The following is a 56345-nucleotide window of genomic DNA, read 5'->3' on the forward strand; positions in this document are numbered from 1 at the left end:
CCGCCTGGCCGACGCGATCGAGGAGCGGTTCGAGGACCTGGTGGCGGCGGAGATCGCCGACACCGGGAAGTCGGTCACCCAGACCCGCACCCTGGCCATCCGCACCCGACCACGGCTCTGAACGGCGGCTCTGAGCGGCGGTGCGCCGGAGGGTGCCCGTTCGTGGCGAAGTGCCCGATCAAGCGGGAAGCCGGGCTTTTGTGTGTCGTAGTGCACGCTCGGCGCTATGTGTGCGTTTGTACGCAGAACAGGACTTTCCTTCTGCCTAATGTCAGTGCTGTCCGGAGCGCGGCACCGAAAAGGCGCACCGGGCGCAGGTCACACGGGTTGTTCCCGAACACCCTCGATCAAAGGAAATCCCTCATGCGTAAGCTTCGCAGCATCCTTGCCGGCACGGCCCTGGCCGGCGCCCTGGCGGCCGGTATCGTCGCCGCCCCCGCCCAGGCCGCCACCGCGAACACGGCGGGTGCGGCGGGTGCGGCCTCGGTCGCCCAGGCGCAGTACACCAAGCACTGGTTCTCCGGCTACTCCGGCTTCGGCCGCGGTGAGTCGCGCGGCGAGCGCTCCTACTACAAGGGCTACTGGTACTACTCCAACGGCCGCTATCACTTCGACATCAAGACCTGGGACCGCGACCGCGACCGGGAGAACACCTTCATCGACTTCTACCACCACGACGACCGTGGCTGGCACAACCGCCGCTTCAACACCGGCGGCCACCACGAGTGGAAGTTCAGCTACAGCGCCAAGGGCGGTTTCGACGGCTTCCGCGTCCGCGTCGGCGAAGGCCGCTCCGGCGACTTCGACTGGGGCAACTACCACCGCGACTCCTTCTGAACCACCCGCTGACGTCGTGACGCGCACCGCGGCCGGCAGGTGAATCCGCGAAGGCGCCGGCGATCCCGCCGGCGCCTTCGCCGCGTTTCACCCGGAGTCCGGGCGGCGGTCGTTCCCGCCGGACGCCGGCTGTGCCACCGGACGATCCCGGACCCTGTCAACTCACCTCCTTGCGGATCACGCGCACCACGCCGGCCGCCATCGGGACGACGATCCAGAGGAGTACGGACACGGCCAGCCGGGCGGCGTCGCCGCCGGTCATGTCACCGGCGGACAGAGGGACGACGGTGTTGTTCAGGTTGAGCCAGTCGGCCAGGGCGCGGCCCGTGGTGCCGAGCCCGCCGACGGCGCTCCACAGGATCGGGGCCAACAGGTAGATCACGATCGCGGCCGGCGCGTTCAGCAGCAGCATGCTCAGGGCGAGCGCCGCCGCGACCACGAGGACGTTCGTCACGGTCCAGCCCAGCAGCGCGAGGGGCGCGATCTCCCAGGTGGCCGGGGTGTCCTGGACGCCGGCGAGGACGGCCGTCACCGGCACCGCGACCAGCAGCGCGAGCAGGGGGGCGGCCAGGGCCATGACCAACGGCGGCAGGCACTTGGCCGCCAGAACCCGTCCGCGCCGGGGTTCGAGCGCGAACGTGGTCAGGGCGGTGCGATGGCTCCATTCCCCGGTCACCGTGAGGATGGCGAGGATCGGGAGCAGGGTCCCGATCCCGATGCCGGCCGCGCCGATCAGTTCCTGCAGCCGCGGGCCGGAGGCGACGCCGCGGCCGATGACGGCCGCGAGCACCAGGATGACCAGGCACACGGTCAGGATCTTGCCGCTGCGGGTGTCGAAGAGCTTGCGGGCCTCGACCGACAGCAGCCGGCGGAAGGGGATCGGTGTCCGGGGCCGGTGGACGTCCGTGTTCTCCGGGCCGGTGGCCGTGACGGTGCCCGCCGCCGCGGCGTTCGTGCCGTTCCCGGTCTCGGGGGTGCCGGTCATGCCGCGCTCCTGTCGGTGGCGGCGGTCAGGTCGAGGAAGGTCTGTTCGAGGCCCCGTCCCCGGTCGAGCTCCTCGACGGTGCCCTGGATCAGGACGCGGCCGTGGCCGATCATCACGATGTGGTCGGCGACCCGTTCCACCTCGTGCAGCAGGTGCGAGCTGAGCAGCACCGCGCACCCCGAGTCGGCGAGGTCGCGGAGCAGTTCGCGCATCCACCGGATGCCCTGGGGGTCCAGGCCGTTGGCGGGCTCGTCCAGGACGAGCACCCTGGGCCGGCCGAGGAGCGCGTGACCGATGCCGAGACGCTGTCTCATCCCGAGCGAGTAACCGCGCACGGTCCGCCCGCTCTCGCGGCCGGTCAGCCCGACCATGTCGAGGACCTCGCCGACCCGCGACCTCGGCAGGCCGAGCGTCATCGCGCCCAGGGTCAGGATCTCCCGTCCGGTACGGCCGGGATGCTGGGCGCCGGCGTCGAGAAGCGTGCCGACCTGGGAACCCGGGCAGTCCAGCTCGGCGTACGGCCGGCCCAGCACGGTGGCCGAGCCCGAGGTGGCGCGCGAGAGCCCGACCAGGACGCGCATGGCCGTCGACTTCCCCGCGCCGTTGGGCCCGAGGAACCCGGTGACGCTTCCCTCCCGGACGGTGAAGGACACGTCGTCGAGGGCCCTCACCCTTTTGTAGGACTTGCTGACGTGACTGAATTCGATCATTTGCCCAGTTCACCGGATACGGGCCCGCCGGGCATCGGCCCCGGGTCGAGAGCCGCCGGTCGCCGGTGCACGCCCGTCACCGGGTTCGTACGACCTTCGGCCACCCGGATGTCGACCGAGGTCGCTAAGGCGTCGTCCCTGCGCTCTTTAGGCTGGGACCGTGGACGACCGTACGGAGAACCAGCCACCCCTCACCCGGTCCGGCATCGCGCTGCGCTACGCGCTCGCCGTGCTGCCGATGCTGTTCTACGGCGTCATAATGGCCGTGCTCCTCTCCCGGGAGCCCGACCGGCTCGTGCGGACACTGGTCGACGTGGGGCTCGGTCTCACCGCGCTGGTCCTGATGCGCTGGCGGCGCCGGCTGCCGTGGCAGATCGCGCTGGCAACCACCCTGATGACTCTCTTCTCCGTCACGGCGGGGGGTCCCGCCCAGGTCGTGTACGTGTCGCTGGTGACGCGCCGCCGGTGGCGCGAGATCGTCCCGATCGGGATCCTGTCCCTGCTGCGCATGGTGGCGGTCGCCGTCTGGGACGGCATCCACTCGTCGAGCTACATCTCCTTGGCGACCGGAGCCGTCTTTCTCGGCGGGCTGACCGTCTTCGGTCTCTATTTGCGCGGGCGCCGTGACCTGGCCGCCTCGCAGCGGGAGGCGGCGCTGGCCGCGGAACGCGAGCAGCTGCAGCGGATCGAGCGGGCCAAGCTGGCGGAGCGGGCCAAGATCGCCCATGAGATGCACGACGTCCTGGCGCACCGGATCTCCCTGCTGTCGATGCTCGCCGGGGGGTTGGCGTACCGCACCGACCTCACCGCCGAGGAGGTTCGCGGGGTCGCGACGGCGATCCAGGAGAACGCGCACCAGTCGCTGAACGAGCTGCGCACCGTGCTCGGCACGCTCCGGTCCGAGGGCGCGCCGGGAACCCCGGAGGTCGCGGAGGCCCCGCAACCGACCCTGGAGCACGTGGGCGCCCTGTTCGACGAGGTACGCGCCGCCGGACAGCGGGTCGAGGTGGACGACACCGTCGACGACCGGGAGCTGCTGCCCGCGCAGACCGGCCGGCACGCCTACCGGATCGTGCAGGAGGCCCTGACCAACGCGCGCAAGCACGCGCCGGGGAGCCGGGTGACGGCCGAGCTCGGCGGCAGGCCGGGCGACGGCCTGCGGATCCGGGTGAGCAACCCGGCGCCGCCGGGCGCGATCGCCGGTCCCGGCGGGAAGCTGGGACTGGTCGGCCTGGCCGAACGGACCCGGATGGCCGGTGGCACCATCAGCCATGCCGTCCGTGACGGACGGTTCGTTCTCGACGCCCGGTTGCCGTGGGAGGCCTGACAGCATGATCCGACTGGTGATCGTGGACGACGACGCGATGGTGCGGACCGGCTTGCGCCTCATCCTCGGCGGCGAGCCCGACCTGGACCTCGTCGGCGAGGCCGGGGACGGCAGGCAGGCCATGGGCGTGATCGGCGACCTCAGGCCCGATGTCGTGCTGATGGACATCCGGATGCCCGGTCAGGACGGCCTGACCACCACCGAACTGCTGCTGGCCCGGCCGGACCCGCCCCGGATCCTCGTGCTCACCACCTTCGACGCCGACGACCTGGTGCTCCGGGCCCTGCGGCTCGGCGCCGGCGGTTTCCTGCTGAAGGACACGCCGCCACCGAAGATGATCGAGGCGATCCGCGCTGTCGCGAGGGGTGAGCCGGTGCTGTCGCCGAGCGTCACCAACCAGGTGATCGCCGCGGCCACCGGCGGGTACGAACCGCGAAGCCCGCAGGCGCGGCGGGAGCTGGACAGGCTCACCGAACGCGAGCGCGAGGTCGCGATCGAGGTGGCGAGGGGCAGCTCGAACGCCGAGATCGCCGCGCGTCTCCACATGAGCGTCGCGACCGTGAAGGCGAACGTCACCCGGATCTTCGCCAAGCTGGGGACCGACAACCGTGTCCACGTCGCCATGAGGGTTCGCGACGCCGGCCTTCTCTGACCCTCTCCGACCTTCTATGGCCTTCTCTGAGCACGCGCCCTCTGACCGCGTGTCCTTTGAGTACGTGTCCTTTGACCGCTTGTCCTCTGAACGTGAACGCGCCGAGCCCGCCGGGCGGCCGTCGTCCGGCGCGGTCCTCCGCGCCGGACGCGGCCGGAGTCCCCGATCACCAGGAGGCGTGCCGTCCTGGCGGTGGCATCGAGGACTCCGGCCGCGTCACCTGTCCAGGGTCAGGAGTGGGCGCTCAGGCACTTCTTGAGCGTGTTCCTGGAGTTCTGCCGCTGCGGTGCGATCTTCAGGAGAGCCGCGTCGCGCACCTGCACGTACTTGGCTCCGGCGGCGTTGTAGGCCTCCACCATCTTCTTCGCGGCGGGGTCCAGCCCCGGTGCCTTGACACCGAGCTGCTGCAGAGCCGCCTTCTGGGAGAGCTGGTCGACGTTGGCGGCGGCGCCGGCCTTCATCAGGGCCGCGTGGGCGGCCTTGACCTCGGGGAGGGCTTCGACGTTGGTGAGGGCGTCCTCGGCGTTCATCAGCGCGAGATATTCCCGCGCGCAGGGGGCCGGGGCGGAGGTGGAGGCGGAGGCGGTGCTCGCGCCGACGGTGGTGAGGGCGGCGAGAAGGCCGAGGGCGGCCAGCGCCGTTGCGGTGGTGCGGGTGTGCATGGGGTGCTCCCGTTGGTGCTGAGGGTTGATTGGCATGTGACCTCATGCACCGTAATCACTGTGGGTAATCACCGCGATGCTTAAAGTTGGCGTCAAGGGTCGTGGGCCGTCGGCGGAGGCCGAGGGGGCGGCGTCGGCGGACCGCGGCGAGAACGCCGCGACCGGGGGCGTCCGGAGCTCGCAGGCCCCCGGAAGGCCACGGGCGCGAACCCCCGCCCGGAGGTTTCGCGCCCGCGTTCCGCTCAGGTCAGGACATCGTCCACTTCTGGTTCGCGCCACCGGTGCATTCCCACAGCTGGAGGCGGGTGCCGTCGGCGCTGGTGTTACCCGTGACGTCCACGCACTTGTTCGCGGCGGGGTTCACCAGGTCCCTGGTGGTGGGGTTGTAGGTCCACTGCTGGTTGGGGCCGCCGAAGCACGACCACAGCTGGAGCCGGCTGCCGTTCGCCGTGCCGTTGTCGGCGACGTCCAGGCACTTGCCGAGCACGCGGAGCGTGCCGTCGCCGGGGCGGGTCCACTGCTGGGCGGCGGTGCCGTTGCAGGAGTAGAGCTGGACGGCGGTGCCGTCGGCGCTGCTCGCGCCCGCGACGTCCATGCACTTGCCGGCCAGGCCGGTGATGGCGCCGCCACCGGGGTTGCCGGGGTTGCCGCTCGGCGTGCCGGACCAGGTGAAGGTGGCGGTGGTGCGGGCCGGAAGCGAGTAGACGAACGACTGGCCGCCCCAGTTGACCCGGACGGACTGGGCCGAGGTGCCGCGGTTGTGCGCGATCAGGGCCTTGGAACCGTCGGAGTTGCGCCAGGCGACGTTCTGGATCGTGGCGTTGGCGGTGGAGTCGATCCGGAACGCCCCGGGCCTGACGAACTTCGTGAGGTGGCCGGTCGTGTAGTACTCGATGGTGTTGTCGACCTGTCCGGCGCGGGGGCCGCCCTCCTGGACGGTGACCAGGCCGGTGCAGACGTCGCAGCCGCCGTTGTGCGGGCCCATGTTCTGGTTGAGGGCGAGGCTCCACTTGACGAGGCTGCCGCTCCAGTTGCGGGCGTAGTTGACGATGTCGGCGAGGTCCTCGTTGTGCTGGTTGCCGATCCAGGTGCCGCCCGAGTGCTCGGTGCTGAACTGGCGTACGGCCGGATACTGGTTGTGCACCTGGGTGCCGACCGCGGGGTCGCCGAAGTAGCCGTGCCAGGCGATGCCGCCGAACAGGGGGTCGTTGCGCACGGCCGCGTCGTTCAGCACGCCGGCGCCCATGGTGGCGTAGTCGCCGTAGTTCCAGTCGTGGACGAGGACCTTGGTCGTGATGCCGGCGGCGCGGAAGGCCGGGTAGACGTGGTTCTTGGTGAACTCGGCCAGTCCGGAGGAGTTCCAGCTCATGCCGGGATAGTTCATCGCGGTCGGGTTGCCCGCCTGGCAGCAGTTGGGCTCGTTCTGCACCGAGATGTAGTCGACCGGGACGCCGGCGTTCTGGTAGCTCTGGACGTACTTCACCAGGTACTGGGCGTACGTGGGGTAGTGCTCGAACTTGAGCCAGCCCATCTGGTCCATCCGGCCGTTGTCCTTCATCCAGCCGGGGGCGCTCCACGGCACGCCCTTGACGCGCAGGGCCGGGTTGAGCGACTTGGCCTGCTGGGTGAGCAGGCGCACGTTGGTGTCGTACCCTCCTGCGCCGAAGTCGTTGAGGTCGCAGCAGGTGTCGTCGAGCGAGACGTTGCCGGGCCGCGAGAGGTCGGAGGCGCCGATCGGGTTGCGTACGAACGACAGGCCGATGCCGTCGGTGGGATGGAAGAGCCTGCGCATCACGGCGTCGCGGGTGGCCGCGCTGATCGGGCCGCCGCGCAGCAGGTAGGCGGTGGTGTCGGTGATCGAGGCTCCGCCGCCCTCGAACTGCTGGTAGGTGGTGCCCTCGTTCACGGTGATGGTGTGGCCGGCGCTGCCCCCGGCGGGGCCGAAGGCGATGGGGGACTGCTGCTGAAGACCCCGCGTGACGGTCCGGCCGCCCGCGTCGGACGTGGTGGTGAGCCAGATGTTCACGGGCTCGTTGGCGGCCAGGGCGGGCGTGGCGGCGACAGGTCCCGTCGCCCACAGGGCGGCGGCGCAGGCCAGGGCGAGGGCGAGGGCCCGGCGAGGTGGTCGGAACACGGCAGGGGTCCTTTCGGGGGGTGCGATTGGGCCCGCGACGCACCGGGACGTTCACATCGGAGCACACGCGTCGCCCCGGGAACCGTCGCTGTAACGGATGTAACAGATAAGAAACTTTTCTGTTGCAGGACAGGACAACACACGTGGAAATCGGTTGTCAAGGTCTGTAAATACCGGGATTGGCGTGACGTCCAGGTGGCTCACCGTTTATGAAACAAATGAAACAAATGCCCTCAGCGGGAGACGGGACCGGTGGAGCCGCGGACGACCACATCGGTCCCCAGGGAGACGTGCAGGGCCTCCAGCGTGTGCCGGCTGAGCAGCCGCATCAGCAGCGTGACCGCCATCCGGCCCATCTCCTGCAGGGGCTGGCGCACCGTGGTCAGCGTCGGCAGGGTCGCCCGGCCGAGGTCGAGGTCGTCGAACCCCGCGACCGACAGGTCGCCGGGGACGTTCAGGCCGCGCTCGGCCGCCGCCCACAGCGCGCCGACCGCCATCTTGTCGTTGAACGCGACCAGCGCCGTCGGCCGCTCGGGCAGGTCCAGCAGCTCGCAGGCCGCGCGGTAGCCGTTCTCCGCGTTGGGCTCCCGCACGCTGCGCAGCAGCTCGGCCGACGGCAGGACGCCGACGTCGGCCAGCGACGCGGTGTATCCGGCCAGCCTGGCCTCGCTGGGCAGCCACTTCACCGGGCCGCCGACGATGCCGACCCGGCGGTGACCGAGCTCGACCACGTGCGCCATCAGCTTGCGCGCGCCCGCGAAGTGCGCGGCCGACACCGCCACGATGTCCTTGGGAGGCGGCGTCCTGGGGTCGATCACCACGAAGGGGAACCGCCGGTCTCGAAGCCGTACGAGCTCCTCGCCCGGCTCCGGGGGAAGGATCAGGATCGCGCCCGCGATGCCGGGGCGGCCGGGCAGGCCGGAAAGCGCCGGGACGTGCTGGGCGGACTCCCCGGTGCTCAGGATCATCTGGCCGCCGTGCAGCTCGATGGTCTCGCCGACCGAGGAGACGATGAGCCCGAAGTAGTCGGTCAGCAGGTAGGGGCAGCGCACGTAGATCGTGGCGCCGGCCGTCGCCTCCTGCCCGGCGCGCGGCCGGGGCGCCTGGTCCCCGAGGCGGCCGATGGCCCGCAACACCAGCTCCCGGGTGCGCGGGGCGACATTGGCCTGCCCGTTCAGGACCCGCGAGACGGTGGCGATGGACAGGCCCGTCTCCGCCGCGACGTCGCGCACGGTCGCGCGCGTCCCGGGCCGAGCCATGTGTGCCCCCTGGTAGCCGTGTCCCTGCCGTCAGCATAACCAGCGCCGACAGGGGGCGGCGGCGAGGAGTCTTCCCCGGATCGGCGGCCGCAAAAAGGGGCGAAAACTGTCGATTCCATCGATGCGGCAGCGTCGCACCCCGACTCTCGACAAGCCATCCGACTTGCTGGGATCCAGTTTGCCGTTAGCAGGTAAGGCCGGTGCAAGCATCGTCGAAGAGTCAGAACCGATCATGACATCTGGGGGAAAAATGCTTCGAAAACTGGCCCTGGTCCTGGCCGCGGTCGTGGTGGCGGGATCGCCTGCCATCGCGAACACGGCCTGGGCGGACAGGGCGCCGGCCGCTCCGGCGGCCCAGCCGGCCACCGCCGCGCAGGCGGCCGGTACGTGCAGTCCGGGATCGCCGTGCGCGGCGGTCAACTGCGGTCCGGGCCGCATCTGCGTCCCCTCGCCCAAGCAGTGCTTCACCACGCCGTGCCCGCAGTACGACTGCGTGCCCGCGTCGGGTTACCCGGGCGGCTATCCCGGTGGCTACCCGGGCGGTTACCCGGGCACGTACCCTCCGTACCCGGGCTGGCAGCCTCCGTACCCGGGCTGGCGGCCCCCGTATCCGGGCTGGCGTCCTCCGTACCCGGGCTGGCGTCCTCCGTACCCGGGCGGCTACCCGGGTGGTTACCCGGGCTGGCGTCCTCCCTATCCGGGCTGGCGGCCCCCGTATCCGGGTGTGCGTCCTCCGTACCCGGGCGTGCGTCCTCCGTACCCGGGTCCGCGGCCTCCCGGCCCGGGACCCAGGCCGCCCTGGCGGCCGGCGGGCCAGATGGGGAGTATCTCGGCCGGCGGGGTCTGAGCCTCGACGGCGGCAGGCACCTCGGGCCGGGCGCGTAGCGGCCCGGCCGTCACCTCAGGCGGCGGTTCGCCCGCGCCGCCGACCGCACGTCACATCCATCGACCCCGGTGTGCCCGCGCCGCCCATCGCCCCTCGGGACGCCACGACGGCGGCCCGGGGGCGAGCCGCGACGGCTTGTGGGGACACCGGGTGAGCTGGTCTGATGTGCGAAGGATGAGGTGAGGCCAGTACGGAGGGGTTGCTTTCTGCCGTGGAGGCATCTGTCGAGCAGCTGGTGTACGTCCGCGAGGACGAGTACACGATCGCGCGGATGAGCGCCGAGGGCATGCCCGGCTTCGTCGCCTCCGGCCGGGCCCTGGGCGGGGTCCAGCCGGGGGAGACGCTCAGGCTCGTCGGCGAGTGGGGCGAGCACCCGCGTCACGGCAGGCGCTTCGAGGTCGTCGCGTGCGAGCGGCTGGTACCGGCCACGGTCCGGGCCATCCGCATCTATCTGGGCTCCGGCCTGATCCGCGGCATCGGGCCGAGGCTCGCCCACGCCATCGTGAGCCACTTCGGCGAGGCGACGCTGACGGTCATCGACACCGAGCCCGGACGGCTCACCGAGGTCGTCAACATCGGCCCCGCGCGGCAGGCCCAGATCGCCGACGCGTGGGAGGAGCAGAAGGCGATCGCCGAGCTCATGGTGGTCCTGCAGGGCTTCGGGATCAGCCCGCTGCTCGCGGCGAAGATCTACCAGGTCTTCGGGGCCGACTCGGGAGAGGTGCTCACCTCCGACCCGTACCGGCTCATCGGCAAGGTCAGGGGCATCGCGTTCGCCACGGCCGACAGGATCGCCCTGCGGTCGGGGGTCTCCGAGGACAGCCCGCAGCGGGTCAAGGCGGCGATCCTGGACAGGCTGGAGACGGCGGCGAGCCGCGACGGGCACTGCTACGTGCGGCTGGTCGCGCTGATCGCCCAGTCCGCGGAACTCGTCGAGCAGGACCACGAACTCGTCGGTCAGATGGTCGACGCGCTCGTCGCCGACCGCCGCGTGGTCGTCGAGGCGTCGCCGGACGGCCGGGGAACGGCGGTGGTCTATCTCAAGGAGACACACAGCCGGGAAGTCACGCTGACCGCCCAGCTGACCAGGCTCTGGGAGGCCGCCTCGACGCTGCCCATGCGCCCGTTCCAGGAGGATCCCGGGCTGGACGAGGACCAGCGGGCGGCGGTGAACATGGCGCTGACCAGCACCGTGTCCATCCTCACCGGCGGTCCCGGCTGCGGGAAGAGCCACACCGTCAAGACCGTCGCGGCGACGGTGCGGGCGATGGGCGGCACGGTGACCCTCACGGCGCCGACGGGCAAGGCGGCCAAGCGCCTGTCGGAGCTCACCGGCCTGCCCGCGATGACCGTGCACCGGATGCTGGCCCACCGGCCCGACCCCGAGAGCGGCACGCTGTTCGAGCAGACGCCCGCGCAGGCCGACCTGATCGTGGTCGACGAGGCGTCCATGCTGGACCTGAGCCTGGCCACCCGGCTCACCGCGGCCGTCCCGCCCGGCAGCCACCTGCTGATCGTGGGCGACAGCGACCAGCTTCCCAGCATCGCCCCCGGCAGCGTGCTGGCCGACCTGCTGCGCGTCGAGGCGATCGCGCGGATGCGCCTGACCAAGGTCTTCCGCCAGGCGGAGGGCAGCGGCATCATCCAGGCCGCCCGCCGGGTCAGGGCGGGCGAGGTGCCCGCGATCCCCGGCGGGGGAGGGTTCTGGTTCGAGGAGGTCGACGATCCCGAGCGGGTCGCCGAGCGGGTGATGCACCTGGCGACGGTGGCGATCCCGCGCAAGCAGGGGGTGAGCCCGGACCAGGTCCAGGTCCTGTGCCCGATGCGCAGGGGCCTGACGGGGACCGCCGAACTCGGCCGCATGATCCAGGAGCGGCTCAACCCGGCGCGCGAGGGAGTCGCCGAGCACTGGTCGGGGGCCTCCGCGTTCCGGGTCGGCGACCGTGTCATGCCGATCCGCAACAACTACGACAAGGGCGTCTTCAACGGCGACACCGGTACGGTCACCGCCATCACCCCGGAGGAGCGGCTCGTCGAGATCCGCACCGACGACGGGCAGACCGTGAAGTACGGCTTCGGCGAGCTCGACGAGCTGACCCACACGTACGCCATCAGCGTCCACCGCTCGCAGGGCAGCGAGTATCCCTTCGTGGTCGCGCCGCTCGTCACCGAGTCCGGGGGCGTCATGTTGCGCCGCAAGCTGCTCTACACCCTGCTCACCCGGGCCCGGTCGTGGGTGGTCGTCGTCGGCGAGCGCAAGGCGCTGGAGATGGCCGTCAGCAGGCTGGACCACCGCCGCAACACCGGGCTCGCCCGCAGGCTCGCGCTGAGCCTCGGCGCGGACCTCCACTACGAGGCCGCCCCCGCCGCCGACTGAACACCGGCCGATCGAACACCGATGGTGAGCGCCGGTCGATCGGACACCGGCGAGACGCGTCTGACATCGGCTGACGCGGACGCCGCCCGTACGGGGCGTTCCCGACTCCGCGATCTTCTTGACATTTTTTCTTCACATAACTTGAATTAAGTCAGACAAGAACCGTCCTCGGCTTGCCGAAGTTGTTGGTAACGCCGGTCTCCGTTATGCCCGTGGGCGGGGCGGGCTTCGCCTTTGTCGTTCGTCGCGAGACAGAGGAAACACACATGACCAGGGAAAGCATGGTCAACTCGACGCGGACGTGGGTGCGGTTACTCGCCGTGCTCGCTCTCGCGCTCGGCCTCACCACCCTTCCGGCCGGCGGAAGCGCGGGGGCTTCGGCCGCCCCGAGCTTCAAAGTGATCGCCTTCTACAACGGGGCGTACGACGCGGCCCACGTCAACTTCGTGCAGGAGGCCAACCGCTGGTTCCCGCAACTGGCCGCGCAGCACAACTTCTCCTACACGGCGACCAACAACTGGAGCCAGCTGAACGCGAGCAACCTCCAGCAGTATCAGGTGGTGCTCTTCCTGGACGACCTGCCGCAGAACGCCGCCCAGCGCTCGGCGTTCGAGCAGTACATGCGTAACGGCGGGGCGTGGATGGGCTTTCACGTGAGCGCGTTCAACACCAACGCCCAGAGCTGGTCGTGGTACCACAACGAGCTCCTCGGCACCGGCGCGTTCAGGTCCAACACCTGGGGCCCCACCTCAGTGACCATACGCACGGAGGGCGGGGCGCACCCCTCCACGGCGCGGCTGCCCGCCACCTTCACCTCGTCGGTCAGCGAGTGGTACAGCTGGACCAGCGACCTGAGGAACAACCCGAACATCAGGATCCTCGGGTCCATCGACCAGTCGAGCTTCCCGGTCGGCACGGACCCCAACCAGACCTGGTACAGCGGGTACTACCCGCTCATGTGGACCAACAAGAACTACAAGATGCTGTACGCGAACTTCGGCCACAACGCGATGAACTACAGCAACAACACCCCGCTGTCGTCCACGTTCGCCAGCGAGGTGCAGAACCGGTTCGTCATCGACGGCCTGCTGTGGCTGGGCGGCGGGAGCACCCCGCCCCCGACGGACACCATCTCGCCGACCGCGTGGTACAGCCTCGCCAACCGCGCCAACGGCAAGTGCGTGGACGCGCGCGCGGCCGCCTCGGCGAACGGCACCGTGATCCAGCAGTACACCTGCAACGGGACCCTCGCCCAGCAGTTCCAGGTCCAGCCGACCAGCGGCGGCTTCGCGCGGCTCAACAACCGCCTCAACAGCGCCCAGGTCGTCGACGTGACCGACGTCTCCACGGCCGACGGCGCCCCGCTCCAGCTGTGGACGTACTCCGGAGGCAACAACCAGCAGTGGCAGGCGGTGTCCGAGGGCGACGGCCACTACCGCTTCGTCAGCCGCCTCAGCGCCAAGTGCCTGAGCGTGCCGGGCTCCTCGACGGCCGACAGCGTCCAGCTGGTGCAGAGCACCTGCAACGGCGGTGCCGCCCAGTCGTTCCGGATCTCCCAGCAGCCGTAGCCGCCACGAGGTTCCGTACGCCCGCCCTTCCCGCCGGTCGGGAAGGGCGGGCGTACGGGGTGCGGGCTCGGTGTCAGTCGTCGATCGCCTGGTAGAGCGTGGTCCAGAAGTCGTGGATGAGCCGCGCCGGATCCGGGACCGACATCCCGACCTGGGCGAGCAGGATTCCGGTGAGCCGGTTGTGCGGGTCGGCGTAGGTCGAGGTGCCGCTTCCGCCGTCCCAGCCGAACTGGCCGACGGGCGCGTAGTCGCCGCGGTAGGTGCGCACCGCCATCCCCATGCCCCAGCCGCCGTGCTGCCCCTGGCCGAACGACACGTGGACGTTGTCGACGGCCATGGCGTGCCGGGCGGCCTGCTGCTCGGGTGTGAGGCGGTTGGTGGTCATCAGCTCGACGGCGGACCGGGACAGGATCCGTTCGCCTTCGTGCGTCCCGCCGTTCAGCAGCATCCGGAAGTAGGCGTGGTAGTCGTCGGCGGTGGAGACCAGCCCGCCGCCGCCGCCCTGGAACGCCGGAGGCCGGCTCCACCGTCCGCCCGCGGCCTCGTCCCACACGACGAACTCTCCGGTCCGAGGGTCGGGGGCGTAGAGGTCCGGCAGCCGGTCGATCTTGTGGGCGGGCACGTGGAAACCGGTGTCCTTCATCCCCAGCGGATCGAAGACGCGCTCACGCAGGAACGTCTCGAACGACTGGCCCGTGACCCTGGCGACGAGCACGGCGAGCACGTCGTGGCTGATCTGGTACTGCCAGCGCTCTCCAGGCTGGTGCATCAGCGGGAGCGTGCCGAGGCGACGCATCCACTCGTCCGGCTCGGGCATCGGCTCGGGCAGATCGGGCGTGAGCCCCTGCTCGAAGATCGCGCCCATGATCGGGGTGCCCAGCGCCGTCATGTCCATGCCGAGCCCGAACGTGGAGGTCAGCAGGTCCCGTACGGTGATCGGCCGCCGCGCCGGCACGGTGTCGTCCAACGGGCCGTCGATCCGCTTCAGCACCTGACGGCCGGCGAGTTCCGGCAGCCACGGCTCCACCAGGTCGTCCAGCCGCAACCTGCACTCGTCGAGCAGGACCATCGCCGCCGCCATCGCCACCGGCTTTGACGTGGAGGCCATCCGGAAGATCGTGTCCCGGCGCATCGGCGCGCCACCGTCGTGGCGCATCGTCCCCATCGCCTCGACGTGGGTCTCGCCGCCCCTGCCGACCAGGGCGACGAGCCCGGGAATCCTCCCGGACTCGACATGCCGCGCCAGCACGTCACGCAGCCTGCGCAGCCCCGTTTCCGAGAAGCCGCCATTGCCTTTTTCCATCATGAATCTCCTCGCGCACAGTGTTCGATCCGCGAGACCCGTCCCGGCATGACGCCCGTGGCCTCGGCGAGCCGGAGCTCGGTCACGGGACTTCCTCCGCGGCGCCACCGGCACCCGCAAACGTTCGGAAATCCCTGAACGTCTGCGACACTACATTGCGTTCATAAATTCTGCAACATTAAAAAGGATGCGTATGCCCTGTAAACACTGGCATGTTGAGTCGATATTGCAATGAATATGGCACTGAACGCAATGGGTTGCCAGCACGGGCGTTGCAATGGACTGGGTGTGAATGCATACTGTGCAGCGGAGCGTGCCGGGGCGTCGCGTTCCGCGCGTGTCGACAGGTCGACGGATGGGAGACGAGCACCGATGCCCGGAGGCAGACTTACCGGCCAGGATCGGCAGCACATCGCCGCGGGGCTGGCCGAGGGACTCGGATACACGGAGATCGGCAAGCGCCTGGGGCGGCCCGCCTCGACCATCATGCGGGAGGTCACCCGCAACGGCGGACCCGACGGCTACGGGGCGGACCGGGCGCACGAGGCCACGCGGCATCGTGCGCGCCGGCACAGGCAGGCTCGGCCTGCCGCGCCGCCGGTCCCCGACAGCGGCCACGGGCGTGATCCGCAGGCGGTGCAGGACTTCACGGAGTCCTTCACCGCTCTCCTCGTCCAGCAGGGCCTGCCCCGGATGGAGGCCAGGGTGCTGGCCTGCCTGTACATCACCGACTCCGGCGATCTCACCGCCGCCGACCTGGTGAAGCGGCTTCGCGTCAGCCCGGCGTCGATCTCGCACGCCGTCGCCTTCCTCGAACGGCAGGGAATGCTCAAGCGGGAACGGGTTCCCGGCGCGCGGCGTGAACGCTATGTCATCGACGACGGGATCTGGCTCCCGTCCCTCCTCGCGGCTCTGCAGATGAACGAGGCCCTGGCCGCCGCGTCGCAGCGCGGAGCCGAGATTCTCGGGGCCACGACCCCGGCGGGTGCCCGCTTCGAGTCCTCCGCCGAACTCCTTCTCCTCGTGAGCAAGGCCTTCCGGCAGGTCATGGAGCAGTGGCAGCAGAGCCTGGCCGCCCGGAACGCCGGGCGATAGCGGGACGTCGCCGGAGAATCCCGCGATCTGGGACACTGTGGGTTTCATGCGATCCCAAGAACGTGTGAGACCCGGGAACGGCGGCCGTCCGGCCGCGCCCGCCCACCCCACCGGCCCCGGGACACCGGACGTCACGCGGCGGACGCCCGTCCGGCATCCCGCCGGAGGCCTGACCGTCGTGCGGGAGACCGTCGTACGGAATGCCGTCGTGCGGGAGACCGTCGTACGGAATGCCGTCGTGCGGGAGACCGTCGTGCGGAATGCCGTCGTGCGGAGGGCGGTCGTTCGGAAGACGGCCGGAGGCGCGTCGTGAGGCGGGAGGTCCGGCGCTTCGAGGCGCGGGTCGCGAGCGCGGACTCCTACCTGCTGGGCGAGGGGCCCGTGTGGGACGCCGAGAGAGAACGCCTCCTGTGGGTGGACATCAACGCCGGTCACGTCTTCGAGGGACGGCTCGCCGGTGACTCCGTTCACGTGGACCGCAGGCACGAGTTCGGCGAGACCGTCGGTGCCGTCGTGTGCGACCGGGACGGCAGGCTGCTCGTCGCCGGGCGGAAGGGACTGCTCACCGTGGCGGGCGGGGACGAGCCGGGACGGCCGTCCGGCGCGGGGGACGGGGGGCCGTCCGCCTCAGGGGGCGAGCGGGACGAACGGGGCGAGCGCGCGTACCTCGTCGACCTGATTCCCGAGGGGAAGGACAGCCGCCTCAACGACGGGGCGTGCGATCCCGGGGGACGCTTTCTCGTGGGGAGCCTCGCCCTCGACGACCGGCACGGCCAGGAGTTCCTGTACCGGTACGAGACGGACGGAACCGTCACGACCCTCGACACCGACCTCGCGCTCTCCAACGGTCTCGCCTGGTCTCCGGACCTGTCGACGATGTACAGCGTCGACAGCGTCCCGAGAACGATCTGGACGAGGGCCTACGACGCCGTCACCGGCGCGTACGGTGAGCGCCGCGTGCTGCTGGAGGTCTCCGACGGTACGCCGGACGGGCTGTGCGTCGACGTCGACGGCAACCTGTGGCTCGCGCTCTGGGGTGCCGGCCAGGTGCGCGGCTACTCGCCCCGGGGCGAGCATCTCGCGACCGTGGAGGTCGCGGCACCCAACGTGACGAGCGTCGCCTTCGTGGGCCCGCGGCTCGACACGCTGCTCATCACGTCGGCCCGCGTGGGGATGACGCCGGCGGACGCCGCGCGCCATCCGGACGCCGGTCGCGTCTTCCTCGCGGACGTCGGCACGCGGGGGCTCGCCACCCCCTACTGGTCCGGTCCCGCCGCCCGCCGGATTCCGGAATAGGACGTCCCCGCCCCGGGGCGTTCCCCGGTGGGAAGCGGGCCCGGGGCGCTCGACGGCGGGAAGCGGGTCACGCCGGAGCGAGCCGGTTTCGCCGCGACGGCGCTCCTCGCCCCGGCGCGCCCGTGCGCCGGTGTTCCTGCGCGCCGGTGAGCCCGTGCGCCGGTGTTCCTGCGCGCCGGTGTGAGCGGGTCCCCGGCGCGGGGAAAAGGTCCTCCAGGCCGTCCGAGCTCGCAGGAGCGGCGACGGAGTGGCCGATCACGGCGCGGCTGCCATGGGGGAGGGGCATATGGGTGTGAATACGCGAAGGTATGGTGATTGTTCGTGACGACGTTTCGGATCAGCGAGGCCGCCGCGCTGCTCGGGGTGAGCTCCGACACGGTCCGCCGGTGGGTGGACGCCGGGCGGCTCGCGGCCCGGCGGGACGAGCACGGCCACCGGATGGTGGAGGGTACCGACCTGGCGGCGTTCGCGCGTGCCCAGATCGAGTCCGAGAACGGTACGGGGCACTCGTCGGCCCGCAATCGCCTTCGCGGGATCGTGACCGAAGTGATCAGGGACGCGGTGATGGCCCAGGTGGAGATCGCCGCGGGACCGTACCGGGTGGTGTCGCTGATGAGCCGTCAGGCCGCCGACGAGCTGGGCCTGGAGGTGGGAGTGAGGGCGGTCGCCGTGATCAAGTCCACCAACGTGGTCGTGGAGATCGCCGACCACGCCCGTACGACGGGTTGACGGCGTCGTGAGCGGTCCGTCCGGTGGCATTACGGGTCCGTCCGGTGGCGTGCCGGGTGGTTCGTCCGGTGGCGTGCCGCGCGAGGCGGCGGGCGGTCCGTCAGGTGGTTCCTCCGGTGGCCCGTCCGGCGGGGTGGCGGGCCGCCTGCCCTGGGTGCTGGTGCTGCCCGCCGTGGCGGGCATGGTCTTCCTGACGCTGCCGCTGGCCGGCCTGCTGGTACGCGCACCCTGGTCCACCCTGGCCGAAAGACTCGGCGAGCCGCAGGTCCTGGAGGCGCTGCGCCTGTCGCTGGTGACCGCGACCGTGGCCACGCTGGTGTGCCTGCTGCTCGGCGTACCGCTGGCGTGGTTGCTGGCCCGTGTCGCCTTTCCCGGCCGCCGCCTGGTGCGGGCGCTGGTCACCGTCCCCCTCGTGCTGCCCCCGGTGGTCGGCGGGGTCGCCCTGCTGCTCGTCCTGGGGCGGCGCGGCCTGGTCGGCCAGTGGCTCGACACCACCTTCGGCGTCACCCTGCCGTTCACCACGGCCGGGGTCGTCGTCGCCGAGACGTTCGTCGCCATGCCGTTCCTGGTCATCAGCGTCGAGGGCGCGCTGCGCGCCGCCGACCTGCGCTTCGAGGAGGCCGCCGCGACGCTGGGCGCCTCTCGCTGGACCATCTTCCGCCGCGTCACCCTGCCGCTGATCGCCCCCGGCGTCGTCGCGGGCGCCGTGCTGTGCTGGGCCCGCGCGCTGGGCGAGTTCGGGGCCACCATCACCTTCGCCGGCAACTTCCCCGGCCGGACCCAGACGATGCCGCTGGCCGTGTACCTCGCCCTGGAGACCAAACCCGAGGCCGCGATCGTGCTCAGCCTCGTCCTGCTCGCCGTCTCGGTGATCATCCTGGCCAGCCTGCGCGACCGGTGGGTGAGCGGCCCGTGACCCTGAACGCCCACCTTGTCGTCACCCGGCCCCGCTTCCACCTGGACATCGAGCTGGAGGTCGCCGCCGGCCAGGTCGTCGCCCTTCTCGGCCCCAACGGCGCGGGCAAGACCACCGCGCTGCGCGCGCTGGCCGGGCTCACCGCCCTGTCCGGCGGGGAGATCGTCCTGGACGGGGAGGCGCTGCACACCCTGGCGCCCGAACGTCGCCCGATCGGCATGGTCTTCCAGGACTACCTGCTCTTCCCGCACCTGTCGGCTCTGGACAACGTCGCCTTCGGGCCCCGCTGCCGAGGCGCCTCCAGAGCGGAGGCGCGGCGCGCCGCCGCCGCCTGGCTGGAGCGCGTCGGCCTGGCCGGGCACGTCGCGGCGAAACCCCGGCAGCTGTCGGGCGGCCAGGCCCAGCGCGTCGCCCTGGCCCGCGCCCTCGCCGTGGGACCCCGCCTGCTGCTGCTGGACGAGCCGCTGGCCGCCCTCGACGCCCACACCCGCCTGGAGATCCGCTCCGGGCTCCGCCGCCACCTGGCCGACTTCGGCGGCGCGACCGTCCTGGTCACCCACGATCCGCTGGACGCCATGGTGCTCGCCGACCAGCTGGTCGTCATCGAGAACGGCGCCGTCGTGCAGCGCGGCACCCCCGCCGAGGTCGCCCGGCGCCCGCGCACCGACTACGTCGCCCGCCTGGTCGGCCTCAACCTCTACCGGGGGCTCGCCTCGGGACGACAGGTCACCGTCGGCGAGGTGAGCTTCAGCGTCGCCGAGCATCTGGACGGTCCCGCTTTCGTCGCCTTCGGACCCGGGGCGGTCGCGCTCTACCGGACCCGCCCGGACGGCACCCCGCGCAATCTCTGGGAGGCCACGATCGAGGGCATCGAGCGGCACGGCGACAACGTCCGCATCCATCTGGAGGGGCCGATCACCGCCTCGGCCGACGTCACCCCCGCCGCCGTCGCGGACCTCGACCTGACCTCGGGGCAGCGGATCTGGGCGTCCGTCAAGGCCACCGAGACCCACGCCTACCCGGCCTGAGCTCCCGTGACCTTCGTGCTCACCCGGCCTGAGCTCCCGTGACCCACTCCCGCCCCGCCTGAACCCCTGCGGCATCGCCCGCCCGTACGGCCCCGCGATGTTCCCGCCCGTACGACCGCCGAGATGCCGCAGGTCACCCGCGTGGCGGCCCAGGTCGCCCGGACCCCCGGGGGCACAATGGCGTGAGGGGGGATGATCTATGCGCGTCGCTGTACTCGGGATGGGCATGATGGGGCAGGCACTGGCCCGGCGGCTGCTGGTGCGCGGTTTCCCGGTCACGGTGTGGAACCGCACGCCGGGACGGGCGGAGGAGGTGGTCGGCCTCGGTGCCGTCGAGGCGGCCTCGCCCGCCGAGGCCGTGCGTGAGGCGGAAGCGGTGCTGATGTCGCTCGCCGACGACCAGGCGGTTCGCGATGTGATGTCCCAGCTGACCGGAATCGGTTCCGACGGGCCCGTCGTGGCCGACATGAGCACCGTCGCTCCGGACACGGCCCGCGCGCTGCGGGACATGGCGCCCGGGGGCCGGTTCGTGGCCGCGCCCGTCATCGGCGGGCCGCAGGCCGTCGCCGAGGGACAGGCTTCGGTCCTGATGGGTGGCGAGCGTGACGTCGCCGACGTGCTGAAGCCGGTGTGGTCGGAGGTGTTCGCCTCCTACTCCTACTGCGGCCGGGATCCCGGCGCGGCGCTCGCCTTCAAGCTGCTGAACAACTACCTGCTGATGACCGGGATCGCCGCGCTCTCCGAGGCGGCCGCCACGGGGCTGGCGGCGGATCTCGACGAGACGCTGCTGCACGACTTCCTCCTCACCTGGCCCACTGTCGCGCCCGCCCTGCACAACCGCGTCGACGACGTCCTGAGCGGTGACCACCGGGGGTGGTTCACGACCAGGCTCGCCGCCAAGGACGTGCGGCTCGCCATCGACATGGCGGAGTCGGGCGGTCTCGACCTGCCGATCGCCCGTCTGGTCGAGCGGCGCTACGAGGAGGCGGCCGGGCGCGGCTGGGGCGACGCGGACATCGGCGCCGTCGTCGAGCTGCTGCGCGGGAAACCGCGCTAGCGCCGCCCGTCGCCCGTCAGCGCGCCCGCCACGTCGCCCGTCGCCGCGCCCGTCAGCGGGTTCTCGCCACCTCGGCGGCTACGGCGCGGAACGCGGTCAGCGCCTCGCGCTGGTCGTTGGCCGAGGTGGAGACGGTCGACTTGACGACGACCACCCCGTGCCTGGGAGAGACGTAGATGTACTGCCCGCCGAACCCGGCGGCCATGAAGTCGCCCTGGTCGCCGTCGCCGAGCCACCAGTGCAGCCCGTAGCCGGTGTTGAAGGAGGCGGAGGGCGTGGTCGACTTCTTGACCCAGGAACGCGGCACGACCTGGCGTCCCGCGGCCTTCCCGTCACGGAGGTAGAGCAGGCCGAACCGGGCGAAGTCGCGGTCGGTGGCGTGGTAGCAGCAGTAGCCGAGGCTGTCGCCGGCGGAGTCCTTGTCGATGCGCGCCGTGGACTCCATGCCGGCCGGCTGCCAGATCTTCTTCTCCACGTACTTGTGGTACGGCGTGCCCGTGGCGCGGCTGACGATCTCGGCGAGCACGAAGGAGTTCATGCTGGTGTACTCGAACCTGCTGCCGGGCTCCCAGCCGCGCACCTGCCGCGCCGCCATCTTCCCGACCTGATGGCCCCGGTTCGCGGCCGTCTGCACCTTCGGTATGTCGGAGCGCTCGTCCCAGGCGATTCCCGATGACATGCGCAACAGGTTCCGGATGGACACCCCGTCGTAGCCAGAGCCGCGCAGTTCGGGCAGGTAGCGGGTCACCGGGTCGTCGATCGAGCGGATGCGGCCCTCGTGCAGGGCTATGCCGATCGCGGTCGACGTGAAGGACTTCGCCATCGACCAGGACTGGAACCGGGTGTTGCGGTTGGCTTCGACGTAGCGCTCGTCCACGATCTTCTGGCCGTCCAGGACGACGAAGCCGTTGGTCTTCGTGCGCGTGAGGAAGTCCTCGAGGGTGCGCTCGTTCCCCTCGTAGGTGTAGGTCACCGAGAGCTTTCTGGGGTCGCTCCGTAGTTTGACCGGACTCTTCGACGGCCGTACGAGGTCGAAGGCGCCCGCCTCGGCGACGTCCGGTGCGGCCTGAGCGAGGGGGATCGGCGCCGCCCGGGGCAGGGCGTGGGCCGGGACCGTCCAGCCGGCCAGCGTGAGCGCGGCGATCGTCGCGACGACGGGTCCTCGCAGGCGATGGGTGATGTCGATCGTTCTCATGTTCTCCCCGTGGGTTCGGCGGCGGGTGGGCCGCTCGCGTACGGCAGGGAGCATGGCGCACTTTCCTGGCAGATCTCTGGCAGATCCACGACGAGGACCGGGGCCCGGCGGGTGCCCGCTACCGGCGAGGCCCGGCCAGCCAGGACCGGACTCCGGAGGGACGCTCGCCGGGCCGCCCCGGGGAGCGGGCGGGTAAAGGAGGGGACGTGGGCAGCCGCACCTCGACGCGCGTCCCACGGACCTGCCCCGCGTCGGCCACCGCGACCGTGCCGCCGTGCAGCACCGTCTGCTGGCGGATGAGGGTGAGACCGAGGCCGGAGCCGGGGCTGCCGGCCCGGCGGTGGAACCTGGTGAAGACGGAGTCGCGTTCGGCGGGCGGTATCCCCGCTCCCGCGTCCTGGACGGCGAGCACGGCGACCTCACCGTCGACGGACAGCGTCACCGTGATCGTGGCACGCCCCCCGTCGTCCGCGTCGTCCGCGCCGTGGATCGCGGCGTTGTCGAGAAGGTTGTCCATGATCATCCGGAGTCCCTCCGCCCACCCTCGTACCACCGGGCCGGCCGCGGGGGAGAAGGCGATCGCGGCCTTCGGGTGGCGGCGTCGTGCCTCCTCGACCGCGACGGCGGTGATCTCGGCCAGGTCGGTGTCGGCGAAGGACTCGGGCCCGACCAGCTCGCCGCGCGCCAGCCGGCGCAGCATCGTGATCAGTCGCTGTGCCCGGCCGTGCTCGGCGCCCAGGTCGGCCACGATCTCGGCGCGCTCCACCGGATCCAGGCCGGGGTGGCCGAGCAGCTCCAGGTTGGTGCCCATACTGGTCAGCGGGGTCCGCAGCTCGTGCGCCACGGTGGCGGCGAAGGCGCGAGCCGTCTCCAGCGCTTCGCCGGTGCGCGTCACCGCCGCGTCCCGCCGGTCCAGCAGGTCATTGAGCAGAGCGGCCAGCTCATCGATCTCGGTGACCCTCGAGGTGGTCGCCAGCCGTGTTCCCCGCGCGGAGGACGCGCCGATTCCCCGCGCCTGGCCGCGGAGTACCGCCAGGGGGCGTACCGCGAACCTGCCGAGAGCGAGACCGGCCACGACGCCCACCCCCGCCGAGACCAGGGTGACCAGCGCCAGCCGGTTGCGGAGCACCCCGAGTTGCCGGTCGAGGTGCTCTTCGGCCTCGAACACCCACAGGCGGCCCGCGCCCCCTCGCGGGCCCAGGTCGGATACCACGAACCGCCATCGCCGCGCGCTGTCGACGAAGGTGGCCGCTCCCTTTCCGGCCACGGCGGGTGTCGTGGCGGGTACCTCTCCCATGTCGAGCGGTTCGCTCCCCGGTACCTCGACACGCATCCCGCCGGGGCTGCCGGCCCCCACGGCGGCGGCCACGGCGAGTCTCTGGGTGATGAGGTCCGGAGGTGAGCCGGGGGTCATGCGGACGCGCCAGGAGTACGAGGTGGCCAGCGGTGCCAGCGCGTACGCCCGCGTCGCCATCCGCTCGTCCCGCTCGGCGCGCAGGTCGTGGGAGACCAGGTTCAGCACGAGCAGGCCGCCCAGCAGCACCAGCAGCGGGACGAGCGCGGCCAGGCAGGCCGCGAACCGGGTGGACAGCCTCATCGTCGCCCGTCCCGCACCACGAACCCGACCCCGCGCACCGTGTGCACCACGCGCGGCTCGCCCCCTGCCTCCAGCTTGCGCCGCAGGTAGCCCACGAAGGTGTCCACGGCGTTGCCGGTCACCTCGAAGTCGTATCCCCAGACCCGCTCCAGCAGCACCGACCTGGACAGTACGACCCCCGCGTTGTACGCGAGGACCTCCAGCAGGTCGAACTCCCGCCGGGTCAGCTCGACCTCCCTGCCGCTCACGGTGACCCGACGGGCGGCCGGGTCGACCGTCAGCGAGCCCACCCGGACCGTCTCGCCGGCTGCCCGCCCTGCCCTGCGCAGCAGGGCACGCAGCCGCAGCACCAGCTCACCGAGGTCGAACGGCTTGACGACGTAGTCATCGGCGCCCGCGGCCAGTCCCGCCACCCGGTCGGCGACCTCGTCCATCGCCGACAGCATCAGCACCGGTACCTCCGTACCGCGTGCCCGCAGGCGGGCGCACACCTCGATCCCCGACAGCCCGGGCATCGACACGTCGAGGACGATCGCGTCGGGCACGGCGCTGCCGGCCAGTTCCAGCGCCCGCTCGCCGGAGTCCGCGGTCTCCACGCCGAAGCCCTCCAGCCGCAGGCCGCGGCGTAACGAGCGCAGGATCGCGGGGTCGTCGTCGACGGCGAGAATCCGGTACCCGGTCATCGGAGGGCTCCCGTGCGTGTCGGTGGTCAGGACGCGTGGTCAGGGCCTCCGCGGTCATGACCCGTTCGGCAGGCCGCTACGCCCGTACACGACGAGGGCCCAGGTTATGCAGCCGAAGGCGGCCACGCACGCCAGCGTGCGGATGAGGTTCCAGCGGACCCATGCCGCCTCGAACCGCTCGCGCACCGCCGCGAGGTCGGCGACGCGGTCGGGGTCCCCGGCCGCGTCGAGCGCGTTGTTGAGCGGCACGTTGATCCCCATCGTGATGGCGAGCATCACCACGTACAGGACGAGCGCGGCCACGATCCAGGGCAGCACGGGCCGCCCGTCCGTCTGGAGGTGGAGTACCGCGGACAGGACGGTCAGCACCAGCCCGCCGCCGAAGCAGGCGGCGAACCAGCCGTTGAGGATCGCCACGTTGATCCGCTGCATCGTGCTGACGAAGGTCCGGTCGTCCACGCGGGCCAGGCCGGGCATGACGGAGCAGGCGTAGGCGTAGAAGAGACCGGCCGTGAGTCCCACGGTGACGGCCGCCGCGACCAGCGCGACGCCTCGGAACAGCAACATCACATTCTCCTTGGCGGTTGGGGGGATCCCGGCGGCGGGATCGGACATGCTCACCGTCGGGTGCTCGGGTGCTCGGGTGCTCGGGTGCTCGGGTGCTCGGGTGCTCGGGTGCTCGGGTGCTCGGGTGCTCGGGTGCTCGCTACGGAAGTGGGACGGGGAGCGGGGCGGGGGCGGGCAGGGAAGCGGGCCGCGCCCGTGCGCGCGATTCCCGCCGCCCCGCCGTCCCGCTGTCAGCCCCAGACCCCTGTGGCGGCGGCCTCGCGCGCGTAGTCGCCGAAATCGCGGGGCTCCCGGCCCAGGGCGCGCCGGACCCCGTCGGTCAGGTGGGCGTTGCGGCCGTCCAGCACGGTGGTGAACAGCTCCGCCAGCTGCGTGGCGTACTCGGCCGGTACGCCGTGCTCGACCGCCCCGGCCACGTACTCCTCGGAGGGGACCGGCACGTAGCGGACCTCCCTGCCGGTTGCCTTGGAGATCTCCGCGGCGGCGTCGGCGAAGGTCAGCAGCCGGGGACCGGTCAGCTCGTAGAGCTGGCCCGCGTGCCCGTCCTCCGTCAGCGCCGCGACCGCGACGTCCGCGATGTCGTCGGCGTCGACGAACGGCTCGGCCACGTCCCTCGCCGGGAGCGCGATCTCGCCGGAGAGGACCGGCTCCAGCAGGTAGTCCTCGCTGAAGTTCTGCGAGAACCAGGCCGTCCGTACGATCGTCCACTCGACCCCGGACTCCTGGACCGTCCGCTCGCTCACCTGGGCCTCCTCCTCGCCACGGCCGGACAGGAGAACCAGCCGCCGGACGCCGCCCTCGACCGCCCGCGAGACGAACGAGCGGATCGTCTCGGCCGCCCCGGGGAAGGCGAGATCCGGGTAGTAGACGACGTACACCGACGCCACGTCCCGCAGCGCGGCCCCCCACGTCGCCCGGTCCTCCCAGTCGAACGGCGGCTTCCCCGAGCGGGAGCCGACCCGCACCGGCAGGCCGCGCGCGGTGAGCCGCTCCACCACGCGGCGGCCGGTCTTGCCCGTGCCGCCGAGGACCAGCGTCGTGTTCCTCCCACGTGTGTTTTCTGTCATAGGACCAGTGAACCGGCCAGGAGTGAGACGGGCCATGGTCGAGAAGCGCAATTCCATGTTTCAGCGTCTACAGTGAAGTCGTGGACGCACTCACCGACTTCCTGGACGGTCCGAGGGCCAGGGGAGCGTTCCTGCTCCGCTCGATCCTGAACCCGCCCTGGTCCCTGCGGATCCAGGACCGGGCGCCGCTCGCCCTGACGGCCATGGTGCGGGGTGAGGCGTGGGTGGTCCTCGACGACGCCGCCCCGGTGCGCCTGGGCCCGGGGGACGTCGCGATCATCCTCGGCCCCGATCCCTACACGGTCGCCGACGATCCGGCCACACCGCCCGACGTGGTGATCCATCCGGGCCAGCACTGCACCACCCTCGACGGGCGAAGCCTGGCCCAGGAGATGGACCTGGGCGTCCGCACCTGGGGCAACGACCCCGACGGGTCGACGGTGATCCTCACCGGCGCCTACCAGATGCGCGGGGAGATCAGCCGCCGTCTGCTGGAGGCGCTGCCACCGCTGCTGGTCCTCCCGGAGGACGCCTGGGACTGCCCGATCATCCCGCTGCTCGGCGACGAGATCGTCAAGGACGAGCCGGGCCAGGAGGCCGTGCTCGACCGGCTGCTCGACCTGCTGCTCATCGCCGTCCTGCGGGCCTGGTTCTCCCGCCCGGAGGCTGGCGCCCCCGCCTGGTACCGCGCCCACAACGATCCCGTGGTGGGCAGGGCCCTGCGCATGCTGCACGGCAACCCGGCGCACCCCTGGACGGTGGCCACGCTGGCCGCGGGGTCCGGTGTCTCCCGCGCCGCCCTGGCCCGCCGCTTCACCGAGCTGGTGGGCGAGCCTCCCATGACGTTCCTCACCGGCTGGCGGCTGGCCATGGCCGCCGACCTGCTGCGCGAGACCGACGCCACCGTCGGAGCGGTGGCCACGCAGGTCGGCTACGGCAGCGCGTTCGCGCTCAGCGCCGCCTTCAAACGCGAACGCGGCGTCAGCCCCCAGGAGCACCGCGCCGGGGTCCGGCGTCCCCGGAGTGAGCACGCCGTCGGCACGCTCGCGCGGTAGGTCCCGGCGGGCGTGCCGGTACGAGCCTCGGCCCGCCGGTCACCGCACCTGGAGAGTCCGCCGACCGCCGCGCCCGGAGAGCCCGCCGACCGCCGCGCCCGGAGAGCCCGCCGGCCGGCGGTGCTCCCCCGGAGCCCTCTGAGGCCCCCTGAGGCCCCCTGGGCCCGCCGGAGCTCACCGGAGGCGCGGAGGAGCCGCCGGAGTCGCCGGGCCGCGCTCACGGCACGTATGCGCCGTGACGGTCAGAACAGCCAGTCGAGCAGGCCGCCCCGGCCGTCGCCCGAGTTGTCGTTCGTCCCGCTGTCCTGCGGCGGCGGTGCCGTCGTCGGCTCCTGACTCGGTGTGGCGGTCTCCGTGGGGGCCTGGCTCGTCGGCGAGGGCGCGGGCTCGGAGGTGATGCGCGAGTTCGGGGACGAGTCCTGCGGTGAGGTCTCCTCCTGCTCGGCCTCCTCGGAGGACGCTGTCGGACGGGTCTCCTTCGGAGAGGTACTGCGGGTCGGCGACGGCCGGGTGGAGGGCTCCTGGGTCCGGGGAGCCCTGGTGGGAGCGGTGGTCGGGGGCTCGTCGGCCGTGGACGGCTCGTCGGACGGCTCCGCCGTCTTCTCCTCGGGCCGGGGTGTCGGCGTCTCCGAGGGCGCCTGCGGCAGGTCGGCCACCGAGCACCGCGCGCCGGGTGCGCACGTGGTGCCGGTCTTCCCGTCCAGGGAGGCGGAGAGCAGCCAGCCGCCCGCGACCCCGGCGATCACGACGCCACCCACGACAGCCAGCAGGATCCTGCTCTTGCTCCTGCCCCTGCGGCGGCGCTCCTCGTAGGGATCGGGGTCCTCGCGCCAGCCCGACCCCAGGAAACCGCGCGACGACGCCGCCTCGTCCTCCTCGCGGTAGAGGGGGCCGTCGGACGTGATGTCGGTGTCCCCTATCTCGCGACGGTCGTCGAGGTAGACCATCTCCCGGGACCCGTCGGCCCGGACGATCTCCCGGGACCCGTCGACGTGGACGATCACCTGGGACCCGTCGCCCGGCGTGAGCTCCGGAAAGTCGATCTCGTTCCATCCGTCCGACAACACGTCGCCGGCGGGACGTTCGGGTTCGTACTGCGCCGGTCCGAGGGGACCGGTCTGCTCGCGAGGGTCTTCCTCGTACGGTCCTTGGATATCGTCGCGCCCCACGATGACCCTCTCTGATGTGAACCTTGGTCGGGCATCTTGATAGCAGATCCGACAGCAACTTGTCCGAAAAGTTCACGTACAGCTGGGAATAATGTGACTTATGGGGTCAAGTGAGGGATCGGTGATGGACCGCGCCATTCTTCGCTGAGCGGCTGGTATCCGGGGCGGGGAGCCGGAGCGATGAGCCATGGCGAGAAACCGGAGCGAGAAGCCGACAAGAGAAGCCGACAAGGGGAGCCGGGAGGGAGAGCCCGCTCCCGCACCGGCGGGGGACACGGGCGTACAGGCACGTCAACGGAATCCGTCCGCACCGTGGCGGAGTACGGTTCCCTCGTGGGAGGAGGAGAGCGCGACGACGCGCCTGATCGGCGGAAAGACGTGCCTGACCCCGGTGGCCGGGGTAGGAAGGGCGCCTAACGTTCTTCTCCGTTCGAGAGCTTCTCCGTTCGAGGGCGGGGGGCTCCACGCTCAAGGAGAGCCGATGACACTGGATTCAACGGCGAATGCGCTGCCCGGACCCTCCCCCTTCCCGCCCATCGCCGACTACGGCTTCCTGTCCGACTGCGAGGTCACCGCCCTGGTCGCCCCGAGCGGGAACGTCGAGTGGCTCTGCCTGCCGCGAATGGACTCTCCCAGTGTCTTCGCCGCCATTCTCGACCGGGGCGCGGGGGGCTTCCGGCTCGGTCCCGCCGACCTGAGGGTGCCCGCCGCGCGCCGTTACCTGCCCGGCACCATGATCCTGGAGACGAGCTGGGGCACCCCCACCGGCTGGATCGTCGTGCGCGACCTGCTGCTCATGGGGCCCTGGCACCACCACGACGAGCTCTCCCACACGCACAGGAGGGCGCCGACCGACTACGACGCCTCCCACGTGCTGCTCCGCACGGTGCGCTGCGTCAGCGGGGAGGTGCAGATCACGCTCGACTGCGAGCCGATCTTCGACTACGGCCGGAGGCCCGCCCGCTGGTCGTACACCGACAGGGGCTACCACCAGGGCGTCGCGACGGCCGAGGGGGAGCCCCTGGAACTGCGGCTCACCACCGACATGCGCCTGGGGTTCGAGGCCGGGCGCGCGACGGCGCGCACCCTCCTCAAGGAGGGCGACACGCGCTTCTGCGCGCTGTCGTGGACCACGCACGAGCCGCCGTACACCTTCCAGGACGCCTACGAGCGGCTCGTGTGGACCGCCCACCACTGGCAGCACTGGCTCGCCAGGGGCGTCTTCCCCGACCACCCCTGGCGGAGGTATCTGGAGCGCAGCGCCCTCACCCTCAAGGGCCTGACCTTCGCCCCCACGGGTGCCCTCATCGCGGCCTCGACCACCTCCCTGCCCGAGACCCCGGGCGGCGACCGCAACTGGGACTACCGCTACGCCTGGATCAGGGACTCGACCTTCGCCCTCTGGGGCCTGTACACGCTGGGCTTCGACTGGGAGGCGGACGACTTCTTCTGGTTCATCGCCGACGTGGCGGAGCGGGACGAGGAACTCCAGGTCATGTACGGCATCGACGGCGAGTGCGAGCTGGACGAGCACGTCCTCGACCACCTCCACGGGTACGAGGGCGCCAAGCCCGTCAGAGTCGGCAACGCCGCGTACCGGCACCGCCAGAACGACGTCTGGGGATCCGTCCTCGACTCCTTCTACATCCACACCCGGTCGCGGGACCGCCTGGACGAGCGGATCTGGCCCATCCTGAAGCGGCAGGTCGAGTCCGCCATCAGGCACTGGCGGGAGCCCGACCGCGGCATATGGGAGGTACGCGGAGAGCCCCAGCACTTCACCTCCTCGAAGGTCATGTGCTGGGTGGCGACCGACAGGGGCGCCAGGCTCGCCCGGCTCAGGGAGGAGCCGGAACTGGCCGTGCGCTGGCAGGGGGTCGCCGACGAGATCCACGCCGACGTGTGCGCCAACGGAGTCAGCGAGCACGGGGTCTTCAGGCAGCACTACGGCACCGACGCCCTCGACGCGTCGCTCCTGCTCATCCCGCTGGTGCGGTTCCTGCCGCCCGACGACCCCAGGGTCCGCGCCACCGTGCTGGCCATCGCCGACGAGCTGACCGCCGACGACCTGGTCCTGCGCTACGAGACGAAGAGCACGGACGACGGCCTGACCGGGGAGGAGGGCACCTTCGCGATCTGCTCGTTCTGGCTCGTCTCGGCACTGACGGAGATCGGGGAGCACACCCGCGCCCGCAGGCTCTGCGAGAGGGTCCTCTCCTTCGCCAGCGCCCTCGGTCTCTACGCCGAGGAGATCGATCCGGTGACCGGGCGCCACCTCGGCAACTTCCCCCAGGCCTTCACCCACCTGGCGCTCATCAACGCGGTCATCCACATCATCCGCGCCGAGAGCGGTCAGATCCCCTCGACGGGCTGGCCGTCATGATCTCGGACTCCCCCTGTGCCCCGCCGTGTTCCTCGCATGTTCCTCGCATGTTCCTCGCGTGGTCCCCGGCGTGCGCCGGCGTGCGAGACCACCCGGATGCCTGGCTAGGCTTTCGGGCATGAACCGTCGGGTGATTGCGATAGTGGTGCTCGTCGGCCTGCTCGCGACGAGCGGTCTGTCCGTGGTGCTGGCCTGGGGGCTGAGCGGCTGAGCCCCGCCGGGTGATGTCGGGTGATGTCGCAGGAGGGCCGGCGGCCGGTTCCGGGAGGTCCCGGAAAGGTCCCGGGAGTGCGCCGGGATCCTGGAGGGCGGCTGATCGGCGAGCGCGTCCGGGCCCGTGGGGCGACCGGAGACATGCGCCCGGATCGAGAGACCCGAGAAAGCGGACGGACGGGGAGATGCGCCCGGATCCGAGAGGGTGGACGACCGGAGGGGTGTCCGGATCCGTGACATCGGCTGATCGGCGGATATGACCGGATCAGTCAGAGGGGACGGCCCGCGAGGCCGCGGTGGCGGTGCGCGGTCGTCGAGGAGCCGAGCCGTCGCGTGCGTCGTTCGACGCCGCGACCGCTCCACGAGGGAACGCTAGGCGACGACCATCGAGTTCTGGCCCGCGGGCGCGCTCTGCTGCTGGGGGTGCTGCTGGGGGTGGGCAGGCTGCCGGTGCGGGGTGGACTGCTCCGCGACGGGCTGGGGCTGCTGCTGGGCGGCCTGCTCCACGGGAGCCTGCTCGGCGGGGCAGGTGCAGTAGCCGTTGGTCACGATCAGGCGTCCTCGTTGCGCCGTGTAGGTGCGAGAGTCGGTGGCGAGGAGAACGCCCGTACATTTATGGCAGACGACGGACTGGCGATCCATGGGCCGGCTTCCTTCCTTGAGGGTAGCCGTCGAACGTCTCTCGGTCCGGCCGGCTGGCTGCTCGTGCCCCGGCGGGAGGACTTGAATCTCCCCGACGAGGTTTCCATCTTACTTCGTAGCACATTGTGATCTTTGCGCCACACGAGGTGACAGGTTGAACCTTGGTGGTGTTGCTTCACAACGGTCTCATGTGAAGCGACCCGGCGGGTGGTGAATGTCCCTCTCTCACCCCCGCCGATCCTCGTCCCAGCGATCTTCGCCGAGCCCGGATCCCCGGCGTGGCCGGGGGTCGTCACGTGCTCAGAACTTTTTTCTTTTTTTCCTGGATCACCGACCGGAACAGCAGCGCGTTGGCCGCCACCGTGATGCAGACCACGCCGAGCAGGAAGCCCCAGCTCACGTCGCTCAGGTGATGCATGCCGCGATACATGCGCGAGTAGGCGATGCCCAGGGGAATGCCGAGGCCGACCGCCCACCACAGCACGTTCAGGATCTTGTAGCGGTGGGTGTGGATGGTCAGCACCAGGGCGATGCCACAGTAGAAGGCGACCGCGGCGCTGGTGTGCCCGGAGGGGAAGCTGGAGGTGGGCGGAGCGGGGTCGAGGTGCTCGACGGCGGGCCGCTTGCGCTCGGCGAAGACGGTCGCCAGCAGGAAGATCGCCGACTGCGAGAAGACCGCCAGCGCCAGGAAGATCGACTCGTTCCAGCGCTTGAAGGCCAGCCGGAAGACGACGGCCAGCAGCGCGGTGCCGGCGATGATCACCGGGGTGTCGGACATGCTCGACACCACATCGGTGATCGAACTCCAGTAGGCCGTGCGCTCTCCGGCCAGCTGCGCGTTGACTCCCTGGTCGTTCGCGATGAGGGTCGTCGTCTGCAGGACCTTGGTGATGAGGAGCCCGACGCCGATCGTCAGCACGGCCATGATGGCCAGTGGCGCCAGGATGAGGCGCGTCACGCCTTTGAAATCCACCGACATTTTCGACATGGCGCGCCAGCTACCCAGAATGACCTCTCCGGAACGCCTCGGGTTCGACGCCTTCCACGTGCGGTTCGGCGGGCCTGCGGCCCTCTCCCCGGCGCCAGGCCTCGAAGCCCGCCGCCGCCCCCACCACGACCGCCACGCCCAGCGCGACCCCCGCGATCACGTCGCTGGTCCAGTGCACGCCGAGCGCCACCCGGGTGTACGCGACGAACACCATGATGGCCGCCGCGACGGCCCAGACGGTGATCCGCGAGGCCGTGCCGCGCAGGAAGGGCAGCAGGATGAGCACGAGGATGCACGCGCCCAGCGCCGCTCCCATCGCGTGCCCGGACGGGAAGGAGGCGCCGGGCGCCCAGGCCACGGGATCCGGCAGAGCGGGCCTGGCGCGGTCGACGATCATCTTGAGGGCGAGGTTCAGCAGGCCGCCGAAGGTGATCGTGGCGACCGCCCAGATCGCCAGGCGCGGCGCGCCCCGGCGCCAGAGCCAGACGGCGGTCAGCACCACCAGCACACGCCACGTCCAGGGACCGAACACCTCGGTCCCCACGCTGAGGAAGGTGGTGTAGCCGGGGTTTTCCAGCGCGTGGGCGTGCAGGCTCAGGGCGATGCTCTCGTCGAGCTCCGTGAGCGGGGAGAAAGAGGTCCTCACGAGGACGAGCAGGATCACGAACGGCACCGTGAAGACCGCCACCGCTGCCAGCGCCATCGTCAGGCGCACACCCAGGCGCAGGTCAGCAGCGTGATCATCAGGATTTCTGTGAGACGGAGGTTTACCCTCGACAAATCTGACCATCGTTCATGGCTACCCGATTTCTCGCGAATATTCCCCGCACGACAGGTGAGGGGCCGGGCCGGCGGGGCCCCGGCACGCGGAATCCATGTGGAATCCGAGGGTGTGGAGGCTGCGAACCGCTGGGATCCCGGGTCGCCGATGCCGATGCCGATGCCGATGCCGATGCCGATGCCGGGGCCGATGCCGATGCCGGGGCTGATGCCGATGGCGATGGCGATGCCGGGGCCGCCGGGCTCCGAGTCCTTCCACGCCGTGTGTCAGGCCGCGTGCCGGGGTTCGCGGCGGGTCGTCCAGCGCAGGACGTCGCAGTGCCGCCGCTCGGCCTCGGCGAGTGCCGCGTCGTCCGCGTAGGCGTCGAGGACGGCCCGCAGCCACGGCATCTGCTCGGTGACGTCGTCCCACGCCCGGGAGGGGTCGTCGAGACCCAGCTCGATCAGCGCGTCCAGGTGCGCGGCGTAGGCCGTCCACCACTGGCGGCTCAGCTCGGCGAGGAACCCGCCCAGCCCGCCGAACTCCCGCTGGATCTCCTCGTCCCACCAGGTGGGGACGGTGACGTCACCGGTGTCGGCGAGGTCGCGGAGCACGAGGGTGGCCAGGGTGCGCCGTCGCCGGGCGATAGCCGAACGTGACAGGATGTTCATGACGCCTACCCTGCCAACCATCGTTTGCCGAATGCTTAACGATGTATTGACGGTGATGTCCAGCCATGGCCATCGGGCCGAGGGGTGGGCCGCTTGGCCGGAGTCGCCAGGCGGCACTAGGCTCTGCTTCGCAGCTCATTCCGCCTTGTGTCCGCGGAGCTACCTCGACATGGAGGAAGCCCGCCCATGACCCAGGTCCATGAATTCTCCCGGCTCGTCGACCGTACCCTGAGCGCTCTCGCCGATGTCCTCGGTTCCGACGGGGCGGCCCTCATGCTGATAGACGACCACGACCGGTTGCGGGCGATCGGAGGGTCCGACGACCGGGGTAGGCGACTGGAGCTGATCCAGGAGCAGATCGGGGCCGGACCGGCCATCGAGACCCTGTCCCGGGGCGAGGACGTCGCCGTCGACGACCTGAGGGCGGCCAGGCCGTTCGGGTTTCCCGGGGTGGCCGCGCGGGTCTCGGAGGTGCGGGCGGTGCTCTCCGTGCCTTTGCGGGCGGAGGAGCGGTTGATCGGCGCGCTGAATTTCTACGACCGGACGCACCATGAATGGCAGCCCGCGAAAGTCCGGACGGGAGAGCGCCTCGGCGAGCTCATGGTGATGGTCCTCCAGACCATGGCTCATAGACCTCCTTTTCCGGGGAAGCCGTAGTGTGCACGTCAAGTAACCAGGTCGACGCTGAAAGGCGCCACACATATGACTCACATTGATCCGGAAGCGCTGGTCGCGAGCCTGAGAAGGCTTCAGACGGCCTCGTCCACCACAGGCATAGTTCATCAGTTGGAGCGTGCCGTGGATGTGGTGAACTCGCTGTTCGGATATGCGGGTGCGGGTCTGATGTTTGCCGAAGAAGGTAAAGATCTCCGCTATTTGGTCGCCACCGATGAGCGGGGACGCAGTCTTGAGGGCGCACAACTCCATCTCGGCCAGGGGCCGTGCGTTTCCGCGTACGAGGAGAATTCCGCGGTGACCTCGAGTGATGTGCGCGTCGATCCGCGCTGGCCGAAGCTCGCCGATCGGCTTCACCCGGAGGTGCGGGCGGTGGCCGGGGTGCCGGTGCGTCTTGGAGGCGAGCCGGTGGGCACCCTGAACGTCTATCAGGCCGATTTTTACGAATGGGACGAGTCGGACGTCCAGGCGCTCTACGGCTACGCGGACGTGATCGAGCAGCTTCTCACCGCCGCGATGGCCGCCGAGGAGAAGAGCGCCCTGGCCGACCAGCTCCAGTACGCCCTCGACTACCGCGTGATCATCGAGCGGGCGATCGGTTACCTGATGGGCAAGCACGACCTGACCGCCACCCAGGCCTTCACCGGCCTGCGCAAGCAGGCCCGCGACACCCGCCGCCGCGTCGCCGACCTGGCGGCCGAGGTGCTCGGGGAGGGGGCGGGCGAAATACGGTGATCCTGCTCACGTCGCCCGAGCCCGCCGGGGACAGGGTCGAGATCGTCGTTCGCGGTGATCTCGACGCGGTCAAGGGCGCCGACCTGCGGCGCGTCCTCGGAGGGCTCGCCGCGGCGACGGTCGAACTCGACCTGGCCCAGGTGGTCTTCATCGACTGCGCGGGCGCGCGGACCCTGTTGCGGGCCGACGAACACATGCGCGGCCTGGGTCAAGAGATGATCATCGTGCGGCCGTCGGGCCCGGTGCTCCGGTTGCTGCGACTGCTGGAATTCGACCGGTACCTCCTGATCGGACACCCCGGAGACGCGGTCGGCGCGAGCCGCACCCCGCCGGGGCACTAACCTGATCGGTGATGTATCGATTCGTCTTCTCGCAGGTCCTCCGCCACCTCGACCCCGAGGACGCGCACCACATGGCGGTGCGCGCCCTCCGCGTCCTCTCGGTGACACCCGTGGTCAGGCGGCTGGTTCACCGCCGCCTCGCGCCACGCGACCCCGCGCTGCGCGTGCAGGCCTTCGGCGTGCACTTTCCCGGCCCGTTCGGGCTGGCGGCCGGCTTCGACAAGGACGCCGGTTGTGTCGAGGCCATGTCCGCCCTCGGCTTCAGCCACGTCGAGGTCGGCACGATCACCGCCCATGCCCAGCCGGGAAACGCCAGACCCCGGATGTTCCGCCTCGTGGGAAACCGGGCGATCATCAACCGGATGGGTTTCAACAACGCGGGCGCGTCCGCCGCGGCCCGGTCGCTGGCCAGGCCCCGGGGAGTCCCCGCGATCGTCGGCGTCAACATCGGCAAGACGAAGGTCGTGCCCGAGTCGGGGGCCGTCGCCGACTACGTGGCCAGCGCCAGGGAGCTCGCCCCCCTGGCCGACTACCTGGTCGTCAACGTCAGCTCGCCCAACACCCCCGGCCTGCGCGACCTCCAGGCCGTGGAGCTGCTGGGCCCGCTGCTGCGCGCGGTGAAGGAGGTCGCCGACGCCACGCCCAAGCGCACCCCGCTGCTGGTCAAGATCGCTCCTGACCTGGCGGACGCCGACGTGGACGCGGTCGCCGACCTGGCCCTGGATCTCGGGCTCGACGGCATCATCGCCACCAACACCACGATCGGCAGGCAGGCGCTGGCCGGCGCGGAGCCCGCGGGCCGTGACCACAGCCGCGAGAGCGGCGGCCTGTCGGGGCGTCCGCTGAAGGCCCGCTCCCTGGAGGTCCTGCGCAGGCTGCGCGCCAGGGTGGGCGATCGCCTGGTGCTCGTCTCCGTCGGTGGCGTCGAGGACGTGGACGACGTCTGGGAGCGCCTGCTCGCCGGGGCCACGCTCGTCCAGGGCTACAGCGCGCTGATCTACGAGGGGCCCCTCTGGGCGCACCGCGTGAACCGCGACCTCTCCCGCCGCCTCCGCCGCCACGGCGTGGTCGACCTCCGCCAGATCATCGGCCGTACCGCGAGCCGGAGCCCCGTGCTCTGACCCGGTCGTGGCAGGAAGCGGCCTGACCCGGTCGTGGTAGGGCACCGCCTGACCCGGTCGTGGCACGGCGCGGCCCGATCACGGCCTGATCTGCTCGTACGGTGATCCGGTCGCGGTTCGATCCGTCCGCGGCCCGATCCCGCCCACGCGCCACGCAGGCCCACGTTCAGCTCAGGTCCTCCAGTTTCAGGTCCTTCAGCTCAGGTCCACGTTTCGCCCAGGGCCGCGACCCGATCCGGTCCACGTGCCGCTCGGATCGTGGCCCGATCCGGTCCGGCCCGATCCGGTCGCGGCGCGGTCAGAATCCTCGTGGTCCGAACCTTTGCGGCGGATCCCGATTCTTCACCCCATCGGGCCGTAAGGCGGATCACGTTATACCCTGGGTGGGTAACCTCAGGACATGGGAGGCACGATGAGCACGACCACATACACCGTCACCGGCATGACTTGCGGCCACTGCGTGAGTTCGGTCAAGGAGGAGGTCGGTGAGGTCCCGGGTGTCACCGGTGTCGACGTCGATCTCGAGACCGGCAGGGTCGACGTCTCCGGCGACTCCTTCGACGACGCGGCCGTCCGCGCCGCCGTCAAGGAAGCGGGCTACGAGGTTCTCGTCTGACGGGGGAGCGGCGCGACACCGCCCTTCTCCACCCCCGTCATCCGTTCCGTCCCGGCCCCTCAGGGGCCGGGAGACCGGGTCACATGCTCGGACGGGTCGAGTCGGCCTCGTGGGTCAGCTTCTCCAGGTGCCTCATGGTCTCGTCCACCTTGACGACCCCCGGGCGGTGGCGCCGGTGGCCGGCGCCGCCCCGCTGCCAGGGACGCGGGCCGGTCAGCGGCCGGTACTCGACGCCGAGCGCGTCGAGGCGGCCCAGGTGCGCCTCCAGCCGGGCGTCGAACCCGTTCCCGGCCGAGCCCGACCAGGCGACCTCGGCCAGCGCGCATCCCCGGGGCCAGGCGCGGTAGTCCACCGCGCGCCCGTCGGGCAGCCGCTCGCTCCACAGCTGGAACTGCGCGCCGAGCACGCGCTCCCGCTCCCCGGCCGTCCACGACTCCGGCGCCGGGACGTAGGCCGCGACGTCCGAGACGGTGATCGCGTCGCCGATCGCCACGGGCTCCTCCTCTGAGGAGGCCTCGGCGTAGTCGAAGTACAGCGGGAAGACCGGGGTCTGCACCACGTCGTGCCCGGCGGCGGCGGCGCGCCTGGCCACCCCCGGCCCGCGCCAGGGCATCACGATCGTGTCGGGCCTGAGCATGCCGCTGACGAACGCCTCGTCCCACACCACCGCCCTGCTGCCGCGCTCGGCCAGCTCGTCCGCGAGCCGGCGCAGGAACCAGGCGTGCAGGTCGCTCACGCTCCCCAGTCCCAGTTCCGCCTGGAACGCGACGATCTCGGGGGAGGCGGCCCAGTCGTCGAGCACGCATTCGTCCCCGCCGATGTGGACGTACGGGGTCTCGCCCAGCGCCTCGGTGATCTCCTCGATCACGCCGGTCAGGAAGTCGACCGTCTCCGGCAGCGGGGACAGGATCGCCGGGGAGATGCCCCAGCGATCCAGCACGGTGAAGGGCTCGGGCCGGCGGCCGCCGGTGGCGCGGGCGTCGAACTCGGGGTAGGCGGCGAGGACCGCCGAGGCGTGTCCCGGCACGTCGATCTCGGGCACGACCGTCACGGCGCGGGCCCGCGCGTAGGCGCCGATCTCGGCGAGGTCCTCCAGCGTGTAGTAGCCGCCGTGCGGGACGTCGTCGAAGGCCGGTTCCTCCCGGTAGTAGCTGGTGGTCGTACGCGGGCGGTGCGCGCCCACCTCGTGCAGCCGCGGGTGCCGGCGGCTCTCGACCCGCCACCCCTGGTCGTCCACCAGGTGCAGGTGGAGGCGGTTCAGTTTGTGGGCCGCCATGATGTCGACCATCCTGAACACCTCGCGCTTGGGCATGAAGTGCCGCGCCACGTCCAGGTGCACCCCGCGCCAGGAGAAACGGGGCGCGTCCCGCACCTGGCCGAGGGGAACGCTCCAGCCCGCCCCGGCCCCGGCCACCGCGCGGAACGCCGCCGCCGGCAGCAACTGCCGCAGCGTCTGGCCCGCGTAGAAGGCCCCGGCCCGGTCTCCGGCCGCGATCCGCACGCCCCCGTCCGTCACGTCCAGGACGTACGACTCGGCGCCGAGCGAGGCGTCGGGCTCCACCGCGATCGTCCCCGCCTCGCCGGGGCGCGGATCGAGCACGGCGAGCGCGAGGCGTACGGCGTCCACCAACTCGGCGGGACCGGAGACGACCACCCCGTGGGGAAGGCCGAGAAAACCGCCGGCAGGAGTGAAAGCGGAGGGAAGCGGCAGGAGGTCCATGGTTTAAATCATGCCAAACCGCCAGAGAAATAAGCCCTTTACCCTGGCGACCCCGGACATGGAGCCAAGAACCGCCCAAGTACCGCGCGGGAGAGCCGGGGGAGAACCCTCGCGCGGTCATGCTGCTGCTCATGTTCCAAGCGTCCAGGCACCCGGCCCGCACACCGCTGGCGGCCCTGGTGGCGATACCGGTGGCGATCATGCTGGCCGCCGGGTGTTCCGCCGCCGTCGAGCGCCCCACCCCGCCCTCGCCCACTCCGTCGGAGTCCTCCTCCGCGGTGCGGAGCGCCGAGGGGGACGGCGACGCCACCGTGGCGGAGAACGCCAGGGAGGGTGATCCCGGCTGGCGGCTGCGCCGGCGCGGCGCCGAGCACGAGATCGAGGGCTTCGCCGACCGGGTGAGCGTGCTGCCCGGAGAGCGTTTCCGGCTGTACGTCTCGACCACCGCCGGCCGCTACACCGTCACGGCCTTCCGGATGGGCTGGTACGGCGGAGTGGGGGCCAGGCAGGTCTGGCGGGCGGCCGGGCTGCCCGGCACGAGGCAGGCGCCGCCCAGGACGATCGCCGCCACCGGGACGGTGACCGCCGCCCACTGGGAACCCGGCCCCGAGGTGGACACCTCGGGCTGGCCCGAGGGCTCCTACCTGATCCGGCTGGACGCCGCCACCGGGGGGCGGCGCTACGTCCCCCTCACCGTCAGGTCCGCCTCCACCCGGGGACGCCTGGTCGTCGTCAACGCGGTCACCACCTGGCAGGCGTACAACGGCTGGGGCGGCCGCAGCCTCTACGAGGGGCCCGGCGGCTTCGGGGACAGGTCCCGGGCGGTCAGCTTCGACCGCCCGTACGACGCCTCAGGAGCGCGGCTCTTCCTGGACATGGAACGCGACGCCATCGAGCTCGCCGAGCGTCGCGGCCTACCGCTCGCCTACGTCACGAGCCTGGACCTGGACCGTGACCCGCGCGTTCTCGACGGGGCGAGGGGCCTGGTGTCCCTGGGGCACGACGAGTACTGGTCGCCGGGCATGCGCCGCACCGTCGAGGCCGCCCGGGACCGCGGCACCAACCTCGCCTTCCTGGGCGCCAACGCCGTCTACTGGCGGGTCCGCCTCGCCGCGACGCGCCTGGGCCCGCGCCGCCTGGTCGTCTGCCACAAGGACGCCGCCGAGGACTCCGGGACGATCCTGTGGCGCGCCACAGCCAGGCCGGAGAGCTCCCTGACCGGCCCGATGTACGACTGCTTCCCCTCCGAGTCCGCCTACGTGGTCAGACGTCCCGGCAACTGGATCTTCAGGGGGACCGGGGTGCGGCGCGGCACCACCTTCCCCGGGATGGTGGGTGTGGAGACCGACAGGGTCGGCGCGGGCGTGCCGCGCCCGATGGAGGTCCTGTCGGTGTCCCCGGTGGACTGCGGAGGCCGCGCCACGGTCGCGCACAGCGCCTACTACACCGTGCCGAGCGGCGCCGCGGTGTTCAGCTCGGGCACGATGCGCTGGGTGTGCGCCATGCGGGGCGCCCGCTGCGGCCACGGCGTCACGGACCGGGCCGGGGCCTTCGTCCGCAGGGCGACGGGGAACATCCTGCGCGCCTTCGCGGCGGGTCCGGCCGCGCGCCGCCACCCGGCCCGCGACAACCTCGAGGCCCTGGGCCTGGGCGGCCCGCCGGGCCGCTGACGCGGGTTACCGCTGCAGGTACTGCTGCAATCCGTTGGCCAGGGAGAGCGCGATCTTCTGCCGGAACGCCGGCTGCTGGAACTTGGCCGCCTCGGTGGGGTTCCTCATGTTGCCGGACTCGATGAAGATCTTGGGAACCGTGGAGAGGTTCAGGCCGCCGAGGTCGTTGCGATAGTCGAGGGCGTTCTTGCCGATGTAGGTGGAGTACGACAGGCCGGTGCCGCGCCTGAAGGCGTTCCGCACGTCCAGGCCGAGCTTGCTGGAGGCTTTGACCACCGGGTCGACCGGGCCGCCGATCCTCTCCGGCATGATCACGTGGAAGCCGTGGTCGGCGGCGTTCGCCCCGTCGGCGTGGATCGAGATCGCCGCGTCCGCCTTCGCCCTGTTGCCGATCGCGGCCCGCTGGGTGATGCACGGCCCGACGCCGGAGTTGCTGTCGCGGGTCAGCTTCACCGTCGCGCCGCGGCTTTTCAGGATCTTGGCCAGGCGCTGCGAGACGTCCCAGGTGAAGGCCGCCTCGCTGTAGCCGTTGTCGGTGGCGGTGCCGGTGGTGTCGCAGGCCTTCCACTGGGTCAGGACGTTGACCTTCTTGTTGATCTCCGCGGGGTGGCGGTAGTTCTGCCCGTTGTGGCCGGGGTCGATGACCACGATCTTGCCGCTGAGCGGCTCGTGACCCTCGCCGCCGCGCCCGGCGGCGGAAGTCGCGGTGGGATCGCCCGCCGCACCGGCCGCCGGGCCGGTCAGGGTCTCGGCGGCGCCGTCGGCCGCCGGGGCCGCGGCCGTTCCGGCCGCGTGAGGGACGAGCCCGCGCTCGCGCGCGAGGTCCGCGCCCGCGGCGGTTCCGCCGCAGGCGGCGACGCCGAGCCCGCACAGGACAAGGGTCGCCGCGAGTGCTTTACCGGTCACGCTCATCGCCCCCAAGGAAGTCGTCGACCACCCAACTTACGTGGCCTGAGGGCGTGACACGGCCGTTGTCGCGATATGTGCCCGCCCGTCACAAGGCGTGAGGTGCTTCCCCGTCAGGGGTGCCTCCCCCTCAGGGGTGCCTTCGCGTCGGAGGTGCTTCCCCGTCGGAGCTGCTTCCCCGTCGCGGAAGACGGAAGGCGGTGCGGGCCCGTCACCAGGCGTGCTCGCCGACCTCGAGCTTCTGCAGAAGCGCGGCGAGCTCCCTGGCGTCCTCGGCGTCCAGCCCGAGGACCACGCGAGGCCGTCCCCAGGGATGGTCGATCGAATGGGCCACGTAGCTGGCCACGGACTCAGCCCCGGCGTCGCCGTTGCGGCCCCGGGCGGCCCGCCAGTGCGCCCACGCCCGCTCGAGTTCGGCGGCGGCCCGCTGGGCGCATGACACCAGTTCCGGATCACGCATTGTTACCCCCCTCGTCTCGGCCAGAGTCAACACGGGCGGCGCGCCGCCGTTCACGATGTTGACCCGGTTTTGGGGAGGTCATGGAGCCTGCCCGGGCGTGCTGTAACGCTCCAGGCAGGCTCTTTAACGTTCGGCGGAACTCGTGCTGTGCCGTACGACCAGCTGCGGCGCGACCTGGCGCAGGCGCGAGGTCTTGCCGGGGTCGCCGATCCGGTCGTTCAGCAGCGCGGCGGCGGAGCGGCCCATGGCGCGGCGCGGCTGGTCCACGGTGGTCAGCGAGATCGGCTGGGTCCCGGCGCGGTGGATGTTGTCGTACCCGACCACGGACAGGTCCTCGGGCACCCGCAGGCCCAGCTCGGCGGCCGCCGACAGCACGCCCATGGCCACCAGGTCGTTGGCGGCGAAGATCGCTGTGGGCCGGGGGTCACGCGTGAGCAGGCTGTGCGCCGCCCTCGCGCCGCCCTCCTCGCTGGACTCGCCCTCCTCGACCATGATGTACGGCGCCAGGGAGTGCCTGCGCATCGCGACCAGGTAGCCCTCGCACCGGAAGCGCCCGGAGGAGATGCCCGAGGCCTCGATGTGGGCGATCCTGCGGTGACCGAGCTCCACGAGGTGGTCGACGGCGAGGCGGGCGCCGAGCTGGTCGTCGTCGACGACGATGTCCACGCCGCCGAGGTCGATGTCGCGCTCGCCCACCACCACGGTCGGCGTGTAGCCGGTGGCCTCGATGAGCGTCCCGCTGGTGGGCGCGATGCCGAGCAGGACGAGCCCGTCGACGCGCAGCTCGAGGAACGCCTCGACCGCCTCGTCCTCGAAGGCGGGGTCCCACTGGCTGTTGCCGATGAGGAGTCTCAGCCCGTCGCCGTGCAGGCTCTCCTGCAGGCCGTCCAGGAACTCCGCGTAGAACGGGTTGTGCAGGTCGGCGACGAGCGCCCCGACCAGGTGGGTGCGGCCCTCGACCAGGCTGCGCGCGACCGCGTTGGGCCGGTAGCCGAGGTCTCTGGCCGCCTGGAGCACGGCCTGCCTGCGATGCTCGCTGACGTGGGGCGATCCGCGCAGGACGAGCGAGACCAGTGATTTGGAGACACCGGCTCGTTCGGCCACGTTGCGGATCGTGGGTCTCGGGCGTGGCCCGCCGCCCCCCTCGGACAGAACGGGTTCGGCGAACCCGCGGGCTCGGGTGACGGTGGTGTTGACCGGCGGTCCTGACATGGCTCTCCCCCGCGATGGTGGATGGGCACCTGTCACTCAAAACGATCGAGTTCCGAATGGGGTACGGCTTGCGCGGAAGGGAACTCCGATCTTGACCCCGGCGCCGGGCGGATCGGCTCCGATAGGCTTCGCGGTGTGGGGTCGACATCCGGAGCCGCCGAACGGGCGAAACCCGCGGCGGGCGGCGCGCGACCGGCGCGGCGCAGGCTCACCGTCGACCGGCGCCGCGAGGAGCTCATGGCGGCGGCCCTGGAGCTGTTCAGCAGGCGTGACGCCGAATACGTGTCGATCGACGACGTGGCCTCCGCGGCCGGCGCGTCGCGGGCCCTGGTCTACCACTACTTCGGCGGCAAGCAGGAGCTCTACGTCGCCGCGCTGAAGAGCGCCGCGGCCCAGCTGGAGGCGAGGCTCAGACCTCAGGGCGGACAACCGCTGGACGAGCTGATCGGGGGCCTCACCCGCTACTTCGACTTCGTCGAGGAACACGCGACGGGCTTCGCCGCGCTGCTCAAGGGCGGCCCCGCCAACAGCAGCGGCGAGATCGGGGAGGTCGTCGACGCGGTCAGGCACCGGCTGCTCAAACTGATCATGAAGCAGATGCGGGTCGAGGAACCGGGCCCCGTGCTCCGCGTCACGCTGCGCTCGTGGATCGCCTCCGTCGAGACCGCGGGCCTCGACTGGCTGGAGCGCCGCGACATCGAGCGGCCGGCGCTGGAGCGCATGCTGATCGGTCAGATGGTGGCGCTGCTCGGCGTGGCGGCCGAGCACGACTCGCAGGTCGGCGAGTTGCTGGACAACCTGGTCAGAGGTGGATCGAGCCGCCCTGCGGACCGGGAGAGGCCCGGGGCGGACGGCTGAGAGAAACCCCCTGGAAGGTGCTTCCGAACCCTTCAGAGCACGCGCTCGGTCGTTCGGAGCACGTGCCGGAGGGCGGGGTGCGTGCTGGGGCGGCGCCGGGCGGGCGACGCCGCTCCCCACAAACCCGTGTGGCCTACACGCTCAAAGGGTGAGCGCGCACCAATCCCCCTAGGTCAGTGACGGCCCCCGTCTTACTCTGAGCGCTGCTGCGGAATCCCCGCGAGCAGCGCGCGAACCTCAGTCTCCCGGTACCGGCGGTGTCCACCCAGGGTGCGGATGGACGTCAACTTGCCCGCCTTCGCCCACCGGGTCACGGTCTTGGGATCGACGCGGAACATGGTTGCGACCTCCGCCGGGGTGAGCAGCGGCTCTGCCTCGGGTGTACGAGCTGACATTTGTGCGGCCTCTCCTCCATGTGGACCGGCGACAGCGATCCTGCGACTTGACGCTTGTCACGGATGTCCGCCTATGGCCCTTGCGTGCGGCTGTTTGGGCCATATGCGGCATCACCCGATGTGACCATACAGCCACGTAGAGCGATTGGCGAGCCTTTGAGCGACTCATCTCTCTTGTGCACGTGTTGTTGTCACGCTCGGTGATTCTAGCGACACGTTTCGTGGTATCGCAGTGAAAACGGCAAACTACTCAGTTCGTAGGTGCATCCCCGGTCATCGACGGACCTACTTACGCAGGTCGAAGGGATGATTTGCGACTCAGTTTGCCGATTCGAGAAGTTGTATTGATCGCCAGCGGAGGATGACGCGCTGGTACATGGCGAACGCCAGTTCTTCCTCGCCTTTTTCCAGACCTGTCAGCGCCGCCGCGAGCTCCGCCACGGATTCGTCGGACTGGAGCGTCTCGTCGTCCATGAGGTTGACGATGCCGCCGTAGTCGAGCTCGACCAGCGAATGCGGGTGGAACTCCTCCAGCCAGCGCGCCACGTCCTCGACCTCGGCGGTGACCGAGACCTCGCCCACCTGCCTCCTGATGATCTGCAGGGCGCGGGCACTGCGGCGCCTGGCGTGGGCCATGGACGTGACGTAGATCAGGTTGCGCGTGGTGGTCGTGCCCCCCTTGCCCTCGCCGCCGTCGATGACCAGCCAGCGCTCGTTGCCGTCGAAGGGGACGAACCACGAGGTCGGAACGTGCCAGGTGGAGCCGCGGATGTGCGTGCGCAGCGCGGCGGAGTCGGTGCGGCGCTTGAACCGGTCGAAGTCGTCGGCCGTCTGTTCCGCGACGGCGGGTGGCACGAAACGCTCCATCAACTTGGGCGGGGTCGCCCCGCGAAAGCGTGAGAAGGCGAGCCAGGACCTCAACCTGCTCTGCCACGGGCAGACGTACAGGACCTCCTCCACGCGCCTCAGATAGGCGTTGGGGCTCTCCTGGGCGGGTGCCGGAGCCGGTGGCACCCCCAGAAGGCGTCGCATCGCCTCGCCGTGTTCGGCGTGGAGGGCGCTCGCTCGGCGCGGTCGGTCGGCCGCCTCGGCATAGGCGGCCCACGAGACGCGCTCCGCCGGGGCGAACGCGACCAGCGGTTCGTAGACGCGGAGGTACGCGGCGTAGGGCAGCACGACCGCATCGTGTCACGAAGGACCGGCCGTTGTCCGTAGCGGACCGGCTTCCGCGGTGGCCGTCTCGGCCATTGAGATGGGACGTTCGCGCACGTCGTGCCTTTACGGACATGTGGTTACGCTGAGGGTGATCTCCGCCGCGACGGTGCGGCGGTAACGAACGACTGGGAGTCACCACAGTGACCGACGTCTTCGGGCTGTCCCACAAGGACACGGGCCCGGTAACCGGCGGCCAGGCGAGGCACGAGCAGGTCGTCTTCTGCTCCGACGAGCGCAGCGGCCTCCACGCGATCATCGCCATCCACAACACCGCCCTGGGCCCCGGCCTGGGCGGTACCAGGTTCTATCCCTACGAGAGCGAGCAGGCCGCGCTGGCCGACGTGCTCAACCTCTCGCGGGCGATGGCCTACAAGAACGCCCTGGCGGGGCTCGACCTCGGTGGCGGCAAGGCCGTCATCATCGGCGACCCGGCGACGGACAAGAGCGAGGCGCTGCTGCGCGCCTACGGCCGGTTCGTCCAGTCGCTCGGGGGCCGCTACTACACGGCGTGCGACGTGGGCACCTACAGCGAGGACATGGACATCGTGGCCCGCGAGTGCTCCTACGTGACCGGCCGCACGCTGGCCAACGGCGGGGCCGGCGACTCGTCGATCCTGACCGCCCTCGGCGTGTTCCAGGGCATGCGCGCCGCCGCCGAGCACACGTACGGGACGCCGACTCTGCGCGGCAGGCGCGTCGGCGTCGAGGGTGTGGGCAAGGTCGGCCACCGCCTGGTCGGTCACCTGATCGAGGACGGCGCGGAGGTCGTGGTCTGCGACGTGAGCGAGCGGGCCGTGGAACGGCTGCGGCGGATCCACCCCCAGGTCGAGGTCGTCGCCGACCGGCTGGAGCTCACCGCCGCCGACGTCGACGTCTACGCGCCGTGCGCCCTCGGCGGGGCGCTGGACGACGAGACGGTGGCCCGCCTGCGCGCCGCGATCGTCTGCGGCGGGGCCAACAACCAGCTGGCCCACCCGGGCGTGGAGAAGCAGCTCGCCGACCGCGGGATCCTCTACGCGCCCGACTACGTGGTCAATTCCGGCGGCGTCATCCAGGTCGCGGACGAGATCAGGGGATTCAACATGGAGCGGGCCCAGGCAAAGGCCACCCAGATCTACGACACGACTCTCAAGATCTTCTCTAGTGCGGCGGAGGATGGCGTCCCTCCGGCCGTCGCAGCCGATAGGCTGGCTGAGCGCAGAATGTCGGAAGTCGGGCGAATTAGGGGCATTTGGCTGGGCCACTAGCCCCACACGCCCATACGACGTACCGAGCCGGGCGTAAAACGGGTACGGTTGTAGGCGAACGAGAGCTGACGCCTAAGTCAGGTGGCGTCAGTGCGTGGTGCGTTAGCGACGAGGGGTCGGGCACGACCCCACACGAGGGGGTCGAGCCAATGGGGCGCGGCCGAGCAAAGGCCAAGCAGGTCAAGGTTGCTCGCCAGCTGAAGTACAACAGCGGTGGCACTGATCTTGAGCGTCTGCGCGACGAGCTCGGAGTCAGAGACGACTCCAACCACAATGACGACTCCAACGACGCCTACGACGAGCTGGCGGATCGGTATGCCGATTACGCCGATGACTTCGGCTCCGGAGATGACCGCGACGACGGGACATCCGGCCGCCGCTAGGCGGATTTCAGGTTGACGGTGAGCAGGACACCCGGTGGTGAGCACAAGCCACCGGGTGTTCTTCTCGCTACGAGTCGACGATATGCGGCGCTCCGGTGGTCCGGAGCGCTTTTCGCCGTACCCGCCGGGGATCCGGCGCGTCCCCTCCCGGTTCTTCGGACCGGCCGGCCCTTCGGACAGGTGACAAGATCCTCAGCCCGGTGACAGGATCCGGCGCATCCTCCCGGCCGGTGTCACCGGCCGGGAGGGATACGGGAGCCGCGGGGTCGCCTTCGCCGGGAAGGCGGGCTGATCAGCGGAAACGCGCCTGGCCCGAGCCCTCGACGATCTCGCCGAGCACCCAGGCGGGGAGATTCCGCTCCCCGAGCAGCGCCAGGGCCGGTTCCACGGCCTCGGCGGGCACGACCGCGGCCATGCCCACACCCAGGTTGAACGTCCGGTCCATGTCGGCCTGAGCCACCCCGCCGTGCCCCGCGAGCACCTCGAAGACGGCGGGCGGGGTCCACGACGAGCGGTCGAGCAGCGCGTCCAGGCCGGGAGGCAGAGAGCGGGACAGGTTGCCCGCCAGGCCGCCGCCCGTGATGTGGGCGTACGCGTGGACGTCGACCGCGCGGGCCAGCTCCAGGCAGTCGAGGGAGTAGATCCTGGTCGGCTCCAGCAGCTCCTCGCCCAGCGTCCGCCCCAGCTCGGGCAGCTCGGCCTCCAGGGACAGCCCGGCCCGGTCGATGATGTGCCTGACCAGCGAGTAACCGTTGGAGTGCACGCCCGAGGAGGCCAGCGCGAGGACCACGTCGCCCGCGCGGACCCTGTCGCGGCCGAGCATCCTGTCGGCCTCCACCACCCCGGTGGCGGCACCCGCGAGGTCGTACTCGCCGGCCTCCATGGCCCCGGGGTGCTCGGCGGTCTCCCCGCCGACGAGAGCGCAGCCCGCCAGGCGGCAGCCCTCGGCGACACCGCCCACGATCTCGGCGATCCGCTCGGGGACCACCTTGCCGCAGGCGATGTAGTCGGTCATGAACAGCGGTTCGGCGCCGCAGACGACCAGGTCGTCGACGACCATGCCGACCAGGTCGATCCCGATCGTGTCGTGCTTGCCGAGCCGCTGGGCCAGCATGACCTTGGTGCCCACGCCGTCGGTCGACGTGGTGAGCAGCGGCCGCCGGTACGACAGCAGGGCCGAGGCGTCGAAGAGGCCGGCGAAACCGCTGGCGTCGTCCACGACCTCGGGCCTGCGCGCCCGCGCGACCTTCGACTTCATCAGCTCGACGGCGCGCTCGCCCGCGTCGATGTCCACTCCGGCGGCCGCGTAGCTGGTCATGAAGCCTCTCTCTGCGCGCCCGGCCCGCTCAACGCTTGGCCTCCAGCACGTACTTGCCCACGTTGTCCTGGTCGATCGGGATCGGGTACTCGCCGTCGAAGCAGGCACGGCAGAGCCGGTCGGCGGGGATCGTGGTGGCCGCGGTCAGGCCCTCCAGCGAGATGTATCCGAGCGAGTCGGCGCCGAGCGAGGCGCGGATCTCCTCCACGCTCAGCGAACCGGCGATCAGCTCGGCCCGGGTGGCGAAGTCGATGCCGTAGAAGCACGGCCAGCTGACCGGCGGGGAGGAGATCCGGACGTGCACCTCCGTGGCGCCCGCCTCGCGCAGCATCTTGACGATCGCCCGCTGCGTGTTGCCCCGCACGATCGAGTCGTCCACGACCACCAGGCGCTTGCCCGCGACGACCTCTTTCAGCGGGTTGAGCTTCAGCCGGATGCCCAGCTGGCGAATCGTCTGGGACGGCTGGATGAAGGTCCGGCCCACGTAGGAATTCTTGACCAGACCTTGACCGTAGGGGATCCCGCTCTCCTCGGCGTAGCCGACGGCGGCGGGGGTGCCCGACTCGGGGGTCGGGATGACCAGGTCGGCCTCGACCGGGTGCTCGCGGGCCAGCACGCGGCCGACCTCGACGCGCGTGGTCTGCACGCCGCGCCCGGCGATCGTGGTGTCCGGGCGGGCCAGGTAGACGTACTCGAACAGGCAGCCCTTGGGCTCGGCGAGCGCGAACCTGCGCGAGCGCACGCCGCGCTCGTCGATGGTGATCAGCTCCCCGGGCTCGATCTCGCGGACGAACGTGGCGCCCACGATGTCCAGCGCCGCGGTCTCCGAGGCGACCACCCAGCCGCGCTCCAGGCGCCCCAGGACCAGCGGGCGCACGCCCTGCGGGTCACGGGCCGCATAAAGGGTCTTCTCGTCCATGAAGACGAGCGAGTACGCGCCCCTGACCTGCGGAAGCAGCTCGGCCGCCGCGTCGTCGATGGACTGGCTGCGGTCCTGGGCCAGCAGCGTCGTCAGCACCTCGGTGTCGGTGGTCGCCCTGGTGGACCCGGGAGCCAGGCGCCTGGCCAGCTCCGGGGTGTTGATCAGGTTGCCGTTGTGGGCGAGCGCGAGCCCGCCGGACTCCGTGGAGCTCAGCGTCGGCTGCGCGTTCTCCCAGACGCTGGACCCGGTGGTCGAGTAGCGGCAGTGGCCGATCGCCAGGTGGCCGCGGAGGGTCCCGAGCACGGACTCGTCGAAGACCTGGGCCACCAGGCCCATGTCCTTGTAGACGAGGATCCTGCTGCCCTCGCTGACCGCGATGCCCGCGGACTCCTGGCCGCGGTGCTGCAACGCGTACAGCCCGTAGTAGGTGAGTTTGGAGACTTCCTCCCCAGGGGCCCACACCCCGAAGACGCCACATGCGTCCTTCGGAGGCCGGTCGTGAGGATCAAGGTCATGGCTCAGATGGCCGTCGCCCTTCAGCACATGCTTCATTCTAGGTCGGCTTCTTCCCTGCTCGCACCCAGGGTCCGTTCCGCGGCATGTAGCACCCTGACCGAACGATCATCGGTGTTTTGCCGTGTCAGCCTGTTTCGCCGGTGGCTGACAGGGGAGTGTGAGATATCCGGCATGCCCGAGCGTCGGGAGAAGAGACGTGACAACACCTGTGGACCCGAACCAGCCCGACCCGCGGCGAGTGCCGAGGGACAGGCGCCCAGAGCAGGAGGGACAGGAAGGGTCCGGCTCGGAGGAGCCACAGGACACCTCCGAGGAGGCGGCCGTCCCCGGCGAGCAGGAGCCCGCCGTCCCGGAGACGACCGCCTGGCCCGTCCCTCCCTCGAACGAGCCGCCCACGTGGCGGCAACCTCCCGCCCCGGCGGGCGAGTCCGCCGGGTGGGCCGATCCCTCCGGTTCCGCCGAGCATCCCGGCGGCGCCGGTTCCGCCGGGCCTTCCGGCAGGACCGAGCCGACCGCCGGGCCTTCCGGCAGGACCGAGCCGACCGGGTGGACGGAGATCCCCGGCCGGGCCGAGCCGCAGGGCCGGGAGCCCGGCGAGAGCTCCGTGTGGGGGTCGGGGACGCCGGCGCCCCCGACCCCGGAGCCGTGGGAGGAGCCTGATCCCGAGGCGCCCGTGCCCGATCCCGGCGAGGCCCCGACCTGGCCGCCGTCCGCGATTCCCGCCGAGCCGCGGATTCCGCCGCATCCGGACACGCCGTCCGCGCCCGAGGTGCCGCCGCCGGACCAGGCGGGCGGTCCGTACGCCGCGCCGGGGTACCTGGGGCAGTCCGGGACTCCCGGACCCTCCTGGGCCTCGGAAGCCTCCGGGTCTTCGGGGTACGAGGCGCCGGAGTCCGGGGGACGGGCCCGGGAATCGACGGGCGACCCGTCCGAGGGAGCGCGGGAGGGCGCGCCCGGGGGCACCCGTGAGGGGACATCCGAGGGGATTCGTGAGGGGGCGGCGCCCGAGGGGCAGCCCTACACGGTGCCGGGGACCACGCCGTCCGCCTACCCCGGCTGGGAGGGCGCCTCGGAGACCTCCGGCGAGTCCGACCGCCCCGGGAGGACGGACCACCCCGGGACATCGGCCGCCCCCACCCCGCCCTCGCGCTACGAGCAACCGGAGTCCTCCGGGGAACCGGCGGCTCCGCAGCGGCCCGCCGAGCCCGTCGAGCCCGCCGGTGGCTTCCATGCGGACCGGCCGCCCGTTCCCGGCGCCCCGGGAGCGCCCCAGCCGGGCCAACCACAGCAAACGGGCCGGCAGGGCTACGGGGAGCAGCCGACGTACGGGGAGGCGCAGCAGGCAGGGCAGCCCTACGGCGGTCCCGGCGCGCAGCCGTCACCCGCGGCCGGTCCCTCCCAGCCGCTCCAGGGCGGCACGCCGTACCCGGCCCCGCCGGGCGCGCCCGGCTATCCGTACGCCACGCCCTACCCGGCGTACCCGGACGAGGGCCGCAAGTCCGGCGGCGGGCTGGGCACCGCCGCGCTCGTGCTCGGGATCGTCGCGATCGTGTCGCTCGTCATCTGCGGCCTCGGCGTGCTGGTGGCGATCGTCGGCCTGATCGTCGGCATCGTCGCGCTCGTCAAGAAGTCCAGGCCGGGCCGGGCGTGGGTGGGGATCGCGCTGAGCCTTCTCACCCTGGTGATCGCCGCGGTGTTCATGAGCTGGCTCTACAGCAAGGTCGGAGACTGCGTCAACCTGCCGCCGGAGCTGCAGCGGCGCTGCATCGAGGACAGGTTCGGCGTCCAGGTGCCGGCCACCCCGTAACGGCGGACGGAGCTCACGGCCCGCCTGGGGTGGCTGTCAAAGAGGTCTGGGGCGGCTATCGGAGAGGAAGGTGGCCGGACAGGTCGGCGCGGGCCCCGCTCGCCGCGATCTTTCCGGCGGCCATCGCCTCGGACCAGGTCAGAGCGCCGGTGGCGAGTGCCAGCCAGGTGCGCGCGTCGGTCTCCACCACGTTGGGCGGGGTGCCCCGGGTGTGGCGGGGACCCTCGACGCACTGCACCGCCGCGTAGGGCGGGACCCGGACCTCGACGGTCCTGCCCGGCGCGGCCGTCGCCAGCTCGTCCAGCAGGTGCCGTACGGCGAAGCGGGTGATCTCCCGTTCCGGGCGGATCTCCCGCTCGAAGGCTCGCGTCACCACGCTCACGCAGGCGCCCAGCAGCGCCGCGAGCCCTCCGGGTCCGTCGTAGGGCGGCTCGTCGAGAGCGCTCAGCTGGGTGTCGAGGGCGGCGCGGACCTTGGCCGCGTCGGGTTTGTGAGGTGGCACGTGATCCATGATGCCCGCCGGAGCCGCGTCCCGGGACAGTGCCCCGGAACAGTGCCCTGAGACGGCGCCCTAGGACGACGCCCCGGGCGGCTCGTTCCGGCGAACGGTTCATCGTCCCGGTCAACGTCGTTCACCTCGGGTTCGGCCGGCCCGCGTAGCCTCCGGGCCGGAAGACCTCGCCCCTTTTTGGAGGACCCTGTGGCGAACATGTCGCCGCGCCGACTGCTCCCCCTGCTCACGAGCCCGCACAAGGGTGGACGCAGCGCGCTCACCTGCCGGTTTCGCTGCGGTGACCAGTGCGCCCACGATGTGACGAACACCAGCGACAACAGCTACTTCGGCGACGTGGTCGCCGAGGCGATGACCCGGCGCGGCATGCTGCGGGCCGGCGCCCTGGGCGCCATCGTCGCCGGAGTCGGGATCGGTACGGCGCTCCCCGCCCTCGCCGACCCGGACGTGGACGCGAACACCTTCGGCGGGGGCCACGGTCACGGGAACGGCCACGGCCAGAAGAGCGGCCTCCGCTTCACCGCCATCGCGCCGAACACCGACGACAAGGTGACGGTCCCCTCGGGCTACCTGTCGGCGGCCGTGGTGCGCTGGGGCGACCCGGTGCTGCCCGGCGCCCCCGCGTTCGACTTCGAGAACCAGACGGCCGCCGCGCAGGCCAAGCAGTTCGGCTACAACTGCGACTACGTCACCTTCTTCCCGCTGGGGCAGCACCGGAGCCTGCTCTGGGTCAACCACGAGTACACCGACGAGAACCTGATGTTCCGCGGTTACACGGACGGCACCTCCGCGACGGAGGAGCAGATCAGGATCGCGCTGGCCGCGCACGGCGGCTCGGTGGTCGAGATCGAGCGGGTGGGCGGGTCCGGCCAGTGGAAGCTGGTCACCCGGGGCTCCCGCCGCTACAACCGCCGCATCACGGTTCACACCCCCATGAAGTTCACCGGCCCGGCGGCCGGCAGCGACCTGCTGAAGACCGCCGCCGACCCCAGGGGCACCACGCCGATCGGCATGCTGAACAACTGCGCGGGCGGCACCACGCCGTGGGGCACGGTGCTCAGCGGCGAGGAGAACTTCAACCAGTACTTCGTCAACGGCAACGGCGTGCCCGAGGCGCAGAAGCCGTACCTCACCCGGTACGCGGTGAACACCACCACGGGCATCCCGAGCGGCAACCGCCGGTTCGACAGGGTCGAGGAGCGTTTCGACCTGGCCAAGCACCCGAACGAGGTCAACCGCACCGGCTGGATCGTGGAGATCGACCCGTTCGACCCCGACTCCACCCCGATCAAGCGCACCGCCCTGGGCAGGCTGGCCCACGAGGGCGCCACCACCTCCCTGGCCGCCGACGGCCGGGTGGTGGCCTACATGGGCGACGACTCCCGGTCCGAGTACGTCTACAAGTTCGTCTCCCGGGAGCGCTACATCCGGGGCTTCGACCGGCACAACCGGACCCTGCTGGACGACGGCACGCTGTACGTGGCGAAGTTCACCGGCGACAGCCCGGCCACCGAGATCGACGGCACCGGCAAGCTCCCCGCCGACGGGCAGTTCGACGGCTCGGGCCAGTGGATCCCGCTGGTCACCGGCAAGGTCTCGCACGTTCCCGGGATGACGGCCGCGGAGGTGCTCGTCTACACCCGTACGGCGGCCGACAAGGTCGGCGCGACCAAGATGGACCGTCCCGAGGACGTGGAGCGCAACCCCGTCACCGGCGCCGTCTACGTGGCCCTGACCAACAACAGCAACCGGACCCCGGCCCAGGTGGACGAGGCCAACCCGCGTCCGGCCAACAAGCACGGCCACGTCCTGGAGATCGTCGAGCGGCGCAACGACGCCGGGGCCACGACCTTCGCCTGGTCCCTGATCCTGGTCTGCGGCGACCCGAACGACCCGGCGACCTACTTCGCCGGGTTCGACAAGACGAAGGTCTCGGCGATCTCCTGCCCGGACAACCTCGCCTTCGACGCCGAGGGCAACCTCTGGATCTCCACCGACGGCAGCCAGCTCGGCGCCCACGACGGCCTGTTCGCCATGCCGGTCCGCGGTCCCGAGCGCGGTCACCTGAAGCAGTTCCTGAGCGTGCCGGTCGGCGCGGAGACCTGCGGCCCGCTGGTCAGCGCGGACCAGCGCAGCGTCTTCGTGGCCGTGCAGCACCCCGGTGAGACCACCGGCGCCACCGCCGAGGCCCCCACCAGCCACTGGCCCGACGGCGGCTCCTCCCAGCCCCGCCCGTCCGTCGTGGTCGCCTGGCACGCGAAGGGCGGCAAGATCGGTTCCTGATCCGGCCGCCGGCTCGCACCCGCGTCCGCTCGCGGTTCGCGTCCCGGCACCGGCCGGGCTCCGTCCGGACACCGGCCCGCGCCCGCTCGGGGGGACGTGGGCCGGGTCCCGGTCCGGCCGCCGGCTCGCACCGCTTCCGGCACCGGCCCGCGCCCCGCCCAGGGAACGCGGGCCGGTGCCCTCCCGCGTGCCGGGGCGTCAGCCCACCGGCACGGCGGGACGTTCCTCGGCGGCCACCGGCGGGCCGGCGGTCCGGGAGGCCCGCAGTGACAGCAGGCTCACCGGCACGCCCACCAGCACGATGGCCGCGGCGACGACCAGTGTGTACCGGTAGGCGTCCAGGAAGGCGGTCAGCTGCCCGGCGCCCTCCGCCAGGAGCGAGGACTGCCGCGCGCCGAGGATCGCGCCCAGGACCGTGATGCCGAGCAGGCCGAAGACCTCGCGCGAGACGTTCAGCACGCCCGAGGCGACCCCCGTCCTGCCCGCCGGGAGCGCGCCGAGGATCGCCGTGGTGAGCGGCACCAGCATGCCGCCGCCCACCCCGTAGACCAGGAACCACGGCAGCAGGTCGCCGAACGACGCGCCCTCCCCGACGAACGAGATCCCGAACACCGACACGGCCATCAGCAGGAGCCCGGCCGCCACGGTCCGCGCGGTGCCCAGGGCCCGGTCCAGCCTCGGGGCGAGGGTGGCGGTGACGGCCATCACCAGCGCCATCGGCACGAACGCCGCCCCGGCCTCGATCGGCGAGAAGCCCAGCGCGTTCTGCAGGTACAGCGCGGTGAAGAAGTAGATGCCGAACACCCCGAAGGACCACAGGCCCATCGACAGCGTGCCCCCGCTGAACACCCGCGACCGGAACAGCGACAGGTCGATCATCGGCTCCCGGCTCCGGCGCTCGATCGTGACGAAGGCGAGTGCCGACACGGCCGCGATCCCGAAGGCGCCGAGGATCTCCGGGGAGGTCCATCCGGCCCCCGCGCCCTCGATGAGCGCGTACGTCAGCGCGAAGAGCGTCAGGCTCGACGTCACCAGACCGGGGATGTCGAGGCCGCGCCGTACCGTCTCCCGCGGGGTCGTCCTGATCGCCCACAGTCCGAGGCCGAGTGTCACGATCCCGATCGGCACGTTGATCAGGTAGATCCAGCCCCAGTGCCAGCGCTCGCTGATCAGCCCGCCGGTCAGCGGGCCGAGGGCGAGGGCGAGCGCGCCGACCGCGCTCCACAGGCCGACCGCCGTCGCGCGTTCCCTGCTGTCAGGGAAGATCGAGGTCAGCAGGGCCAGCGCCGTGGGGGTGAGGAACGCCGCCCCCACGCCCTGCACCGCCCGGGTGGCGATCAGCGCGCCGCCGTCGGTGGCCGTCCCGGCCGCGAACGAGGCCGCGGTGAACACGACGAGGCCGATCAGGAAGACGCGCCGCCGCCCGAAGACGTCGGCCAGGCGCCCGCCGACGAGCATCAGCCCGGCGAACACCAGGATGTAGCCGCTCACGATCCATTCCAGCCCGGAGATGCTCAGCCCGAGGTCGCGCTGGATCGTGGGCAGCGCCACATTCACCACGTTGTTGTCGAGATATGTCATGAAAGTGGCGAGTGAGATCGCTCCCAGCGCCCACCACCTGCG

General features: G+C 71.3%; 50 protein-coding genes (1 of these 50 running past the window's edge). 24 read left to right on the forward strand and 26 right to left on the reverse strand.

The genetic code is table 11. The annotated features are described in order from the left end of the window. The first annotated feature begins 363 nt into the window (after positions 1-363). Entirely contained in the window at positions 364-837 is a 474-nt protein-coding gene (locus tag AB0G15_RS25475) for a hypothetical protein (protein ID WP_362844329.1), read from the forward strand. A 157-nt stretch (positions 838-994) separates the two neighbouring features. On the opposite strand, the gene AB0G15_RS25480 is transcribed toward AB0G15_RS25475, so the two are convergent. After that, positions 995-1822 (reverse strand): ABC transporter permease, encoded by an 828-nt coding sequence (locus AB0G15_RS25480; protein WP_362844332.1) that lies wholly within the window; start codon positions 1820-1822, stop codon positions 995-997. Next, positions 1819-2532 carry an ATP-binding cassette domain-containing protein gene (locus AB0G15_RS25485; RefSeq protein ID WP_362844335.1) on the reverse strand — a complete coding sequence of 238 codons (714 nt, stop codon included), beginning with the start codon at positions 2530-2532 and terminating at the stop codon, positions 1819-1821. The genes AB0G15_RS25480 and AB0G15_RS25485 overlap by 4 nt, the downstream gene beginning before the upstream one ends. Positions 2533-2692: 160 nt before the next feature. Here AB0G15_RS25485 and AB0G15_RS25490 point away from each other — a divergent pair, with 160 nt between their 5' ends. Further along, positions 2693-3859, forward strand: a complete 1167-nt coding sequence (locus AB0G15_RS25490; RefSeq protein WP_362844337.1) for a histidine kinase — start codon at positions 2693-2695, stop codon at positions 3857-3859. A gap of 4 nt (positions 3860-3863) precedes the next feature. Then, the gene (locus tag AB0G15_RS25495; RefSeq protein WP_362844340.1) at positions 3864-4511 is read left to right on the forward strand and encodes a response regulator transcription factor; all 648 of its coding nucleotides are present in this window, start codon (positions 3864-3866) and stop codon (positions 4509-4511) included. A 230-nt stretch (positions 4512-4741) separates the two neighbouring features. On the opposite strand, the gene AB0G15_RS25500 is transcribed toward AB0G15_RS25495, so the two are convergent. From AB0G15_RS25500 to AB0G15_RS25510, 3 genes are all read right to left on the reverse strand, one after another. Further along, positions 4742-5209 carry a hypothetical protein gene (locus tag AB0G15_RS25500; RefSeq protein ID WP_362695622.1) on the reverse strand — a complete coding sequence of 156 codons (468 nt, stop codon included), beginning with the start codon at positions 5207-5209 and terminating at the stop codon, positions 4742-4744. A gap of 211 nt (positions 5210-5420) precedes the next feature. After that, on the reverse strand, positions 5421-7307 hold the full coding sequence (locus AB0G15_RS25505; protein WP_362844342.1) for a ricin-type beta-trefoil lectin domain protein: 1887 nt from the start codon (positions 7305-7307) through the stop codon (positions 5421-5423). Between the two features lie 233 nt (positions 7308-7540). Beyond that, positions 7541-8566 carry a LacI family DNA-binding transcriptional regulator gene (locus AB0G15_RS25510; protein WP_362844344.1) on the reverse strand — a complete coding sequence of 342 codons (1026 nt, stop codon included), beginning with the start codon at positions 8564-8566 and terminating at the stop codon, positions 7541-7543. A gap of 1097 nt (positions 8567-9663) precedes the next feature. On the opposite strand from AB0G15_RS25510, the gene AB0G15_RS25515 reads away from it, so the two are divergent. Both AB0G15_RS25515 and AB0G15_RS25520 read left to right on the forward strand, forming a co-directional pair. Beyond that, on the forward strand, positions 9664-11829 hold the full coding sequence (locus AB0G15_RS25515; RefSeq protein ID WP_362844347.1) for an ATP-dependent RecD-like DNA helicase: 2166 nt from the start codon (positions 9664-9666) through the stop codon (positions 11827-11829). A 266-nt stretch (positions 11830-12095) separates the two neighbouring features. Further along, complete coding sequence (locus AB0G15_RS25520; protein ID WP_362844350.1) at positions 12096-13397, forward strand: ThuA domain-containing protein; 1302 nt, start codon at positions 12096-12098, stop codon at positions 13395-13397. 73 nt (positions 13398-13470) lie between these two features. On the opposite strand, the gene AB0G15_RS25525 is transcribed toward AB0G15_RS25520, so the two are convergent. Continuing rightward, positions 13471-14700 carry a serine hydrolase domain-containing protein gene (locus AB0G15_RS25525; protein ID WP_362844515.1) on the reverse strand — a complete coding sequence of 410 codons (1230 nt, stop codon included), beginning with the start codon at positions 14698-14700 and terminating at the stop codon, positions 13471-13473. Between the two features lie 372 nt (positions 14701-15072). Between AB0G15_RS25525 and AB0G15_RS25530 the strand changes: the two genes are divergently transcribed. From AB0G15_RS25530 to AB0G15_RS25555, 6 genes are all read left to right on the forward strand, one after another. Continuing rightward, a complete protein-coding gene (locus AB0G15_RS25530; protein WP_362844353.1) occupies positions 15073-15795 on the forward strand; it encodes a helix-turn-helix domain-containing protein in 723 nt (240 codons plus the stop codon). A gap of 309 nt (positions 15796-16104) precedes the next feature. Next, complete coding sequence (locus AB0G15_RS25535) at positions 16105-17091, forward strand: SMP-30/gluconolactonase/LRE family protein (RefSeq protein WP_362844355.1); 987 nt, start codon at positions 16105-16107, stop codon at positions 17089-17091. 321 nt (positions 17092-17412) lie between these two features. Continuing rightward, complete coding sequence (locus tag AB0G15_RS25540; protein WP_362844357.1) at positions 17413-17820, forward strand: TOBE domain-containing protein; 408 nt, start codon at positions 17413-17415, stop codon at positions 17818-17820. Positions 17821-18001: 181 nt separating this feature from the next. Beyond that, positions 18002-18736 (forward strand): molybdate ABC transporter permease subunit, encoded by a 735-nt coding sequence (modB, locus tag AB0G15_RS25545; protein WP_362844517.1) that lies wholly within the window; start codon positions 18002-18004, stop codon positions 18734-18736. Further along, positions 18733-19764 carry an ABC transporter ATP-binding protein gene (locus tag AB0G15_RS25550; RefSeq protein WP_362844359.1) on the forward strand — a complete coding sequence of 344 codons (1032 nt, stop codon included), beginning with the start codon at positions 18733-18735 and terminating at the stop codon, positions 19762-19764. Before modB ends, AB0G15_RS25550 begins: the two co-directional genes overlap by 4 nt. A gap of 199 nt (positions 19765-19963) precedes the next feature. Continuing rightward, positions 19964-20821, forward strand: a complete 858-nt coding sequence (locus tag AB0G15_RS25555; protein WP_362844361.1) for an NAD(P)-dependent oxidoreductase — start codon at positions 19964-19966, stop codon at positions 20819-20821. Positions 20822-20873: 52 nt separating this feature from the next. On the opposite strand, the gene AB0G15_RS25560 is transcribed toward AB0G15_RS25555, so the two are convergent. From AB0G15_RS25560 to AB0G15_RS25580, 5 genes are all read right to left on the reverse strand, one after another. Beyond that, positions 20874-22016 carry a serine hydrolase gene (locus AB0G15_RS25560; protein ID WP_362844363.1) on the reverse strand — a complete coding sequence of 381 codons (1143 nt, stop codon included), beginning with the start codon at positions 22014-22016 and terminating at the stop codon, positions 20874-20876. A 118-nt stretch (positions 22017-22134) separates the two neighbouring features. Further along, positions 22135-23613, reverse strand: a complete 1479-nt coding sequence (locus AB0G15_RS25565; protein WP_362844366.1) for a HAMP domain-containing sensor histidine kinase — start codon at positions 23611-23613, stop codon at positions 22135-22137. Next, positions 23610-24296: a response regulator transcription factor gene (locus AB0G15_RS25570; protein WP_362844368.1), complete on the reverse strand. Its 687-nt coding sequence runs from the start codon at positions 24294-24296 to the stop codon at positions 23610-23612. Before AB0G15_RS25570 ends, AB0G15_RS25565 begins: the two co-directional genes overlap by 4 nt. A gap of 54 nt (positions 24297-24350) precedes the next feature. Further along, positions 24351-24863, reverse strand: a complete 513-nt coding sequence (locus tag AB0G15_RS25575; RefSeq protein ID WP_362844371.1) for an anthrone oxygenase family protein — start codon at positions 24861-24863, stop codon at positions 24351-24353. Positions 24864-25093: 230 nt separating this feature from the next. Continuing rightward, positions 25094-25930 carry an NAD(P)H-binding protein gene (locus AB0G15_RS25580; protein WP_362844374.1) on the reverse strand — a complete coding sequence of 279 codons (837 nt, stop codon included), beginning with the start codon at positions 25928-25930 and terminating at the stop codon, positions 25094-25096. A gap of 80 nt (positions 25931-26010) precedes the next feature. Here AB0G15_RS25580 and AB0G15_RS25585 point away from each other — a divergent pair, with 80 nt between their 5' ends. Next, complete coding sequence (locus AB0G15_RS25585) at positions 26011-26985, forward strand: AraC family transcriptional regulator (RefSeq protein ID WP_362844377.1); 975 nt, start codon at positions 26011-26013, stop codon at positions 26983-26985. 242 nt (positions 26986-27227) lie between these two features. Here AB0G15_RS25585 and AB0G15_RS25590 read toward each other — a convergent pair whose 3' ends face one another. Beyond that, positions 27228-28154, reverse strand: coding sequence for a hypothetical protein (locus AB0G15_RS25590; protein WP_362844379.1), 927 nt, complete (start codon positions 28152-28154; stop codon positions 27228-27230). Between the two features lie 481 nt (positions 28155-28635). On the opposite strand from AB0G15_RS25590, the gene AB0G15_RS25595 reads away from it, so the two are divergent. Beyond that, complete coding sequence (locus AB0G15_RS25595; RefSeq protein ID WP_362844382.1) at positions 28636-30537, forward strand: glycoside hydrolase family 15 protein; 1902 nt, start codon at positions 28636-28638, stop codon at positions 30535-30537. Positions 30538-31122: 585 nt separating this feature from the next. Here the strand turns inward: AB0G15_RS25595 and AB0G15_RS25600 are convergent. From AB0G15_RS25600 to AB0G15_RS25615, 4 genes are all read right to left on the reverse strand, one after another. Next, positions 31123-31392 carry a hypothetical protein gene (locus AB0G15_RS25600; protein ID WP_362844384.1) on the reverse strand — a complete coding sequence of 90 codons (270 nt, stop codon included), beginning with the start codon at positions 31390-31392 and terminating at the stop codon, positions 31123-31125. Positions 31393-31684: 292 nt separating this feature from the next. Next, positions 31685-32350, reverse strand: a complete 666-nt coding sequence (locus AB0G15_RS25605) for a phosphatase PAP2 family protein (protein ID WP_362844386.1) — start codon at positions 32348-32350, stop codon at positions 31685-31687. Positions 32351-32390: 40 nt separating this feature from the next. Then, positions 32391-33083 (reverse strand): phosphatase PAP2 family protein, encoded by a 693-nt coding sequence (locus AB0G15_RS25610; protein ID WP_362844389.1) that lies wholly within the window; start codon positions 33081-33083, stop codon positions 32391-32393. Positions 33084-33427: 344 nt separating this feature from the next. After that, positions 33428-33811, reverse strand: coding sequence for a hypothetical protein (locus tag AB0G15_RS25615; RefSeq protein ID WP_362844392.1), 384 nt, complete (start codon positions 33809-33811; stop codon positions 33428-33430). Between the two features lie 186 nt (positions 33812-33997). Between AB0G15_RS25615 and AB0G15_RS25620 the strand changes: the two genes are divergently transcribed. From AB0G15_RS25620 to AB0G15_RS25640, 5 genes are all read left to right on the forward strand, one after another. Continuing rightward, entirely contained in the window at positions 33998-34468 is a 471-nt protein-coding gene (locus tag AB0G15_RS25620; protein ID WP_362844395.1) for a GAF domain-containing protein, read from the forward strand. A 45-nt stretch (positions 34469-34513) separates the two neighbouring features. Next, positions 34514-35221 (forward strand): GAF and ANTAR domain-containing protein, encoded by a 708-nt coding sequence (locus tag AB0G15_RS25625; RefSeq protein ID WP_362695668.1) that lies wholly within the window; start codon positions 34514-34516, stop codon positions 35219-35221. Next, positions 35218-35562 (forward strand): STAS domain-containing protein, encoded by a 345-nt coding sequence (locus AB0G15_RS25630; RefSeq protein WP_362844398.1) that lies wholly within the window; start codon positions 35218-35220, stop codon positions 35560-35562. The genes AB0G15_RS25625 and AB0G15_RS25630 overlap by 4 nt, the downstream gene beginning before the upstream one ends. 11 nt (positions 35563-35573) lie before the next feature. Continuing rightward, positions 35574-36683 (forward strand): quinone-dependent dihydroorotate dehydrogenase, encoded by a 1110-nt coding sequence (locus AB0G15_RS25635; protein WP_362844400.1) that lies wholly within the window; start codon positions 35574-35576, stop codon positions 36681-36683. A gap of 412 nt (positions 36684-37095) precedes the next feature. Then, positions 37096-37299 carry a heavy-metal-associated domain-containing protein gene (locus tag AB0G15_RS25640; RefSeq protein ID WP_362844402.1) on the forward strand — a complete coding sequence of 68 codons (204 nt, stop codon included), beginning with the start codon at positions 37096-37098 and terminating at the stop codon, positions 37297-37299. Positions 37300-37378: 79 nt separating this feature from the next. On the opposite strand, the gene AB0G15_RS25645 is transcribed toward AB0G15_RS25640, so the two are convergent. Then, a complete protein-coding gene (locus AB0G15_RS25645) occupies positions 37379-39019 on the reverse strand; it encodes a beta-N-acetylhexosaminidase (RefSeq protein ID WP_362844405.1) in 1641 nt (546 codons plus the stop codon). A gap of 131 nt (positions 39020-39150) precedes the next feature. Here AB0G15_RS25645 and AB0G15_RS25650 point away from each other — a divergent pair, with 131 nt between their 5' ends. Beyond that, positions 39151-40689 carry a N,N-dimethylformamidase beta subunit family domain-containing protein gene (locus AB0G15_RS25650; protein ID WP_362844407.1) on the forward strand — a complete coding sequence of 513 codons (1539 nt, stop codon included), beginning with the start codon at positions 39151-39153 and terminating at the stop codon, positions 40687-40689. Positions 40690-40695: 6 nt separating this feature from the next. Here AB0G15_RS25650 and AB0G15_RS25655 read toward each other — a convergent pair whose 3' ends face one another. From AB0G15_RS25655 to AB0G15_RS25665, 3 genes are all read right to left on the reverse strand, one after another. Further along, positions 40696-41595: an N-acetylmuramoyl-L-alanine amidase gene (locus tag AB0G15_RS25655; RefSeq protein ID WP_362844409.1), complete on the reverse strand. Its 900-nt coding sequence runs from the start codon at positions 41593-41595 to the stop codon at positions 40696-40698. Between the two features lie 211 nt (positions 41596-41806). After that, positions 41807-42055 (reverse strand): hypothetical protein, encoded by a 249-nt coding sequence (locus tag AB0G15_RS25660; protein WP_362695682.1) that lies wholly within the window; start codon positions 42053-42055, stop codon positions 41807-41809. A gap of 123 nt (positions 42056-42178) precedes the next feature. Beyond that, positions 42179-43267: a LacI family DNA-binding transcriptional regulator gene (locus tag AB0G15_RS25665; RefSeq protein WP_362844412.1), complete on the reverse strand. Its 1089-nt coding sequence runs from the start codon at positions 43265-43267 to the stop codon at positions 42179-42181. Positions 43268-43402: 135 nt separating this feature from the next. On the opposite strand from AB0G15_RS25665, the gene AB0G15_RS25670 reads away from it, so the two are divergent. Next, positions 43403-44125: a TetR/AcrR family transcriptional regulator gene (locus AB0G15_RS25670; protein WP_362844415.1), complete on the forward strand. Its 723-nt coding sequence runs from the start codon at positions 43403-43405 to the stop codon at positions 44123-44125. A 191-nt stretch (positions 44126-44316) separates the two neighbouring features. Here AB0G15_RS25670 and bldC read toward each other — a convergent pair whose 3' ends face one another. Continuing rightward, on the reverse strand, positions 44317-44520 hold the full coding sequence (gene bldC, locus AB0G15_RS25675; RefSeq protein ID WP_013133571.1) for a developmental transcriptional regulator BldC: 204 nt from the start codon (positions 44518-44520) through the stop codon (positions 44317-44319). Between the two features lie 318 nt (positions 44521-44838). Further along, a complete protein-coding gene (locus AB0G15_RS25680; protein ID WP_362844417.1) occupies positions 44839-45696 on the reverse strand; it encodes a hypothetical protein in 858 nt (285 codons plus the stop codon). Positions 45697-45875: 179 nt separating this feature from the next. On the opposite strand from AB0G15_RS25680, the gene AB0G15_RS25685 reads away from it, so the two are divergent. Together AB0G15_RS25685 and AB0G15_RS25690 are read left to right on the forward strand one after the other, a co-directional pair. After that, positions 45876-46982, forward strand: a complete 1107-nt coding sequence (locus AB0G15_RS25685; protein WP_362844419.1) for a Glu/Leu/Phe/Val dehydrogenase dimerization domain-containing protein — start codon at positions 45876-45878, stop codon at positions 46980-46982. Positions 46983-47131: 149 nt separating this feature from the next. Continuing rightward, positions 47132-47365, forward strand: a complete 234-nt coding sequence (locus tag AB0G15_RS25690) for a DUF3073 domain-containing protein (protein ID WP_344747622.1) — start codon at positions 47132-47134, stop codon at positions 47363-47365. A 292-nt stretch (positions 47366-47657) separates the two neighbouring features. On the opposite strand, the gene purM is transcribed toward AB0G15_RS25690, so the two are convergent. After that, a complete protein-coding gene (gene purM, locus AB0G15_RS25695; protein WP_362844422.1) occupies positions 47658-48683 on the reverse strand; it encodes a phosphoribosylformylglycinamidine cyclo-ligase in 1026 nt (341 codons plus the stop codon). Between the two features lie 28 nt (positions 48684-48711). Then, the gene (purF, locus tag AB0G15_RS25700) at positions 48712-50157 is read right to left on the reverse strand and encodes an amidophosphoribosyltransferase (RefSeq protein WP_362844424.1); all 1446 of its coding nucleotides are present in this window, start codon (positions 50155-50157) and stop codon (positions 48712-48714) included. 160 nt (positions 50158-50317) lie between these two features. Between purF and AB0G15_RS25705 the strand changes: the two genes are divergently transcribed. Beyond that, the gene (locus tag AB0G15_RS25705; RefSeq protein WP_362844427.1) at positions 50318-51928 is read left to right on the forward strand and encodes a hypothetical protein; all 1611 of its coding nucleotides are present in this window, start codon (positions 50318-50320) and stop codon (positions 51926-51928) included. Positions 51929-51983: 55 nt separating this feature from the next. Here AB0G15_RS25705 and AB0G15_RS25710 read toward each other — a convergent pair whose 3' ends face one another. After that, a complete protein-coding gene (locus AB0G15_RS25710; protein WP_362844430.1) occupies positions 51984-52439 on the reverse strand; it encodes a sterol carrier family protein in 456 nt (151 codons plus the stop codon). 198 nt (positions 52440-52637) lie between these two features. Here AB0G15_RS25710 and AB0G15_RS25715 point away from each other — a divergent pair, with 198 nt between their 5' ends. After that, positions 52638-54722, forward strand: coding sequence for a PhoX family phosphatase (locus tag AB0G15_RS25715; protein WP_362844520.1), 2085 nt, complete (start codon positions 52638-52640; stop codon positions 54720-54722). A 198-nt stretch (positions 54723-54920) separates the two neighbouring features. Here AB0G15_RS25715 and AB0G15_RS25720 read toward each other — a convergent pair whose 3' ends face one another. Then, a protein-coding gene (locus AB0G15_RS25720) for an MFS transporter (protein WP_362844433.1) crosses the window boundary here: on the reverse strand, positions 54921-56345 show its 3' portion. The gene runs 12 nt beyond the window's last position; 1425 of the gene's 1437 nt are visible here — the last part of the coding sequence; the start codon falls outside the window, past its right edge; its stop codon occupies positions 54921-54923.

This window comes from Streptosporangium sp. NPDC023825 (genome assembly GCF_040639575.1).
Classification (GTDB): domain Bacteria; phylum Actinomycetota; class Actinomycetes; order Streptosporangiales; family Streptosporangiaceae; genus Streptosporangium.

Coding starts and splice junctions, on each gene's coding strand:
- AB0G15_RS25475 (WP_362844329.1), top strand. CDS start 364: ATGCGTAAGCTTCGCAGCATCCTTGCCGGCACGGCCCTGGCCGGCGCC.
- AB0G15_RS25480 (WP_362844332.1), bottom strand. CDS start 1,822: ATGACCGGCACCCCCGAGACCGGGAACGGCACGAACGCCGCGGCGGCG.
- AB0G15_RS25485 (WP_362844335.1), bottom strand. CDS start 2,532: ATGATCGAATTCAGTCACGTCAGCAAGTCCTACAAAAGGGTGAGGGCC.
- AB0G15_RS25495 (WP_362844340.1), top strand. CDS start 3,864: ATGATCCGACTGGTGATCGTGGACGACGACGCGATGGTGCGGACCGGC.
- AB0G15_RS25500 (WP_362695622.1), bottom strand. CDS start 5,209: ATGCCAATCAACCCTCAGCACCAACGGGAGCACCCCATGCACACCCGC.
- AB0G15_RS25510 (WP_362844344.1), bottom strand. CDS start 8,566: ATGGCTCGGCCCGGGACGCGCGCGACCGTGCGCGACGTCGCGGCGGAG.
- AB0G15_RS25520 (WP_362844350.1), top strand. CDS start 12,096: ATGACCAGGGAAAGCATGGTCAACTCGACGCGGACGTGGGTGCGGTTA.
- AB0G15_RS25525 (WP_362844515.1), bottom strand. CDS start 14,700: ATGGAAAAAGGCAATGGCGGCTTCTCGGAAACGGGGCTGCGCAGGCTG.
- AB0G15_RS25530 (WP_362844353.1), top strand. CDS start 15,073: ATGCCCGGAGGCAGACTTACCGGCCAGGATCGGCAGCACATCGCCGCG.
- modB (WP_362844517.1), top strand. CDS start 18,002: ATGGTCTTCCTGACGCTGCCGCTGGCCGGCCTGCTGGTACGCGCACCC.
- AB0G15_RS25555 (WP_362844361.1), top strand. CDS start 19,964: ATGCGCGTCGCTGTACTCGGGATGGGCATGATGGGGCAGGCACTGGCC.
- AB0G15_RS25560 (WP_362844363.1), bottom strand. CDS start 22,016: ATGAGAACGATCGACATCACCCATCGCCTGCGAGGACCCGTCGTCGCG.
- AB0G15_RS25565 (WP_362844366.1), bottom strand. CDS start 23,613: ATGAGGCTGTCCACCCGGTTCGCGGCCTGCCTGGCCGCGCTCGTCCCG.
- AB0G15_RS25570 (WP_362844368.1), bottom strand. CDS start 24,296: ATGACCGGGTACCGGATTCTCGCCGTCGACGACGACCCCGCGATCCTG.
- AB0G15_RS25575 (WP_362844371.1), bottom strand. CDS start 24,863: ATGTTGCTGTTCCGAGGCGTCGCGCTGGTCGCGGCGGCCGTCACCGTG.
- AB0G15_RS25580 (WP_362844374.1), bottom strand. CDS start 25,930: ATGACAGAAAACACACGTGGGAGGAACACGACGCTGGTCCTCGGCGGC.
- AB0G15_RS25595 (WP_362844382.1), top strand. CDS start 28,636: ATGACACTGGATTCAACGGCGAATGCGCTGCCCGGACCCTCCCCCTTC.
- AB0G15_RS25600 (WP_362844384.1), bottom strand. CDS start 31,392: ATGGATCGCCAGTCCGTCGTCTGCCATAAATGTACGGGCGTTCTCCTC.
- AB0G15_RS25610 (WP_362844389.1), bottom strand. CDS start 33,083: ATGGCGCTGGCAGCGGTGGCGGTCTTCACGGTGCCGTTCGTGATCCTG.
- AB0G15_RS25615 (WP_362844392.1), bottom strand. CDS start 33,811: ATGAACATCCTGTCACGTTCGGCTATCGCCCGGCGACGGCGCACCCTG.
- AB0G15_RS25620 (WP_362844395.1), top strand. CDS start 33,998: ATGACCCAGGTCCATGAATTCTCCCGGCTCGTCGACCGTACCCTGAGC.
- AB0G15_RS25625 (WP_362695668.1), top strand. CDS start 34,514: ATGACTCACATTGATCCGGAAGCGCTGGTCGCGAGCCTGAGAAGGCTT.
- AB0G15_RS25635 (WP_362844400.1), top strand. CDS start 35,574: ATGTATCGATTCGTCTTCTCGCAGGTCCTCCGCCACCTCGACCCCGAG.
- AB0G15_RS25640 (WP_362844402.1), top strand. CDS start 37,096: ATGAGCACGACCACATACACCGTCACCGGCATGACTTGCGGCCACTGC.
- AB0G15_RS25645 (WP_362844405.1), bottom strand. CDS start 39,019: ATGGACCTCCTGCCGCTTCCCTCCGCTTTCACTCCTGCCGGCGGTTTT.
- AB0G15_RS25650 (WP_362844407.1), top strand. CDS start 39,151: ATGTTCCAAGCGTCCAGGCACCCGGCCCGCACACCGCTGGCGGCCCTG.
- AB0G15_RS25660 (WP_362695682.1), bottom strand. CDS start 42,055: ATGCGTGATCCGGAACTGGTGTCATGCGCCCAGCGGGCCGCCGCCGAA.
- AB0G15_RS25665 (WP_362844412.1), bottom strand. CDS start 43,267: ATGTCAGGACCGCCGGTCAACACCACCGTCACCCGAGCCCGCGGGTTC.
- bldC (WP_013133571.1), bottom strand. CDS start 44,520: ATGTCAGCTCGTACACCCGAGGCAGAGCCGCTGCTCACCCCGGCGGAG.
- AB0G15_RS25690 (WP_344747622.1), top strand. CDS start 47,132: ATGGGGCGCGGCCGAGCAAAGGCCAAGCAGGTCAAGGTTGCTCGCCAG.
- purM (WP_362844422.1), bottom strand. CDS start 48,683: ATGACCAGCTACGCGGCCGCCGGAGTGGACATCGACGCGGGCGAGCGC.
- purF (WP_362844424.1), bottom strand. CDS start 50,157: ATGAAGCATGTGCTGAAGGGCGACGGCCATCTGAGCCATGACCTTGAT.
- AB0G15_RS25710 (WP_362844430.1), bottom strand. CDS start 52,439: ATGGATCACGTGCCACCTCACAAACCCGACGCGGCCAAGGTCCGCGCC.
- AB0G15_RS25715 (WP_362844520.1), top strand. CDS start 52,638: ATGTCGCCGCGCCGACTGCTCCCCCTGCTCACGAGCCCGCACAAGGGT.